Consider the following 57,671-nt stretch of genomic DNA (forward strand, 5'->3'; position numbering starts at 1 on the left):
ATCAAGGACAAGCGCACTGAGAATCTGTTCATCCTGCCAGCCTCGCAGACCCGCGATAAAGACGCCCTCACCCGTGAAGGCGTGGAAAAAGTGCTGGATGAACTGCAAAAGATGGATTTCGACTTCGTCGTCTGTGACTCCCCGGCGGGGATCGAAACCGGCGCGCTGATGGCGCTCTACTTCGCGGATGAAGCGATCATCACCACCAACCCGGAAGTCTCTTCCGTGCGTGACTCCGACCGCATCCTCGGTATTCTGGCCTCCAAATCTCGTCGTGCTGAAAACGGCCAGGAGCCTATCAAGGAACATCTGCTGCTGACGCGCTACAACCCGGGCCGCGTGAACAAAGGCGACATGTTGAGCATGGAAGATGTGCTGGAAATTCTGCGCATCAAATTAGTCGGTGTGATTCCGGAAGACCAGTCTGTGCTGCGTGCTTCCAACCAGGGTGAGCCTGTCATTCTGGATACCGCTTCGGACGCAGGCAAAGCCTACGACGACGCAGTGGATCGTCTGCTGGGAGAAGAACGTCCTTTCCGCTTCGTGGAAGAAGAGAAGAAAGGTTTCCTCAAACGCCTGTTCGGAGGATAAGTTATGGCATTACTGGATTTTTTCCTCTCGCGGAAAAAAAATACCGCGAACATCGCGAAAGAACGCCTGCAAATTATCGTTGCTGAGCGCCGCCGTAGCGATGCAGAACCGCAATATCTGCCTCAGCTGAGGAAGGACATTCTGGAAGTGATTTGCAAATACGTGCAGATTGACCCGGAAATGGTCACCGTACAGCTGGAGCAGAAGGATGGCGATATCTCGATTCTGGAGCTCAACGTGACGCTGCCAGAAGCTGAAGAGTCGCGCTCCATCATCTGACCGATATCCCCTCTGAACCTGACTCAGTGTAGTACTGAGTCAGGTCCTTTGCATTTCCGAACACCTGGTTCCGGTCTATATTTTCTGCCCGACGACGATACTGTAATGCCCATTAGAGGGCATAATCTCAATATTCCCGAATCCAGCCTGCGTTAATATCTCGCTAATTTGCTGCCCCGAATATTGCCGCCCTTCCGTCCAGCCCAGCATCACTAAACTTAACGCGGCAGCCGCGAGTGGGCCTGGCGTTTCATCGTGGTACAGCACTTCATGAATAACAATTCTTCCACCTGACGGCAGCGCAGTAAAACTTTTCTCTGCCAGAAAGCGGTTCTTTTCATCCGTCCAGTCGTGAAAAATATTGGAATAGATGTGCAGGTCGGCGGGTGGGTAATTATCTTTCCACATGTCCCCTGCATAAGTATTAACCCGCCCGCTGAGCTGATATTGGTGGATATATTCTTCGGTAAGAGGACAAATCTCAGCCAGGTCAAATATCGTACTTTTTATTTGTGGCCAGTTGGCGGCAACGCTAATCGCATGAGCACCTGAACCACCGCCAATATCGAGTACCTCGCGATGCTGCTCCAGAAAAGATTGTGTCGCCCATACGCTGGCCGTCCCCATGCTCAGGCTGTGCATCGCATGGGTGAAAGTGCGTGCCATTTCCGCACGTTCAACATGTGCCTCGAAAATATCAACTTCATCGTAAACCTGGGCGTGATTTTTACTGATTGCCTGTTCAAGGTGTTTAACCGAGAAATTATCACTGTTCTCGTACATCAGATCCCAAAAATAACCAAAATAGTGCGGACTTTCGGGTAATAAATATTCCTCGGTTTGTGCCGTCAGCGTATAGCTTTCTCCTTCCAGATGCACCAGATTTAGCGCCCGTAGCGTGGCCATAATAGCTTCAACCGGCCGGGAATGCAGCGCCATCCTCCCACATATATCATTAATACTTCGCGGCTTTAGGGCAATATATTCAAAAAACTTCAGATGGTGGGCAATAAGCACAACGGGATAGGTATACAGATTCATCGTCATATCGACAATGCTCGCGCTACTGTGCGCTGGCCGGGACACGAGTCTGGTCATTGAAACACCCTTCTGAATGGATACGCTTTGAAGCGTAGAGGATGTTGTCAAAAATGCCTACTGAGGAGAAAATATGCCGGGCAATAAATACCCGGCGGAGGTCATCATTTTACTCTGGATAAGTCGCAAGCAGGGTTTTCAGGCGATCGGCCATCAATTCTCCACGCCAGCCTGAGATCATTTCTGGCAGGCTGCTTTGTATTTTCAGCTGCCAGTGCCAGTTCAGCAACTGGTTAATCTGGCGACGTGACGCAAGCATTTCGGCGCTGACACCCTTTTCGGCACTCACTTCCTGCACTAACGCCTTAATCTCTTTGAAGACTTTGCGATAGCCCGGCATATCGATCAGGTTCTTCAGCGGTTCCGGTAACGCCTCTTCCGGCAGGGCCTGTGCTTTTTCAACGAGGCTCAGCAGCGTTTTACCGTGGAAGCGGATCTCGCTGCCGGATAGCCCAAGGCTATCGAGTTCACCCATCGAGCCCGGCATATAGCGCGCAACGGCCCACAGGTGCTCTTCACGCACCACAAAATTCACCGCCATATCACGATCGCGGGCTTTACGCAGGCGCCAGTCGGCCAGCAGCTTCAGGCATCCGAGCTGGCGGGTGCGCAGCTGCCAGGCATTGCCGATATCCCGCCAGGCCTCAGCCGGATCCAGCACTTCCTGACGGCGCTGCATCATCAGCTGGCATTCGTCGAGCGCCGCCGGTAACCACCCTGCCGTCGCCGTTTCGTCCATCAGCTTTTTGGCGATAGGCAGCAGATACCAGACGTCGGCGGCGGCATAGTCGCACTGACGCTCGGTCAGCGGGCGCGCCAGCCAGTCGGTACGGGATTCGCTCTTATCAAGCACGAGGCCGGTATACTCCTCAACCATCGCGGCAAATCCCCACGACATTGGTCGACCGCAGAACGCCGCCAGAATTTGCGTATCAATCAGCGGTTTCGGCAGCAGGCCGAAGGTGTTCAGGAATACTTCCAGATCTTCACTACCGGCATGGAGATACTTTGTTACGTTTTCGTCTAATAACAGCTCTCGCATCGGCGCCCATTCGGTGATGGTCAACGGGTCGATCAGCGCGACGGTTTCGCCGTCGAACATCTGGATGAGACCCAGCTGCGGGTAGTAGGTGCGGGTGCGGACAAACTCAGTATCGAGGGCAATAGCTGATGCGTTGCGGGCTGCTTCACACAGGCCTTGCAGCGCATCATTGGTGGTGATCATCTGATAGTTCAAATCGTATTCTCTGTAGGTTGCGCCAAAAAAAACGCCGGCTTGGCCGGCGTCTGGGCGACTGTCACGTAGCTCAGGCTTTATTGTCCACTTTGCCACGCGCTTCGTCACGTAATTCTCGTCGCAAAATCTTTCCGACGTTCGACTTCGGCAGTTCGCTGCGAAACTCCACCAGCTTCGGCACTTTGTAACCGGTAAGCTGACGACGGCAGAAAGCAACCAGCGCCTCTTCGGTCAGCGACGGGTCTTTTTTGACCACGAAGATTTTCACCGTTTCACCGCTGGAGCCCGCCGGAACACCGACGGCCGCCACTTCCTGTACGCCAGGGTGCTGCATCACCACGTCTTCAATTTCGTTCGGATAGACGTTGAAACCGGAAACCAGAATCATGTCTTTCTTACGGTCAACAATCTTCAGGAAGCCTTCGTCATCCATCACCGCGATATCGCCGGTGTGCAGCCAGCCATTTTTGATGATTTCATCGGTCGCATCCGGGCGCTGCCAGTAGCCGAGCATCACCTGCGGACCTTTAACACACAGCTCACCCGGTTCGCCCGGCGCCACTTCGTTGTCGTCGTCATCCACCAGCTTCACTTCGGTCGACGGCACCGGCAGACCAATGCTGCCGCTATGGTAGTCGATATCATGCGGGTTAACGCTCACCAGCGGCGCACATTCGGTCAGGCCGTAGCCCTCCAGCAGATACTCACCGGTCAGTTTGACCCAGCGCTCCGCCACCGCGCTCTGTACCGGCATTCCGCCACCGGCGGCCAGATGCAGCGTGGAGAAGTCGAGCTGCTGGAATTCTTTGTTGTTCAGCAGTGCGTTAAACAGCGTGTTGACCCCAGTCATCGCGGTAAACGGATATTTGGCTAACTCTTTCACCAGTCCCGGGATGTCGCGCGGGTTGGTGATAAGCAGGTTCTGCCCGCCCAGTTCGATAAACAGCAGGCAGTTCATGGTCAGGGCAAAAATGTGATACAGCGGCAGCGCCGTCACCACCAGCTCTTTCCCTGCGTGCAACAGCGGCCCGTAGGTGCCGTTAACCTGCTCAAGGTTAGCAAGCATGTTGCGGTGCGTCAGCATCGCGCCTTTAGCAACGCCCGTGGTACCGCCGGTGTACTGGAGGAACGCCAGATCTTCCGGCCCCACTTCCGGCTTGATGTACTGCATGCGGTAACCCTGGTGCAGCGCCCGGCGGAAGGAAATAGCATCCGGCAGGTTATATTTTGGCACCAGTCGTTTGACGTATTTCACCACGAAGTTAACCAGCGTGCCTTTGGCGGTCGAAAGCTGATCGCCCATCCGGGTCAGGATCACGTGTTTAACCTGCGTCTTTGCCACTACCTTTTCCAGGGTATGCGCAAAGTTGGAAACAATCACGATAGCCGCCGCGCCGCTGTCGTTCAGCTGGTGCTCCAGCTCGCGCGGGGTGTATAGCGGGTTCACGTTAACCACGATCATCCCGGCACGCAGGATCCCGAACAGCGCTACCGGGTACTGCAGCAGGTTGGGCATCATCAGCGCCACGCGATCGCCTTTCTGCAACCCGAGACCTTCCTGCAGGTAAGCAGAGAACGCACGGCTGCGCTCTTCGAGCTTACGGAATGTCATCACTTCGCCCATGTTGACGAACGCAGGCTGATCCGCATAACGAGTGGTTGCTTTTTCGAACAGTTCCACCAGGGATTGATAGCGATCTGGATTTATCTCAGCCGGAACATCGGCTGGATAGCGGTTTAGCCAAACCTTCTTCAATGCATCACCTCTAAAATGATTATTCGTCGTCATCTCAACCCCAATTAACAAACAACGCGTTAACAATATATTAACTCAGCGTACCAGTTTATTAATTGTTCAGAATGCAGGTTGCGAAGCGCGTCACTATTTATTTTTATTATATCCTTAACAACAAAGAGACAGCGGACCGGCCGCTGTCTCTTTCACCTTATTTTACAACGTGTTATTCGGTTACGATAGTCCGGACTTCGGCAGGGCCGGGATTATACCAGCCGCCGTAGCCGTAACCGTAACCATAGCGCCACGGATGCGGGCCAAAGCCCCACGGATCCATCGGCTGCGGTGGCAGAACCACCTGCTGAGTCAGATTCCAGCGTTTGTAGCCGGTAGCTTTAATAAGAAGGAATTTATACGGAGTGCTGCCAATTTTGCCTTCAACGGTGCCGCTGATAGGCCCCACCACGGTCACCAGTTGACCACGGAAATCGACAGGGTCGAGGAAGCCGTTGATATCAGCGTAAATTCGCCCGCGGGACGGTTCACCCAGGGTTGGTCGCGCACCGCTGTCGAGGGGGACGGTCGCGATTTCAAGGCGAGTGACTCCCTGCTGATTCTGCACGTTGACAACCTTACCGCCGAAGCGCGACTCCTGACCAACGTACAGCTGCGGTGCCGCCATTACCCGCACCAGATCCTGCTGTGGGGTGGGCGAACTCCCTTTAATGGCATCCGGAATGGAGACGCAGCCGCTGAGTGCAGCAACGATAATCCCGGCCAGTAAACCGCGTACGACTTGCATGGTGATGCTCCTGTTTTCTCAGTTCTTATTACTAAGATTCACTCACGACCAGGAAGTTTCTTCCACGCGACTTCGTTGCGTAAATATTTTGGTTCAGCGTTTTCGACCGCCACGGTGTTTCCTGTGCTGAAAAGCTGACAAGCCGCAGGCAACATGTCTTCTGCGGCTGGCAGCAGCACTTCACCATCGGTCAGCGTAAGCGAGGTGCCCTGCGCCATATCAGGCCAGGCCGGCCAGCCGGTACCGACCGTCGCCCATTGGCCTTCGAGCTGCTGCAAACGTGCGTTCACCGCTTCCGGCTTCAGTACGGCCTCGGTCTCTTCGCCGTGCCAGACGCCCTGCTCATCACGCTGGTATTCCGCCCAGTAGACTTCGCCCATGCGAGCGTCAATCGCGGCCAGTACGCGGGTTGCGCCCGTTTTACGCCAGGCGCCCTGCGCCATAGTGGCAAGCGTAGAGACGCCGATCATCGGCAGTTCAGCGCCCAGCGCCAGGCCTTGCGCAATACCAATTCCAATACGCACGCCGGTAAAGCTTCCCGGGCCGCGGCCAAAGGCCAGCGCGTCGAGCTCGGTCAAAGAAATGGCATTCTCGGCAAGCAGTGCCTGAACCAGGGGGAGAATGCGTTGAGTATGTTCACGGGGGCACAGCTCGAAGCGTGCAGAGACGGTACCGTCGTTCTCGAGCGCTGCTGAGCAGGCCTCGGTGGCGGTATCAATAGCCAGAATTCGCATGGGTTGTCGCGCTCTTGCAATTAGCAGAAATACAAATTGGCGCGGATCTTAACACAGTCTGTCACAAATTACCGCGTTGATGACAGCGCCAGGAAGCGAACGGCGCGGCGAATGTCGCGGGTCCGCGGCGCGGGCGGCAGGCTCGCCAGGAACACCGCACCATAGGGACGCATCACCAGACGGTTGTCACAGATAACCAGCACACCGCGATCGTCAACGTCACGGATGAGACGCCCCACGCCCTGTTTGAGGGTGATAACCGCATCCGGTAGCTGGACTTCGTCGAACGGATCGCCGCCGCGAAGACGGCAGTCTTCCATCCGCGCCTTCAGCAGCGGGTCGTCCGGTGAGGTAAACGGCAGTTTATCGATAATCACCAGCGACAGCGCGTCGCCACGCACGTCGACCCCTTCCCAGAAGCTGCTGGTCGCGACCAGCAGGGCGTTACCGGCACTGACAAACTGTTGCAGCAGCTGGGCTTTGCTGGTTTCCCCCTGCAACAGTACCGGTAGCGTCATGGTGGCGCGGAATTGTTCGGCGAGATCTCGCATCATGGCGTGCGACGTGCAAAGCATAAAACAGCGCCCGTCGTTGGCCTCGATAAGCGGTTTCAGCATGGCGGCCAGAAGACGCGCGCCGCCGGGCTGGTTGGGTAGCGGCAAGTTGCGCGGTACGCACAGCAGCGCCTGCTTTTCGTAATCGAAGGGGCTAGGCAACAGCATGGATTCGGCCTGCTCAATGCCCAGCCGCTCGGTGAAGTGGTGGAGATCGTCGTTTACCGACAGCGTCGCGGAGGTAAAAATCCAGCTTCCCGGCTTTTGCGCCATCACTTCTTTGAATTTATCGGCCACGGTCAGCGGCGTTAACGCGAGGGTAAAGTGACGCGAAGTGCATTCATACCAGTAGCTAAAGCCCGGCTGGTTAATCTCTTTCAGCCGTTTGAGGCGTGCACGATAGGTCGTGGCACGCTCGAAGGCGGCGTCCAGCAAGGCGGAACGGCCAAGCGACAGCTTCGCCACGTCGTAACAAAGCTCCAGTGCGTCATCAAGCAACAGCAGCGCGCGCTGGATGTTTTTATCGGCCAGCAGTTCGCGCAGGTTGCCACGATAGCCGGGCTCGCCAAGCTGCAGACGGAAGTCCTGCGCGCTCTGCGCCAGACGATCGGCACATTTTTGCAGCTGCTGGGTATCTTTGAGCTCGGTGCGATAAGCAATAGTGATGTCTTTTGCCAGATCCAACAGCTGGCGGCTTGAAAGCGACTGGCCAAAATACTGGCTCGCGATGTCCGGGAGCTGATGGGCTTCATCGAAGATCATCACCTCGGCCTCCGGAATAAGTTCCGCAAAGCCGCTCTCTTTCACCACCATATCGGCGAGGAACAGATGGTGGTTCACCACCACCACGTCAGCATCCATCGCTTTTTTTCGCGCTTTCACCACGAAGCAGTCTTTATACAGCGGGCAGTCGCTGCCAAGACAGTTATCGTTGGTGCTGGTGACCAATGGCCACGCCTGGGAGTCTTCCGCCACGCTCACGCAGGTACTGATATCGCCGTCTATGGTTTGATTCGACCATGAACGCAGGAGGATAACGTCGCTCAGGGTTTGCACCGGCAGATCACCGCCCGCCAGCGCCTGCTGCTCCAGACGCTCCAGGCACAGGTAGTTTGAGCGCCCTTTCAACAGCGCGGTTTTCCCTTTGAACTCGAGTGCTTTGGCAACGGTGGGCAGATCGCGGCTGTAGAGCTGATCCTGCAGCGCTTTCGAGCCGGTGGAGATGATGACCTTTTTATTCGCGCGCAGCGCGGGAGCCAGGTAGGCATAGGTTTTACCGGTGCCGGTGCCGGCCTCAACGACCAGGGGGCGGGCTTCATTGATAGCCTTCATCACCGCGACTGCCATCAGACGCTGCGGTTCACGCGGCTTGAATCCCGGTATTGCTTTCGCTAACTGACCGTCTAGTGCAAAATCGTCTGCCACGCTTTCCCCCTGGTTATTTGGACAGTGATTATGTCAGGGTGGAGGGGGTTGCGCCAGTTGAAGAGGTGACTCGCACGGAACATTATGGCAGTCTTGCGGCATAAAAATGGAAATCACTAAGGAAACTACAATGACGATTACCCGTATCGACGCCGAAGCACGCTGGTCTGATGTTGTGATTCATAACCAGACCATTTACTACACCGGCGTGCCGGAGAATCTGGATGCCGACGCCTTTGAGCAAACCGCCAACACCCTGGCGCAGATCGACGCCATTCTGGAAAAACAGGGCAGCAACAAATCCCGCATCCTCGATGCCACTATTTTCCTTGCCGATAAAGCCGACTTCGCGGCAATGAACAAAGCCTGGGATGCGTGGGTCGTAGCAGGCCATGCGCCAGTGCGTTGCACCGTGCAGGCCGGGCTGATGAAGCCGCAATATAAGGTCGAAATTAAGATTATCGCGGCCGCGTAATTACTCGTCGTCTTCTTCGTCTTCAAAACGCGCCACAATCCGCTCACCGGTATGCGTGGCGCGTAGCTCTTCAGCCACCTGAGTGATGGCCTGCCCGCTGCTCATGCCCTGCGACATCAGCTCCTGAATGCGTTCGACGGCTTTTTGCTGCTGCTCGTGGCTCAGTGAAGGTAATCCTGCAAACATTTCTGACTCCTGTTACATTATTTGCGCTGATTATTTCACGCCGCCCCGCCGTACGCCAGTGGGCGGCGACGTTCTGAAAAGAGGAAGATGTTGTCCCCTTCTATTATGACACTGCCGTGGCGAGAAGATGCCGCCGAAACGTGGTTCTCTGCGCTGAGCGCCATGCCGTGGGCAATGCTGCTGCACTCCGGTTACGCCGATCACCCCTACAGCCGCTTTGATATCCTGGTGGCTGACCCGCTCACAACGCTCGTCACCCGGGGGGAAACCACCACCCGGCAAACCGCCGGTGTACGTGTTGAATCGAGCGCCTGCCCGCTCACCCTCGTGCAGCAGGCGCTTGATGACTGCGGTATTCAGCCCCACGCTCACCCTGACCTGCCGTTCCAGGGCGGAGCGCTCGGGCTTTTTGGCTACGATCTCGGCCGTCGCTTCGAGCAGTTGCCCTCTGTCGCGAGTGCGGACATTACGCTACCTGATATGGCGGTGGGGATTTACGACTGGGCGCTGATTGTCGACCATAAGCTTAAACAGGTTTCGCTGCTGAGCTATGGCGAACCGGCAGAACGCCTGCGCTGGCTGGGATCTCAGGTCGCGCCGCAGACGGAGCCCTTCACCCTCACCTCGGCGTGGCGTTCAAACATGACCCGCGAGAGCTACGGGGAGAAATTCCGTCAGGTACAGGCATATCTGCACAGCGGTGACTGCTACCAGGTGAACCTCGCCCAGCGCTTTGAAGCCGAATGCCGTGGCGACGCGTGGCAGGCATTTGTCAGTCTTAACCGTCAGAACCGCGCCCCGTTCAGCGCATTTCTACGTCTGGAAGATGGCGCAGTAGCGAGTCTTTCCCCTGAGCGCTTTATTCTGCTGGAACAGGGCGCGATTCAGACCCGCCCTATTAAAGGCACGATGCCGCGTCTGCCCTCCCCCGAGGCCGACAGACAACAGGCGGCAACGCTTGCTGCTTCAGCAAAAGATCGCGCTGAAAATCTGATGATTGTCGACCTGATGCGCAACGACATCGGCCGCGTTGCCGTTCCGGGCAGCGTGAAGGTGCCTGAGCTGTTTGTCGTTGAACCGTTCCCGGCCGTGCACCATCTGGTCAGCACCGTGACGGCGCAACTGCCAAAGCAGCTTCACGCAACAGACCTGCTGCGGGCCGCGTTTCCCGGCGGTTCAATCACCGGCGCACCAAAAGTACGGGCGATGGAAATCATCGATGAGCTGGAACCGCATCGCCGCAACGCCTGGTGCGGCAGTATTGGCTATCTCAGCTTTTGCGGCAACATGGACACCAGCATCACCATTCGCACGTTGACGCTCGCTGACGGCCATGTCTGGTGCTCCGCGGGCGGTGGAATTGTTGCCGACAGCATTGAATCTGCTGAATATCAGGAAACTTTTGATAAAGTGAATCGTATATTGCAACAGCTGGAGCCCTGAGTATGTCACTGCCTGACCTGAGCCTGGATGATTTCATTTCTCGTTTTCAACTGCTGCGTCCGCAGCCCCGGCTCAGTACGATAAATCAGCGTCAGGCGGCGGTACTCATCCCGGTGGTGCGTCGTCCGCAGCCGGGATTGCTGCTCACTCAGCGTTCACCGCTGTTGCGCAAACATGCGGGCCAGGTCGCCTTCCCCGGTGGGGCGGTCGACAGCAGCGATGCCTCGCTGATTGCCGCCGCGCTGCGTGAGGCGCAGGAAGAAGTGGCTATCCCGCCAGAATCGGTGGAAATCATCGGCGTGCTGCCACCTGTCGACAGCGTCACCGGCTTTCAGGTCACCCCGGTCGTTGGCATTATTCCGCCCAACCTCCACTATCATGCAAGCGTCGATGAAGTTTCCGCGGTGTTCGAGATGCCGCTGGCGGAGGCGCTACGACTTGGGCGCTACCATCCTCTTGATATCCATCGTCGCGGTAATTCTCACCGCGTCTGGCTCTCCTGGTACCAGCACTATTTTGTCTGGGGAATGACCGCCGGAATAATCCGTGAGCTGGCCTTGCAAATTGGCGAAAAGCCCTGACTATACTTAGTAGTAACCCACGTTAAGACAGGCACCGCGGCATTAGTAAAATCGGGGTTATGCATTAGTTTAATTCATGTGAATAGTTAAGCTGACACTGCGGTTCCCTCTTACACTATGCCCAGTTATTACATCGTTGCCGGAAGGTCTGGCAACCCTGTCAGGAGTGTTATTGTGATTAGTATATTCGACATGTTTAAGGTGGGGATTGGTCCCTCATCTTCCCATACTGTAGGGCCAATGAAGGCCGGTAAGCAGTTCGTCGATTCGCTGGTCGAAAAAGGGCTGATTGATGACGTCACTCGCGTAGCGGTTGATGTTTATGGCTCTTTGTCCCTCACCGGTAAAGGTCACCATACCGACATCGCTATCATCATGGGTCTGGCTGGCAACATGCCGGACACCGTTGATATTGATGCCATACCGGGATTTATCCGCGACGTAGAGACCCGTGGCCGTCTGCTGCTGGCGCACGGACGCAAAGAAGTCGATTTCCCGCAGGATGACGGTATGCGTTTTCGTAACGACAACCTGCCGCTGCACGAAAATGGCATGACCATTCATGCTTACGCGGGCGACAACGAAATCTTCAGCAAAACCTATTACTCCATCGGCGGTGGTTTCATCGTCGATGAAGAGCATTTCGGTAAAGATGCTGCCGGTGACGTCAACGTGCCTTACGCGTTCAAATCGGCGCAGGAGATGCTCAATTTTTGCCATGAGACCGGGCTTTCCCTCTCCGGCATGGTGATGCAGAACGAGCTGGCGCTGCACAGCAAAGAAGAGATTGAAGCCTATTTCGCTAACGTCTGGCAGACCATGCAGGCCTGTATTGACCGCGGAATGAACACCGAAGGCATACTGCCTGGTCCGCTGCGCGTTCCGCGTCGTGCCTCCGCGCTGCGTCGTCTGCTGGTTTCCAGCGATAAGCTCTCCAGCGACCCGATGAACGTGGTTGACTGGGTGAACATGTTTGCCCTTGCGGTCAACGAAGAGAACGCCGCCGGTGGCCGCGTGGTAACCGCACCAACGAACGGCGCCTGTGGCATCGTTCCGGCGGTTCTGGCCTACTACGATCACTTTATCGAGCCGGTCACGCCTGAGAGCTATATTCGCTACTTCCTGGCCTCTGGTGCGGTGGGTGCGCTGTACAAGATGAACGCCTCTATCTCTGGTGCTGAAGTGGGCTGCCAGGGTGAAGTGGGTGTAGCCTGTTCAATGGCAGCGGCCGGTCTGGCAGAGCTGCTGGGTGCCAGCCCGGAGCAGGTCTGCATCGCGGCAGAAATCGGTATGGAACACAACCTGGGGCTGACCTGTGACCCGGTTGCCGGCCAGGTACAGGTACCGTGCATCGAGCGTAACGCAATTGCCTCGGTGAAGGCTATCAACGCCGCCCGTATGGCGATGCGCCGCACCAGCGAACCGCGTGTTTCTCTCGATAAGGTCATTGAGACCATGTACGAGACCGGTAAAGACATGAACGCCAAATACCGCGAAACCTCCCGTGGTGGCCTGGCTATCAAGGTACAATGTAATTAACTACCGCCTCGCCCGTCACACAGACGGGCGATTTTTCATCCCAATCCTCAACTTATTCCCTTGAGCACACTACACTTGCTGTGTTGCTGTTGGTATCTTCACCGACGGCTTCAATGTGGGCGTCAGCGATGCAAACTGCTCAACAGGCCATTAAACAGTACCGACACAAGCGTATCTTCATTTGCCTGACGATAGCGCTGCTGGCCGTCTTTATTACGCTGAGCCTGCGATTTATTTCACAGCGTAGTCTAAATCAGCAGCGTTTGCAGACTGCTGCCACTCACGCCGTCGAAACGTTAGATAAGGTCTTGTTACCACTGGAGAACCAGCGTGCGGAATTGCTTCAGCTGGTCGGCCTCTCCTGCGACGCGGTCAGCCTTGAGTTGCGCAAGCAGGCTGCCGCGCTACAGACCGTGCGCTCCATCGCCCTTGTCCAGTCTGGTGTACTCTACTGCTCAAGCGTACTGGGTGTGCGCAACCTGGTTCTCGGTGAAACCTTGCCAGAGCTCCCCAGCGAATCCCCTCAGCTGTTGCTGACCACCGATAAAACGCTGACCACCGGTCGACCACTGCTGGTGCGCTGGTATCCGATGGACAAGGACCCCACCAGCGGCGTGCTCATTACTATCAATATCGATCTGCTCAGTGCTCTGATGCTGGAGCCAGAAAAGCCGCTTATTGACGACGTGAGCCTCACCGTTGGCCATCGCCACCTCTCCGAACACACTGACGTGGTCAATGAATTACCGATGCACGCCAACGAGAGCATCTTCCGTCTGGCCTCTCACCGTTTCCCTTTCACCGTAAACATCACCGGGCCTGGCACGACGGAAATGGCGCTAAGCACCCTTCCCACGCAGCTGCCGCTGGCGCTTATCGCCGGGCTGCTGGCCGCCGGGATCGCCTGGCTTGTCACGGCCAGCCGGATGAGCTTCTCGTGGGAAATCAATATGGGGATAGCCTCGCGGGAGTTCGATATCTGGTGCCAGCCGCTGCTTAACGCCGGCAACCTGAAGTGTATCGGGGTGGAGATTTTACTGCGCTGGAACAATCCGCGCCTGGGCCAGGTCTCGCCGGATGTGTTTATTCCCCTGGCCGAAGAACACAATCTGATCAGTTCGCTAACCCGCTATGTGATTAGCGAAACCGTGCGCCAGATACACGTCTTCCCCGCCTCGCCGCAGTTCCACGTCGGTTTTAACGTTGCCTCCAGCCACTTCGTTGGCGGTGCCCTGCTGCGTGATTTGAATAAGCACTGGTTCAGCGCTCATCCCCCGCAGCAGCTAGTACTGGAGCTGACCGAGCGTGATGCGCTGCACGATGTGGACTACCGGCTGGTAAGAGAGCTGCATCGCAAAGATATTAAGCTCGCGATCGATGATTTTGGCACCGGGAACAGCTCGTTTGCCTGGCTTGAGAAACTGCGCCCGGACGTGCTGAAAATCGACAAATCCTTTACCCATGCCATCGGCACCGATGCGGTGAACTCGACGGTGATGGACATCATCATTGCGCTGGGACAACGCCTTGGCATTGAGCTGGTTGCGGAGGGAGTTGAGACGCCGGAACAGGCGCAGTATCTGCGCCAGCACGGCGTTCATGTTTTACAGGGATTTCTGTATGCCCGCCCGATGCCATTGCGCGACTTTCCGCAGTGGCTGGCGGGCAATCAGCCGCCCCCTCGTCAGCATAGCGGGCACCCGGTGCCCCATATGCCGATGATGCATTGATACCCGTAGAGGATTACTCCTCTTCGTCGTGCTCCTGACGCTCTTTAACAATACGGACCAGATCCACGCGGTAATCATTGGCTTCAATGATAGTTATGCGCAGCGGTGGGATCTCGAGCTCGTCGCCAACGCGCGGGATCTGCCCGTTAACAGCGATAACCAGACCCGCCACGGTGGCGATATCGGCATCGTCATCCACCAGGCTGTCGAGCCCCAGCGCCTGCTGCAGGGCGTGAACGTCGGTGGTACCTTTAACCAGCCAGCCGTCGGTTTCACCGTCACCATCGATAACGATTTCCGGGGTTTCGTCGGCATCCGGGAATTCTCCGGCGATGGCTTCCAGAACATCAAGCGGCGTAACCAGCCCCTGCACCACACCAAACTCGTTGGTGACGATAACGAAGCTGCCACGCGCGCGACGCAGCACGCCAAGCAGGTTAATTGGATCCAGTGTTTCTGGCACCACGATAGCCGGAGAAGCTGCCGCTATCACGGCCACATCTTCACCCGCTTCCAGCGCGACCAGCATCTCTTTTGCACGCACAATACCGATGATTTCATCCAGTTCACCACGGCACACCGGGAACAGGCTATGCGGTGAAGAGAGCAGTTGCTGGCGAATTTCATCGACGCTCAGGCTGGCGTCAACCCAGCTGATTTCACCACGCGGGGTCATGATAGTACGTAAAGAGCGTGACGCCAGGGTCAGCACCCCGTTAATCATGTAGCGCTCTTCTTCGGCAAACGCGCCTTCTGGTACCGGAATGGCCGCCGTCGGGCTATCCGTATGCGCAACCGTCGCCTGCTTACGTCCACCCATCAGACGCAGAATAGCGTCTGCGGTACGGGCGCGCAGCGGCAGCGTCGACTGATGGCGCACAAAGTTGCGACGTGCCACCTGGTTGAAAAACTCGATGATAATCGAGAAGCCAATCGCGGCGTACAGGTAGCCTTTCGGAATATGGAAACCAAAACCTTCCGCCACCAGGCTCAGGCCAATCATCAGCAGGAAGCTCAGACACAGTACCACTACGGTCGGGTGCTGGTTCACGAAGCGGGTTAACGGTTTAGACGCCAGCAGCATGACCGCCATGGCAATCACTACCGCCGCCATCATTACCGGCAGATGGTTCACCATCCCGACCGCCGTAATCACCGCGTCGAGGGAGAACACCGCATCCAGTACCACAATCTGCAGTACCACCACCCAGAAGCTGGCATAGCCCTTCCCATGACCTTCGTCGTGCTGGCGGTTCTCAAGCCGTTCGTGCAGTTCTGTTGTTGCTTTGAACAACAGGAATATGCCCCCGAGCAGCATGATCAGATCGCGCCCCGAGAAGCTGAAATCCCAGGCGGTAAACAACGGTGTGGTCAGGGTCACCATCCATGAGATGACCGAAAGCAGTCCCAGACGCATAACCAGCGCCAGCGACAGGCCGATAAGGCGCGCTTTATCTCGTTGTTTCGGCGGCAGTTTATCCGCCAGAATCGCGATGAACACCAGGTTGTCGATACCCAGCACAATTTCCAGAACGACAAGCGTCAGCAATCCGGCCCAAATAGACGGATCCATTAAAAATTCCATGTATGACTCCTGCGAAGGGCACGGGCATTCATCCCGATGACATGTGCGGGTGTGACAGTAAAGTGAGAAAAATCAGCGTGGCACGACAGGCCGGTTTGCCAGACAGGAAGCTGTCTGAAGGTGAATTGACGTCGGTGACGGTCCATATGGTGGGCTTTACCCTGTACTCCTGTGTCATTAAACAGGGGGTAAACATAGCAAATAAAGGAGGTTTAACGCAAAAATTTACTACACTTTGCAAAAAAATCATTTTTTGTGATTGGAATAATCTTAACCAGGATAACTAAATTACGGATCTTCATCACATTAATTATTTTTTCGCTATCTAAAATAATTCACGGAAGTTTTAGGTTTATGGTTCTCTAACCCTTGTCTGAATCGATTCTGTAACAGTCAACGGTTCAGGGTGCATCAGCAGCAGTGGTGCATTAAATAGATAATAACAGGAGGTAGCAAGTGACGATTGCTATTGTGATAGGCACACATGGTTGGGCTGCAGAACAGCTGCTGAAAACAGCAGAAATGTTGCTGGGCGAACAGGAAAACGTCGGCTGGATCGACTTCGTTCCTGGTGAAAACGCTGAAACGTTGATTGAAAAGTACAACGCTCAGCTCGCCAAACTGGATACGACCAAAGGCGTGCTGTTCCTTGTCGACACCTGGGGCGGTAGCCCTTTCAATGCGGCAAGCCGCATTGTAGTTGATAAAGATCAGTATGAAGTCATTGCAGGCGTCAACATCCCTATGCTGGTTGAGACGCTGATGGCACGCGACGATAACCCGAGCTTTGATGAACTGGTCGGGATTGCCGTTGAAACCGGTCGCGAAGGCGTTAAAGCGCTGAAAGCGAAACCGGTCGAAAAAGCAGCGCCAGTCGCCGCCGCACCGAAAGCGGCAGCCCCGGCGAAGCCAATGGGCCCGAATGACTACATGATCATTGGTCTGGCTCGTATCGATGACCGTCTGATCCATGGCCAGGTTGCGACCCGCTGGACGAAAGAAACCAACGTCACCCGCATCATCGTAGTCAGTGATGAAGTGGCGGCGGATACCGTGCGTAAAACGCTGCTGACCCAGGTGGCCCCACCTGGCGTGACGGCGCACGTGGTTGATGTGGCGAAGATGATCCGCGTCTACAACAACCCGAAATACGCCGGTGAGCGCGTCATGCTGTTGTTCACAAACCCAACTGACGTTGAGCGCATCGTTGAAGGCGGCGTCAAAATTACGACCGTGAACATCGGCGGGATGGCTTTCCGTCAGGGTAAAACACAGGTGAACAATGCCATTTCCGTTGATGAGACCGATATCGAAGCGTTCAACAAGTTGAATGCCCGCGGTATTGAGCTGGAAGCGCGTAAAGTTTCCACCGATCAGCGACTGAAAATGATGGATTTAATTGCCAAGGTCGGGAAATAACACCTGGCTGCTTATTCACACTTAAGGCTTTTGTTATAGGAGAAGTACAATGGAGATTACCACTCTTCAGATTGTGCTGGTGTTCGTCGTCGCGTGTATTGCCGGTATGGAATCCGTACTTGATGAATTTCAGTTTCACCGTCCGCTGATCGCCTGTACGTTGATTGGTATGGTTCTCGGCGATATGAAAACCGGTATCATCATCGGTGGTACCCTGGAAATGATCGCCCTGGGCTGGATGAACATCGGTGCGGCAGTAGCACCGGATGCGGCGCTCGCCTCCATCATTTCAACCATCCTGGTTATCGCGGGTCATCAGAGCATTGGTGCCGGTATCGCACTGGCAATTCCACTGGCCGCTGCGGGCCAGGTGCTGACCATCATCGTTCGTACCATCACCGTTGCCTTCCAGCACGCAGCAGATAAAGCGGCGGAAAGCGGCAACCTGACGGCAATTTCCTGGATCCACGTCTCTTCCCTGTTCCTGCAGGCGATGCGTATCGCTATCCCGGCAATTATCGTGGCCGTGTCTGTCGGTACCAGCGAAGTTCAGGGCATGCTGAATGCTATCCCTGAAGTGGTGACCAGCGGTCTGAACATCGCCGGTGGCATGATCGTCGTGGTTGGTTACGCAATGGTCATCAACATGATGCGTGCGGGCTACCTGATGCCGTTCTTCTACCTCGGCTTCGTCACTGCAGCATTCACCAACTTCAACCTGGTTGCACTGGGCGTGATTGGCGCAGTAATGGCTATCCTCTACATCCAGCTGAGCCCGAAATATAACCGCGTCGCGGGTGCCCCAGCGCAGGCTGCTGGTAACAACGACCTCGATAACGAACTGGACTAACAGGTGAGCAACATGGTTGATATGACTAAAACTACCACTGAGAAAAAACTCACACAGAGTGATATTCGTGGCGTGTTCCTCCGTTCTAACCTGTTCCAGGGTTCATGGAACTTCGAACGTATGCAGGCGCTGGGCTTCTGCTTCTCTATGGTTCCGGCTATCCGCCGTCTGTACCCGGAGAACAACGACGCGCGCAAACAGGCTATCAAACGTCACCTCGAGTTCTTCAACACCCATCCGTACGTCGCCGCACCGGTACTCGGCGTGACGCTGGCGATGGAAGAGCAACGTGCGAACGGTGCCGAGATCGACGATGGTGCTATCAACGGTATCAAAGTTGGTCTGATGGGGCCGCTGGCAGGCGTGGGTGACCCGATTTTCTGGGGTACCGTTCGTCCGGTATTCGCCGCACTGGGTGCAGGTATCGCGATGAGCGGCAGCCTGCTCGGTCCGTTGCTGTTCTTCGTTCTCTTTAACCTGGTTCGTATGCTGACGCTGTACTACGGCATCTCCTACGGTTACCAGAAAGGGGTGGATATCGTTAAGGATATGGGCGGCGGCTTCCTGCAGAAACTGACGGAGGGGGCGTCGATTCTCGGCCTGTTCGTCATGGGAGCCCTGGTGAACAAGTGGACGCACGTTAACATCCCGCTGGTGGTTTCGACCATCACCGGCCAGGATGGACAGACGCGTGTGACCACCGTGCAGACCATCCTTGACCAGCTAATGCCGGGCCTGGTGCCACTGCTGCTGACTTTCGCCTGTATGTGGCTGCTGCGTAAGAAAGTTAACCCGCTGTGGATTATCATTGGCTTCTTTGTCATCGGTATTGCCGGCTACGCGGTCGGCCTGTTGGGTCTGTAAACTGTTGCTGTCAACCGGGGGCCTTTGCGCCCCCGTTTTTTTATCCGGAGGAGTAATGACAATCACGGACTGGATTCTGGTTATCTTCATTGTCGCGCTGCTGGCCTTTGCCATCTACGACCAGTTCATCATGCCGCAACGCAACGGCACTACCCTGCTTGCCATCCCTCTGCTGCGCCGTAGCCGGGTCGACGGTATTATTTTTGTCGGTCTGGTGGCCATTCTTATTTATAACAACATCACCCAGCATGGTGAAATAATAACCACGTGGTTACTCTGTGCTCTGGCATTAATGGGGCTGTATATCTTCTGGATCCGCATCCCGCGGATTGTGTTTAAATCGACCGGATTCTTCTTCTCCAACGTCTGGATAGAATATCGCCGTATAAAAGAAATGAATTTATCGGAAGATGGCGTGCTGGTGATGCAATTAGAGCAACGCCGCTTACTGGTACGTGTGCGAAATATCGACGATCTGGAGAAAATATATAAACTTATGGTTTCTACTCAATAGGTTACAAACATAGCAGTGGCTATATTTCGTGAGTAAATGACTCATTTAAAATATAGCCATTGCTATATTCACTTCTTGTTCTCCCCCTATTTATTAACCTTTCCTTTACTATCAAAGACAAATGAAAATCGTTATCAATTATGTGGTTAAAATAACGACTCCTCGATGTTGTTTTATATTCTAAAAATATGTTAAGGTTGCGCCCGTCGTTGGGGAGTAGCCGATTTCCTTTCCCGGAAATGTACGTGTCAACATACTCGTTGCAAAACGTGGTGCGTACGGATCATCAGCAGATGATTAGGCGAGACCATAGACGCATGACTGCTGTTTACTGGGGGCAGTGGTGCGTCGTATGGATACTTCCCGGTCTGGACACGTTGATGAATCTCTCTGCCACTATCCTGCTTGCCTTTGGTATGTCCATGGATGCATTCGCTGCATCAATTGGTAAAGGCGCCTCCCTGCATAAACCGAAATTCTCCGAAGCGCTGCGCACCGGGCTTATTTTTGGCGTGATTGAAACGCTGACGCCGCTTATCGGCTGGGGCCTGGGTATGCTGGCAAGCCAGTTTGTACTGGAGTGGAACCACTGGATCGCCTTCGTGCTGCTGGTATTCCTCGGCGGTCGAATGATTATAGAAGGCGTGCGCGGCGATAGCGGTGAAGAAGAAGCCCCGACGCGTCACGGCTTCTGGCTACTGGTGACGACGGCAATTGCCACCAGCCTTGATGCGATGGCGGTGGGTGTCGGTCTGGCGTTCCTGCAGGTCAACATCATCATGACCGCGCTTGCCATCGGCTGCGCGACGCTGATTATGTCTACCCTCGGAATGATGGTTGGCCGCTATATTGGCCCGCTGCTGGGCAAACGGGCTGAAATCCTCGGCGGCATCGTGCTGATTGGTATTGGCTCGCAGATCCTCTGGAGCCACTTCGCCGGTTAATCCTAAGCGCGCTGCCAGAAATGGACGGCGAAATCGGTCTGGCAGCTAAACGCCTGCTGCTGTTGCAGGCTCTCCCACACGGCGGGTTTCGCCCGCCATGCAAACGGCGTCATCTGCAGCAGCGCCACCGCTTCATCACCACGTAACGTCATCGGATACGCCAGCGCATCGTGCTTGCGCAGCTCAAATCCCGGCAACTGTTCCGAATGCGGCGCATGAAGCTGTACTTCATCGTAGATAAGCCCTTTCAGCTCCATCAGATGTCGTGGGCCCGGCGTGGCGGTAACGACCCAGCCCCCCGGCCTGACCACGCGCGCCAGCTCCTCGGGATTACAGGGGGCGTAAATTCGCACCACCACGTCCATTGAAGCATCATCAAACGGTAAGCGCTGGCTCGAGGCCACGCAGAAGTTCACCTGCGGGTAACGCTTTGCGCCTGCCCGCACGGCAGATTTAGAGACATCAAGCCCCCAGGTTTGCGCCGCGTGCTGCGCAAAGGCCTGCGTGTAGTACCCTTCTCCGCAGCCAATATCCAGCAAGGTTTCCACCGGAATAGTCGCCAGATGCTGACAAATCGCATCGCGCAGCGGCTGATAGTGCCCGGCATCGAGAAACGCTCTGCGCGCCTGCATCATCTCCGCGCTGTCACCCGGATCGCGGGAGCGCTTATGCTGCACCGGGAGAAGATTGACGTAACCCTCTTTTGCCATGTCGAACTGATGCCGCTGCGGGCAGACATAACTGTTATCACGACGCGTTAACGGGGCGTGGCAAAGGGGGCAACTGTAAGACATGACAACTCCGGGGAATTCAAAGAAGGGCGAAGTTTACCGCTATTGCCGCCTGATTTCGAGGTGCAATACGCGGGCTTCGCCCTTCTTCAGGTCAGAGCGTCGGTGAAGCAGGCTCCTGATTATGCATCACGATAAGATGGTTTGAGTCGGCGGGCATACCGTCCGGTAGCACGTTCTCAAGGCGCAGCACGTCGCCCATTATCTGGCTGAATACCGGCGCGGAAACGGCACCGCCGTAGTAATCACCGTTCTGCGGATCGTTAATCACCACCACCAGCGCAAACTGCGGGCGGCTGGCCGGTGCAACGCCCGCGGTGTAGGCGATGTACTTATCAACGTATTTACCGTCGTCGCCGATCTTCTTCGCGGTACCGGTTTTCACCGCCACCCGGTAATCACGGACGGCGGCTTTCACCCCGCCACCGCCGGGTAACGCGACGCTCTCAAGCATATGCTCCACCTCGTGGGCAATCTCCTCCGGCATGACTCTGTCCCCCACCACCGGCGGATCTATGCGGGTAATCGACAGCGGTCTCTTGATACCAAAACCGCCGATGGTCGCGTAGACGTGCGCCAGCTGCAGCGGCGTCACCATCAGCCCGTAACCGAAGGCGAAGGTTGCCCGGTCGAGCTGTGCCCAGTAGCGGCGTGCGGGCAGCAACCCCTGGCTCTCCCCCGTGAGGCCAAGCCCGGTAGGTTGGCCAAAACCAAACGCCTTGTAGGTATCCAGCAGTTTTTGCACCGGCATGGCAAGCGACAGCCGTGATACGCCGGTGTCGCTTGATTTTTGCAGGATCCCGGTGAGCGTCAGTTCCGGGTAGTATCCGACGTCGCGGATGCGGTGTCCGTCAAGGATAAACGGATGGGTATCCACCACGCTGTCCGGTTGCACAATCCCCTCTTTCAGCGCGGTCATGATCACCAGCGGTTTCACGGTCGAGCCCGGTTCGAAGGTATCGCTGATTGCGCGGTTACGGAAATCGTTCAGCGTCGCGTTGTCGCGATTATTGGGGTTGAAATCCGGGTAGCTCGCCATCGACAGCACTTCTCCGGTATCAATTTTAATCAGCACCGCGGCACCGGATTCCGCCTTATTCCAGCGCACGGCGTTATCCAGCGCGTCCTCGGTCACCGTCTGCAGGCGTTCATCGATGCTGAGCATCAGGTTATGCGCCGGAACCGCCGCGACTTCGGTCATATTCTCAATGACGTTTCCGTGTCGGTCTTTACGCACCAGACGCACGCCGGGTTTACCCATCAGCTGACTATTAAAGCTTTTCTCCACTCCTTCGATACCCTGATCGTCGATGTTCGTGAAGCCCAGCAGGTTCGCCGCCACGCGCCCTGCCGGATAAAAACGTCGGGACTCATCCCGCAGGTTGATGCCCGGCAGATGCAGCTTGTCCACCCATTCGGCCTGCTGAGGATCCACCTGGCGCGCCAGATACATAAAACGTGAAGTGGGGTGCGCGGCGACCCGCTGCGCAAGCTCGCTTAAGGAAAGATGCAGCGCGCTGGCTAATCCCTGCCAGCGTGAATCAAAGCCAACGCCCCCTTTTTGCAACAGCGTCTGTGGATCAACCCAGATAGCGCTGACCGGCACGCTCACCGCCAGCGGCCGTCCTTCACGATCGGAGATCATCCCACGGGGCACCTCCAGCGGCTCTTCACGAATGGAGCGCATATCTTCCTGTTTAACCAGATTGTCCGGGGCGACAATCTGTAGCCAGCCTACGCGCACCAGCAGCAGGGTAAGACAGCATAAGATCCCAACGCACAGCAGACCAAAACGGACAGGCGTGAAGTTGGCGGGCAGTTTGACACGTTTTTTAGGCACCATCGCTCCAGAATTGACTAACAACGCGATGATTTAACAGGAAAAGGGTTCCAGAAGCGGGAGAAAGAATGCTAATAACCTTGTCTATTTGCAACAAAGCGCGTCGGCGACGCGCTTTGGTCATACTTCGACACTGCTGACTACGCTTGCGGGCTTCGCATCCCGGAAATCTGCGGCATCACTTCACGCATCAGTTCAAGAAAGCGCCGCAAGCGCGCCGGATAATAGCGTGACCACGGATAGACAAGGTGTACCGGAAGCGCCGTCGCTCGCCAGTCTGGTAGCAGCTCAATCAAACGCCCCCCGGCGATGTCTTCCTGCACCGTCCAGCTTGATACCAGCGTCACCCCCAGCCCCGCCAATGCGGTATTGCGTGCAACATACAGGCTGTCTGTGCTTAAACGGGGTGAAATCGCCACCATACATTCTGTTCCCAGCGCCTGGTGTTTAAGCATCACCTCATGCTGGTAAAAGGTACTGACGGCGACCCAGGGAAGCGCACTGAGCTGCTCCGGCGTCCCGACTTCCGGGTACTGTGCCAGCAGCGCCGGTGAGGCCACCACGGTACGTGGCACTTCCGCAAGCTTCACCGAGACCGTTGCCGGATCAACTTCAACCCCGACGCGGATAGCACAATCAATGTTATCGCTGAGAAAATCCACATTCTGGTCATTCAACATCCACTCAACGGACAGCAGCGGATACTGGCTGAGAAACGCCGTCAACGGCTCCAGTAGCTGATACTGACCAAAGGCGTGAGGCGCCCGCACGCGTAACACACCGGTCGGATCATCCTTGACCACCTGCAGAGAATCCTCCAGCTCCAGCCAGGCATCAGTTACCTTCTTGGCATGCTGATAGCAGCGCTCACCGTCGTCGGTCAGCTTCATCGCATGGGTGGTGCGCAGGATAAGCTTCGTTCCAAGCAGAGACTCCAGCGACTGCAGGCGTCGACTGATGGTGGCCTGGGTGGTCTCCAGCTGCACTGCCGCCGCCGACAGCGACCCGGCTTCCACTATGCGGATAAACGTCTGCATCAACGCCACCCTGTCTATACGCTCATTTCTCTTCATCATTAGATTGCTCATACGCAATACGTATAACTCTTTTACCACTGTGCCCGCTACCGCACCAGAAGAGACAGGAGAAAAATAGCCGCATACTTTGTTGAGGACATCCAGATGAAAGAAACATCCATTGCTACATCCCGCGCCGGCTGGGTCATTTTTATTCTTGCTCTTGGCGCAGGTTTCAGCGTTGCCGCCATTTACTACTGCCAGCCGCTGTTGCCGTTAATTGGGCGCGACCTTCACCTGAGCGTAGAAAGCATGGGGCTAATCCCGACGCTGACCCAGGCCGGATACGCGCTGGGGATACTGTTCCTGCTGCCGTTAGGCGACCGCTACGACCGGCGTTTGCTGATTGTCGGAAAAAGTGCGCTGCTGGCCGGGCTGTTGCTGCTGTGCAGCTTTACCTCACAGCTACCGTCATTGCTGATTATCAGCCTGTTGATAGGCGTGGCGACCACCATGGCGCAGGACATTGTTCCCGCCGCCGCGATCCTCGCTCCTGCCGGGAAGCAAGGGAAAATGGTAGGCACGGTGATGACCGGTTTACTGCTCGGGATCCTGCTTTCGCGTACCGTCAGCGGTCTGGTGGGTGCGGAGTTCGGCTGGCGCGTCATGTACCAGGCGGCAGCGATAAGCGTTGCGCTGATGGGCGCGCTGTTGTGGATGGTTTTGCCCCGTCTCAGCGTCCATTCCGCACTGAGCTACCCGGCGCTGATGAAATCGCTGGTACACCTGTGGTGTCGTTACCCGGAGCTGCGTCGCGCGTCGCTGGCGCAGGGTTCACTCTCTATTGCCTTTAGCGCTTTCTGGTCCACCCTTGCGGTGATGCTGCTGGAGCATTTCTCGATGGGTAGCGCCGTTGCGGGTGCCTATGGCATCGCGGGGGCAGCCGGTGCGCTGGCGGCACCTCTGGCCGGGAGCCTGGCGGACAGGCTCGGTGCAGCACGCGTCACCCAGCTTGGTGCCGCCCTGGTCACGGTGTCATTCGCCCTGATGCTTTTCCTGCCGCTGCTCCCGGCCCAGGGGCAACTGGTACTGATAGCCATTGCCGCCGTTGGCTTCGACCTCGGCCTGCAGTCAAGCCTGGTGTCACACCAGAACCTGGTTTACAGCCTGGAGCCGCAAGCCCGTGGTCGTCTTAACGCCGTGCTGTTCACGATGATATTTGCCGGGATGGCCGTCGGTTCAGCGCTTGGCAGCCAGCTCTATTCTATGGGCGGCTGGACGGCGGTCGTCGTGCTCGCTACGGTCTCCGGTGCTGTTGCCCTGCTCATCCGCAGAATGCCAGCACGGGCCACAACGCTGCAATCTATGCCGTAGTAACAGATTTCGGCCATTAAAAAGCCCCGCAAATGCGAGGCTTTATGGCTGAGGTTGATGCGCCGAAGCGCGACAAGATCAGTGGGATTGGATTCAGATTGCGGTTACGTTAACAGCAGCCGGGCCTTTCTGGCCGTCCTGAATTTCAAACTCAACGTTCTGGCCTTCGGCCAGAGTTTTGAAGCCGTTACCCTGGATTGCAGAGAAGTGTACGAATACATCTTTGCTGCCGTCTGCCGGAGTAATGAAACCAAAACCTTTAGACTCGTTGAACCACTTAACTTGACCTTTAATCTTTGCCATTTGCAAAATTCCTTAGAGTGTTTTCTTTGCCCGAAGGCGCTTACTATAGATAAAACTGAGACATGACTGCATGAGGCACTAATTTAAGGTTCGGCAGAGAAGCGGTATTCAACGTCAACGTGTTTACTCAGGACTTCTTTACTGAAAATGCCACACATAAACAGAACTGTACCTCGTTTAACCCAAAACGTGTTATCACATACAACGTAAATAATGGCAAGCCATTTTTAAGCGTGCCACGATCGGTCGCACAAAAGCATCAGTTACCGTTTGATCGCCTGCACAGTTATGCGTCTTGCTCTTTGCCGCGGCGCTTTCAGGCTACAGCCGCTGAAAGCAGGCACATACTCGGAAACTAAGACAATTTTACCATAGTCCAGCCCGTGCCCATCGTCCAGCCCACACGATGAAATACGTAGAAATAATGCGATATGCTTAGAACATTTTGTGCATAGTTATGCACACATTGTTGCGCAAATAAATAGGGTGTTCACCTGCACTAAAATAATGAAATTTTAATGACATTGCCCCACCGTTAAGCAATAAAAACGTTTCGCTAATAGTTCTACTAATAATAAAACCGAGGATAGCGGAATAACATCGCCGGCCTCGCCCATATCAACAGGTAACAATCAGCTGGATTAATAAGAAAGGCTAACAAAAAGATTAGTCGTAGTTAAAGATCGGGGATTTCAGGCGACAGGCAGAGAGATTACAGCGCAATTGCCCCGGTAGCGACGGGTCGACGTTACCGGGAGCTCAACCAGGAAAATCAGCGTTCTGCGACCAGGCGAATGAAATCATCGCCCTCTTCCGCTTCCGCTTTCTGTTCCTCAACTACAGGGGCTTCTTTCTCTGGCTCGTTGGCTTCGCAGAGACGACGCAGCAAAGCCGTTTGTCGTTTTTGCTGATCGAGCATCGTTTCGAGCAGCTCAATCTGCTCATTAGTACGCGAGCTGGCGCGATTAACGAAGAACCACAACACCAGGCCTACCACCAGCAGGATCGCTGAAAGCACCATTGAGACCAGATTTAACACCCCAGAATTCACTAAGTCACTCATTTCACCACCTCAAAAGGAACAGTCTATTCTACCACTCGTCTTCAGGAAGGAAATCATTCACGTGCAAAATGTCTTACCAGGGGATGAACTTGTTGATGGTACAGATGCCGTTGAAGAACGGAACCCCCTGATCGCACATGACGTTTATCATCTGGGCCCATAGCACCATACAAACGAGAATAATCACGACAACCAGGATAACCCATCGAAACTTTTTCACTGCAGACTCCAGATACAAAACTCTACGATAAAGGTTAGCACCCTAACCTTAAACGGCGGCTAACTGTAATAGGAACTGATCATTTTAGGAATCATTGACTTGTTTCAGATAATGACCAGGCTACTCTATTAACAAGCTCAAGCATAAAAGAGGCTAGCGATGCGTTTACTGGTTCGTTCAATTATTGTACTTGTGATTGTTTGGATTGCCATTCTGCTCAGCGGATATGGTGTTTTAATCGGCAGCAAAGAGAATGTAGGTGGGTTAGGTTTACAGTGTAAATACCTGACCGCGCGTGGAGTCAGTTCCGCACAATATGTTCATTCAGACAGCGGAATCATCGGTTTGACTAATTGCCCGGTGTTGCGCAAAAGCGCTACCGTGGTCGATCAGGGTTAAGCAAAGCGCCGAGTTAAAACGCCGCATTTCGCGGCGTTTTTTTTATGTTTACTTAGAACGGATAGTCGTTGTACCCCATCTGCTCAGAGATCTTCCGCGCCGCGGTATGCAGCATAGCCACATACTCCTGTAAGCGTTCTTCCGAGAAACGCAGCGTCGGGAAAGAGATACTCAGCCCGGCAATCACTACGCCAAAGCGATCGAAAACAGGGACGGCGATGCAGCGTAACCCTTCTTCCTGCTCTTCGTTGTCTTCACCAAAGCCCTGAGCTCGAACCTGCTCAAGCACTGGCAGTAAAGCGTCTGTACTGGTAATGGTGCGTTCAGTGCTGCGCTTATACTCGACGCCTTCCAGGATCTGTTTGGCTTCTTCTACATCGCGCCACGCCAGCAGCACTTTGCCGATAGCGGTGCTGTAAAGCGGATTGCGGCGACCCACACGGGAGTACATGCGCAGGTTATACATCGAATCGATTTTATGGATGTAAACGATGCTGTCTTCATCCAGCGCGCCAAGGTGAATAGTTTCTTTCGTCTGGCGAGACAGTTCGCGCATCTGGATATCAGCGCTACGAATGAGATCTACGTTTTGCAGCGCACGTGCGCCCAGCTCAAACAACTTCAGGGTCAGGGAATACTTCTCGGATTCGCCTTCCTGCGCCACATAGCCCAATGATTTCATGGTCTGTAAAAAGCGATATACCGTACTTTTCGACATCATCACGCGCTGCGACAGTTCGGTAATCCCTATTTCGCGCTCTTCCCCGAGCGCCTGCAGAATGCCAAATACCTTCAGGACTGAAGAGACAGAATCTGGCTGCTTATCCAAATCTGCGACTGCCATTTATCACCTCACCGCAACTGTTTTATAAAAATTAGAACCGGTTTTTATTATAAATTCACAGCCCCTTCGTCGCAATGCATCTTCTTGAACCCGGTTACAAATCTGCGAGCTACGGCTGAATAATCAATGCTAGAATCAACATTCAGCCAATTCTCTCTCCAGACTCACACTCCTCATGGATAAAAACGTTGTCGATGGTCTGCCGTTACCCCAGCGGTATGGCGCTATTTTTACCATTGTTCTGGGTATTACCATGGCGGTGCTCGATGGCGCGATTGCCAACGTCGCGTTACCGACGATTGCCGCCGATCTCAATGCTTCACCTGCAGCCTCTATCTGGATAGTTAACGCCTACCAGATTGCCATTGTGGTGTCGCTGCTATCGTTGTCATTTCTCGGCGATATGTTCGGCTATCATCGGGTGTTCAAAATTGGCCTCGTGGTATTTACCCTGACCTCGCTGGTTTGCGCCCTGTCGTCGTCGCTTGAGATGCTGACTCTGGCCCGCGTTGCCCAGGGGCTGGGCGGTGCCGCCCTGATGAGCGTGAATACGGCGCTCATTCGCCTTATTTACCCGCAACGCCAGTTGGGCCGTGGGATGGGGATCAACTCGTTTGTGGTGGCAGTCTCTTCGGCAGCGGGCCCGACTATCGCCGCCGCTATCCTCTCTCTTGCGTCCTGGCAGTGGCTGTTTTTAATTAACGTCCCGCTTGGGATCGTCGCCTTTGTCCTGGCATTGCGCTACCTGCCCGCCAACGGTTCGCGCAGCCAGGCACCACGTTTTGACTTACCAAGCGCGGTGATGAACGCGCTCACCTTCGGTCTGCTCATTACTGCACTTAGCAGCTTTGCTCAGGGCGAGTCGCTGCCGTTAGTGCTGGCAGAAGTTGCCGGCGTTGTGGTTATCGGTTTCTTCTTTGTGCGCCGTCAGCTACGTCTGCCGGTGCCGTTGTTACCGGTCGATCTGCTGCGAATTCCGCTATTCTCGCTGTCTATCTGCACATCGATTTGTTCATTCTGCGCGCAGATGCTGGCACTGGTTTCGCTGCCCTTCTTCCTGCAATCGGTGATGAGCCGCAGCGAAGTGGAAACTGGTCTGTTATTAACACCGTGGCCGCTCGCCACCATGGTGATGGCGCCGCTGGCAGGTTATCTGATTGAGCGCGTACACGCCGGCCTGCTCGGCGCGCTGGGGATGCTGGTGATGGCCTGTGGCCTGTTTGCTCTGGCGCTGCTCCCTTCGTCACCCAGCGATATCGATATCATCTGGCGGATGATACTGTGTGGTGCCGGATTTGGCCTGTTCCAGTCGCCAAACAATCACACGATTATCTCTTCCGCGCCGCGGCATCGTAGCGGCGGCGCCAGCGGAATGCTCGGCACCGCCCGCCTGCTCGGCCAGAGCACCGGCGCAGCGCTGGTCGCCCTGATGTTTAACCTCTCGGGCAGCAATGCCGAACACATCTCGCTGCTGCTGGCCGGTACGCTTGCCGTCATTGCCGCCGTGGTAAGCGGATTACGCGTCACTCAGCCCAGAGTTCAGGCATAAAAAAAACGGCCTCCTGAGAGGCCGTTTTCCTGTTATTCGCGTCGTAGTAGCCGGAACACCACCAGTACCACGATGGAGCCCACCACGGCGACCAGGAAGCTGTGTAAGTTGAAACCGTTAACGCCGCCGCCGATACCAAACATGGTCGCCAGCCATCCACCCACCACCGCACCAACAATCCCGAGAACACAGGTGAGGATGAATCCCCCGCCATCACGCCCCGGCATGATGAGTTTAGCGATAACCCCTGCTATCAGTCCGAACACAATCCAGGTCAGAATGCCCATGATAACCACCTCCAGGAATACCCTTTGCGGGCGGGTCGAAATCGCCAGCCCCAATGGTTCAAGTATAGGTAATTCCACTGAAATAACTCGCTCATGAACCTTTTTTTTAGCGCATTACTCTCTTTTCATCCATTTGTATTAAGTTCTGCGCAAACGCTGCCGATAATTACCCGACAGTCTGTCACCTGGAGCGATTTGGTGTGAGTCACTACAACGAGCAATTCCTGAAACTTAATCCGCTGGCTGTTTTAAACGTTCTTCGCGATCTGCATAAGCATGAGGTCCCCGTACGGGTCTCCTGGCCCACCGGGCAATTCATCAGCCGCATCCTTGAAGTGACCCCGCAGCGCCTGGTCATCGACTTTGGTAGCCAGGAGTATGAAAACCGCGTGGTTCAGCGGATGGAGAATCTGACCCTCACCGCAGAAACGCAGGGGGCAAAGATTGAGTTTGAGGTGCCGAAACTCACCGCCGAGGCGTTCCAGAATCTACCGGCGTTTGTGACTCCCATTCCACCTTCCCTGTGGTTCATACAACGTCGGGAGTTTTTCCGCATTGCCGCCCCGCTGCATCCAGGCTATCGCTGTAAAGCGACGCTGCCGGATAAGCAGGTGATTACCTTCCGTCTGTGCGATCTGTCGCTCGGCGGGATGGGCGCACTGATGGACGCGCCGCCGCCGGAGAATCTGATTGAAGGGATGCGCATTCCGCAGGTAGAGCTCGACATGGAAGAATGGGGACACTTTACGTTTGACGCCCAGCTCATCGCTATCAGCGAACGTCGGGTCGTGGACGGGAAGAATGAAACGGTGAGCACCCCGCGCCTGAGTTTCCGTTTCCTTAACGTCAACCCGTCGGCCGAGCGCACGCTCCAGCGCATTATCTTCTCACTGGAGCGCGCGGCGCGAGAACGCGCCAATAAAGTTATCTGATCACATCGCGTCCAGCGCCTGCTGCAGCTTCCAGATATAGCGAGGAGCCTGCGGCGCTGGATGGTTCTTCTGCACGTGTTCGAAGAACTCGTCGGCGTCGAGAGCGTTAATCTTACTGATGGCTTTCTTGCGGTCAGAGGAGAAGGTGCGCAGCAGCGCCCCGGCGCCGTTGGCATACGACACCACCACCGCGTACTCCATCACTTTCTCATCTTCAATGCCCGCCAGCGGGCCATTTTCCAGAATGCTCAGATAAGCCGCCCCCATCGAAATATTGCGCTCCGGGTTTTTCAGCTCGCTGGTGGTGGGTTCACCGCTCCATCCCATCCGGCGGTACACATCGCGCCCGGAAGTTGAGGCTTTAAGCTGCATCAGCCCGACGGCGTTAGATTTACTCACCGCGTTCGGGTTACCGCCTGACTCAATGGCGATAATGGCGGTGATAAGCTTCGGATCCACGCCCCAGGCGGCACCCGCTTTCTCACTGATTGGCATCCACTGCATTGCCCGCTTCACCGGTACTTCAGCGTTCCAGGGCGGGTTACGATAATCCTGCTTTGAACTACACCCGACGAGTAAAGTGAATAATAAAATAACAAACCATCTCAATTTCACGCATCTATCCTTTTAGCTGAAGTGTGCCGCGCTGGGTGACAACGATCGGTTCAGGCGGCATGATAACGGTTTACCCCTTCGCAAGGAATGAGTATGAGTCTGTTTCACCTGGTTGCCCCCTCCGGATATTGTATTAATCAGGCTGCCGCTGCGCTAGGCGTCAGGCGTCTTGAAAAAAACGGGCATCGCGTGGAACACCAGCAGGTCATCACCCGCCGCGATCGGCGCTTCGCCGGCAGCGAAGCCGAACGGTTGAGCGATATCAACGGTCTGGCTCAACTCACCGGTAAAGACCGCATCGTGCTGGCCGTACGCGGCGGCTACGGTGCCAGTCGGCTGTTGGAATCGATTGACTGGCCTGCGCTGGTGGCCCGCCAGCAACAGGATCCGCTGCTCATCTGCGGCCACAGCGATTTTACCGCGATCCAACTCGGGCTACTGGCGCAGGGCAACGTTATCACCTTCAGCGGCCCGATGCTGGCGGCCAACTTCGGCGCCGAACCGCTGAATGAGTTCACCCAGCACCACTTCTGGCTGGCGCTGCAAAACCGCACCTTCACTATTGAATGGCAGGGCCACGGCCCACACTGCCGCGCGGAAGGGACGCTGTGGGGGGGGAATCTGGCCATGTTCAACTCGCTTATCGGCACGCCGTGGATGCCGCAGATCCGCAACGGCATTCTGGTGCTGGAAGATATTAATGAGCATCCGTTCCGCGTTGAACGCATGCTGCTGCAGCTGCTGCATGCCGGAATTCTTTCTCGCCAGCGCGCAATCGTACTCGGGAGCTTCAGCGGTGCAACGCCAAACGACTATGATGCCGGATATACCCTGGACACAATGGTTGACTACCTGCGATCGCGGCTCGCCGTTCCGGTGATAACCGGGCTCGATTTCGGTCACGAAGCGCGCACTGTGACCTTACCGTTAGGGGCAAAGGCACTGCTGGTGAACAGCGGCGATGCCACCACGCTCACCCTCAGCGGTCATCCGGTGCTCAGCGAAGAAAAAATGCATTCATAGCTCTTATTAGTCCATTGTTCACGTGCTAAATATGTTACCGTTTTAGAATAGTTATCACGCGACATAGGGAGTACGTGAACGTTGGACGCCGGGGCGGTTATCAGTCTGTTTATACTGGGGTCAGTTTTAGTCACCAGTAGTATTTTATTAAGTTCATTTTCTTCACGTCTTGGTATCCCCATCCTCGTTATCTTCCTGGCGATAGGCATGCTCGCCGGGGTCGATGGTATTGGCGGGATCCCCTTCGATAACTACCCCTTCTCTTATATGATCAGTAACCTGGCGCTGGCGGTTATCCTGCTCGACGGCGGGATGCGCACCCAGGCGAGCTCGTTTCGCGTCGCACTGGGGCCGGCGCTGTCGCTGGCAACCATTGGCGTGCTGATTACCTCCGGGCTCACCGGGATGATGGCCGCATGGCTGTTCCATCTTGATTTGATTGAAGGGCTGCTGATTGGCGCCATCGTCGGCTCGACCGATGCGGCGGCCGTCTTCTCGCTGCTGGGCGGCAAAGGGCTGAACGAACGTGTCGGCTCAACGCTTGAAATTGAATCCGGCAGTAACGACCCGATGGCGGTGTTTCTGACTATCACCCTGATTTCGATGATCCAGCACCACGAAAGCAGCCTGAGCTGGCTGTTTGCGGTGCACATCATTCAGCAGTTTGGCCTTGGGATCCTGATTGGTCTCGCGGGCGGTTATCTGCTGCTGCAGATGATTAACCGCATCTCGCTGCCCGCCGGGCTGTATCCGCTGCTGGCGCTGAGCGGCGGGATCATGATTTTTGGTATTACAACTTCACTCGACGGTAGCGGCATTCTGGCCGTGTACCTGTGTGGCTTCCTGCTCGGTAACCGCCCAATACGCAACCGCCACGCCATTTTGCAGAACTTCGACGGCCTGGCCTGGCTTGCGCAAATCGGCATGTTCCTGGTGCTCGGCCTGCTGGTGACGCCGTCCGACCTGCTGCCGATTGCCGTGCCTGCGCTCATTCTCTCCGCCGGGATGATTTTCTTTGCACGTCCGCTGTCGGTGTTTATCGGCCTGCTGCCGTTCCGCGGATTTAATCTGCGCGAGCGTATTTTTATCAGTTGGGTAGGACTGCGCGGCGCCGTGCCCATCATCCTTGCCGTATTCCCAATGATGGCCGGGCTTGAGAACGCGCGTCTGTTCTTCAACGTCGCCTTCTTCGTGGTGCTGATTTCCCTCCTGTTCCAGGGCACGTCGCTCTCGTGGGCGGCGAAAAAAGCCAAAGTCGTGGTGCCGCCGGTGGGCTGGCCGATTTCCCGGGTGGGGCTGGATATTCATCCCGACAATCCGTGGGAGCAGTTTGTCTACCAGCTGAGCGCCGAGAAATGGTGCGTGGGTGCCGCCCTTCGCGACCTGCATATGCCGCCGGATACCCGCATCGCCGCGCTGTTCCGCGACAATGTGCTGCTGCACCCGACCGGCAGTACCCGCCTGCGTGAAAACGATATTCTGTGCGTCATTGGTCGCGAGCGTGACCTCCCGGCGCTCGGCAGCCTGTTCAGCCAGTCGCCGCCGGTGGCGCTCGACCAGCGCTTCTTTGGTGACTTTATTCTTGAAGGGAACGCAAAGTTTGCCGATATCGCGTTGATTTATGGCCTCGACGGCGGCGAAGAGTTTCGCGATAACCAGCTCTCGCTGGCGGATATTGTTCAGCATCTGCTGGGAGCCGCGCCGGTCGTTGGTGACCAGGTGGAGTTTGCCGGGATGATCTGGACGGTCGCCGAGAAGGAAGATAATACCGTGCGCAAAGTCGGCGTGCGCGTTGCGGAAGAAGAAGAGGTATAACGCGCCTGATGCGCTGCGCTTACCCGGCCTACAATACCTGTAGGCCGGGTAAGACCACGTCGCACCCGGCACTTACAAGTTACACTGTCACAACCGGGACTCTCGTTGCCAGGGCGCACATCAGCTCATAGCCGACGGTCCCGCAGGCGGTCGCCACGTCATCAATCTTGATTTCCTTGCCCCACAGCTCCACCGGCGTACCGATACCCGCCTGTGAACAGGGGGTTAAATCCACCGCCAGCATATCCATCGACACGGTGCCCACCGTTGTGGTGCGCACGCCATCGACCAGCACCGGGGTGCCATCTGGCGCCACGCGTGGATAACCATCGGCATAGCCGCAGGCGACAATACCAATCCGCTGATCGCGGGTGGCGCGGTAGCGCTGGCCGTAGCCCACCACGTCACCGGCTTTCAGATTCTGTACGGCAATAATCTCACTGCTGAGGGTCATCACCGGCTTCAGGCCGCTGTTGGCGATATCCTGCCACTGGCCGGAAGGCGACGCACCGTAGAGGACAATACCCGGGCGGACCCAGTCAAAATGCGCTTCGGGATGCCAGAGGGTCGCCGCCGAGTTTGACAGCGAACGCGGGCAGTCCAGCCCTTCTGCCGCCTGTTCAATTTTCTGCATTGGCTCGACAATACCCTCCGGACGTTCAGCCACGGCAAAGTGCGACATCAGCGTCATTGCGCCCACGTTGCTTAACCCGCGCAGCTGCTGCCAGACGGTATGTACCCGCTCAGGCGCAAAGCCGAGCCGGTTCATGCCGCTGTTCACCTTCACGTACACGTCGAGCGGCGCGTGCAGGCGTGCATTCTGGATCGCCTTCACCTGCCAGTTGCTGTGCACGCTGGTGGTGAGACGATACTTATCAAGCAGCTCAAGCTCATCGGCGTGGAAGAAGCCTTCCAGCAGCAGAATCGGCCCCTTCCAGCCGCGCTCGCGCAGCATGATGGCATGCTCAAGATTGAGCAGCGCAAAACCGTCGGTGGTGTTCAGCGCGCTCCAGACTCGCTCAAGCCCGTGCCCATAGGCATCGGCTTTTACCACCGACCAGACACGCGATTGCGGCGCTGCCCGGCGGATAATACTCAGGTTCTGACGCAGCGCATGTAAATCGATGCTGGCGTGGACAGGACGTGCCATACCGCCTCCTTATTGATGCGCGCCGTGCAGATGCTGTGCGCGCGAAGGGGTAAATCCCTGACCATAGCGGGCAACGCTCAGATCGTCATAAGGAATAGCTGGCGTTCTGCCCGACATCAGGTCGCTGATAAGCTGGCCGGAGCCACAGGCCATCGTCCAGCCAAGCGTACCGTGACCGGTATTGAGCCACAGGTTTTTAAACGCCGTGCGCCCGACTACCGGCGTGCCGTCTGGCGTCATCGGGCGCAGCCCGGTCCAGAAGGTCGCCTTCTCAACAAAACCTCCGCGTGGGAACAGATCGCGAACCACCATTTCCAGGGTTTCACGGCGTTTTTGCAGCAGATCGGTGTTAAAACCAACGATCTCAGCCATGCCGCCGACGCGGATGCGCTGGTCAAAACGGGTGATGGCGATTTTGTAGGTTTCATCGAGGATGGTTGATACCGGCGCGCCGTCATCTTCATTAACCGGAATGGTTAACGAGTAGCCCTTCAGCGGGTAAACCGGGATATCGACAATCCCTTTCAGCATCGCGGTAGAGTAAGAGCCCAGCGCCAGCACATAGCTGTCGGCTTTAACGATTTCATCACCGCACTGCACGCCGCAGATCTGCGAGCCTTCCACCAGCAGACGATCGATCGGCGTGTTATAGCGGAACTTTACCCCCGCCTGCTCGGCCATCGCCGCCAGACGCTGAGTAAACAGCTGGCAGTCGCCGGTTTCGTCATTCGGCAGACGCAGCCCACCGGTAAGTTTGTGCGCCACTTCGCCGAGCGCGGGCTCCACTTCTGCCAGGCGAGCAGCCTCCAGCAGCTGGTAAGGCACGCCCGCGTCTTCCAGCACCGCGATATCGCGGGTGGCGTTTTCATACTGTTGTTCGGTACGGAACAGCTGCAGCGTGCCGCCCTGGCGCCCTTCATATTCAATGCCGGTGCTTTCACGCAGCGCCTTCAGGCAGTCGCGGCTGTACTCCGCCAGGCGAACCATCCGGCCTTTGTTTTCCATGTAGTGGCGGGTATCGCAGTTGCGCAGCATCTGCCACATCCATTTCAGCTGGAACTGGGTGCCGTCGAGGCTAATTGCCAACGGCGCATGACGCTGGAACATCCATTTGATCGCTTTCAACGGCACGCCAGGAGCAGCCCAGGGTGCCGCATAGCCCGGCGAGATCTGCCCGGCGTTGGCCGCGCTGGTTTCCTGCGCAGGACCGGATTCACGATCGATAACCGTGACGTCATGCCCGGCCTGACTCAAATACCAGGCGCTGGTTACGCCGACGACGCCACTTCCCAGTATCACAACACGCATAGCCACTCCATCTGAATATGAGTAAAAGAACAATCTTCTGATTACAAATTGATAACCCAGATGAAAATATTATTCAACATATGCTTTTTTTATGGTGACTTACCTCACACTACGCCCAGCCAGTGCGGTACGGCGCTATTTGGCATCTCCTGCTGCGCGTGAAAATTAGCCAGCGCAAAATTCTGCTAAATTGATTTTTCGTCGCAAATGAAATGGGAAAATCGCAAAGAAAAAAATTCCTTCTTCCGGTGGTTTATGACGCCGTGTTCTATGCTTGAAATGAGGCTCTCCAGACAGAGAGAGTCGCCAACAATGAGGGCGCGCTAATGGCTACGATTGATTCAGTGAATAAGGAAAGCACACGTCTGAGCGACGGACCCGACTGGACCTTCGACCTGCTGGATGTTTATCTGGCAGAAATTGACCGGGTGGCGAAACTCTACCGACTCGACACCTATCCGCACCAGATCGAAGTCATTACCTCCGAACAGATGATGGACGCCTACTCCAGCGTCGGTATGCCCATCAACTATACCCACTGGTCGTTTGGCAAAAAGTTTATCGAGACCGAACGTGCCTATAAGCACGGTCAGCAGGGGCTGGCCTATGAGATTGTGATCAACTCCAATCCATGTATCGCCTACCTGATGGAAGAAAACACTATTACCATGCAGGCGCTGGTCATGGCGCACGCCTGCTACGGGCACAACTCGTTTTTCAAGAACAACTACCTGTTCCGCAGCTGGACCGACGCCAGCTCGATCGTCGATTACCTGATTTTCGCCCGCAAATATATCTCCGAGTGCGAGGAGCGCTACGGGGTCGATGAGGTCGAGAAACTGCTCGACTCCTGCCATGCGTTGATGAACTACGGCGTTGACCGCTACAAACGTCCGCAGAAAATCTCCATGCAGGAGGAAAAAGCACGGCAGAAAAGCCGGGAAGAGTATCTGCAAAGCCAGGTGAACATGCTGTGGCGTACGCTGCCGAAGAAAGAGGAGGAAAGGATTGTTGATGCCTCCCGACGCTACCCCTCCGAGCCGCAGGAGAACCTGCTGTACTTTATGGAGAAAAACGCCCCGCTGCTGGAGCCCTGGCAGCGCGAGATCCTGCGCATTGTGCGTAAGGTGAGCCAGTATTTCTATCCGCAAAAACAGACGCAGGTGATGAACGAAGGCTGGGCGACCTTCTGGCACTATACCATCCTGAATCATCTGTATGACGAGGGCAAAGTCACCGAGCGCTTTATGCTGGAGTTTTTACACAGCCACACCAACGTGGTGTTCCAGCCGCCCTACAACAGCCCGTGGTACAGCGGCATTAACCCCTATGCCCTCGGCTTTGCCATGTTCCAGGACATTAAGCGTATCTGTCAGTCTCCGACGGAGGAAGACCGGTACTGGTTCCCGGACATTGCCGGCTCTGACTGGCTGGAGACGCTGCATTTCGCGATGCGCGATTTTAAAGATGAGAGTTTTATCAGCCAGTTTATGTCGCCGAAAATCATGCGTGATTTCCGTTTCTTCACCGTACTGGATGACGATCGCAATAACTATCTGGAAATTGCCGCTATCCACAATGAGGAAGGCTATCGCGAGATTCGTAACAAGCTTTCCGCCCAGTATAACCTGAGCAACCTGGAGCCTAATATTCAGGTGTGGAACGTCGATTTACGCGGCGACCGCTCGCTGACCCTGCGCTACGTGCCGCACAATCGTGCCCCGCTGGATATGGGGCGTAAAGAGGTGCTCAAGCACGTTCACCGGCTGTGGGGATTTGACATTATTCTGGAGCAGCAGAACGCCGACGGCAGCGTGGAGTTGCTGGAGCGCTGCCCGCCGCGGCAGAATTTGCTGTAATAAAAAACCCGGCGCTTGCCGGGTTTCTTTTTTAGCGACTGTGGATGGCCAGGTCGCCGGGCAGGGTTTTCTGCATGTTATGCCAAATCAGGCCGCTGTCATGGCCGTATTTACGTACGGTTTCATATACCTGATCGTAAAGCCCCTCTTCACACACCTTCGCCAGACGATGATAGAACCCCATCGCCAGGCTGCGCGCTTCCGGGTTTGCGAAATAGTGGCGGCCAATGCGGGTGTACAGACCCTTCATGCCGTTGATGATAAGACCATACACCGGGTTACCGGAGGCGAACGCCAGGCCACGGAAGATGTTGTAATCGAGATCGGCGAAGGCATCCGCGTGATCTTCAATCTGCTTCGCGCTTGCCAGGACTTCCAGCGCCTTGTCCGGGTGCTGACGGAATGCGGTGCGGATAAAGATGGTGGAAATGTTGGTACGCACGGACAGCAGATTGTCGATAAGCTGCGGAACGCTCTCGTGATCGAGACGCGCCAGCGTTTCGAGAATATTCAGTCCGGAGGTTTCCCAGAAGTTGTTCACTTTTGTCGGTTTGCCGTGCTGGATGGTCAACCAGCCATCACGAGCTAAACGTTGCAACACTTCGCGTAATGTGGTGCGCGTGACGCCAATGAGTTCAGAGAGTTCACGTTCAGCAGGAAGAATGGAGCCGGGAGGAAAGCGGTTGTTCCAGATGCTTTCAATGATGTACTCCTCCGCGAAACCCGCCGGGCTTTGCGCCTTAATGACCATAGTAAGATTTCCATTACACAGCGTTGCAAAATATCACTCATCATACCAGAGCTGTTGTGGAGCAGATAGCACGGCTCGCCAATTAAAAGGGGATCGCGGTTCTATTTTCTCAAATTGGTAATGGGAAAATGGTCGCTTGCTGCGCTTTTTCCCCCCATCGTCCGCCTTTCGTTTACACTATGCCTCTCATTTTGTTGACGGGATGGATGTTCGTCGTGGAAATCTCCTACGGTCGCGCCTTGTGGCGCAACTTTCTGGGCCAGTCACCGGACTGGTACAAACTGACACTGCTTATCTTCTTAGTAGTTAACCCACTGGTTTTCTTTATTAATCCGTTTGTTGCGGGCTGGCTGCTGGTGGTGGAATTTATCTTCACCCTGGCCATGGCGCTGAAGTGCTACCCGCTGCTGCCGGGTGGTCTGCTGGCGATTGAAGCGGTCGCCATCGGGATGACCAGCGCGGAACACGTGCGCGAAGAGATTGCCGGTAACCTCGAAGTTCTGCTGCTGCTGGTATTTATGGTGGCAGGGATCTACTTCATGAAGCAGCTGCTGCTGTCGATTTTCACCCGCCTGCTGTTGTCGATTAAGAGCAAAATCGTGCTCTCCCTCGCCTTCTGTCTGGCCGCCGCGTTCCTCTCCGCATTCCTCGATGCGCTGACGGTGGTGGCGGTGATTATCAGCGTGGCGGTGGGTTTTTACGGGATCTATCACCGTGCGGCGTCGAACCGCCCGGATGAGGGCGAACTGGCCGACGACAGCCACATCGATAAGCATTATCGCGCGGTGCTGGAGCAGTTCCGCGGTTTCCTGCGTAGCCTGATGATGCACGCGGGCGTCGGTACCGCCCTCGGTGGCGTGATGACCATGGTCGGCGAACCGCAGAACCTGATCATCGCCAAAGCGGCGGGCTGGCACTTCGGGGAGTTCTTCCTGCGGATGTCTCCGGTTACGATCCCGGTGCTGTTCTGTGGACTGTTAACCTGCGTGCTGGTCGAGAAATTTAAATGGTTTGGCTACGGCGAAACGCTGCCTGAGCCGGTGCGACAGGTGCTGCATGATTACGATCTGCGCAGCCGCCAGCAGCGCACCCGCCAGGAGACGTTACGCCTGATTGTGCAGGGGATTATCGGCGTCTGGCTGGTGGTTGCGCTGGCGCTGCATCTGGCGGAGGTCGGGCTGATCGGCCTGACGGTCATTATTCTCGCGACGTCGCTCACCGGTGTGACCGACGAGCACGCCATCGGCAAAGCCTTTACCGAAGCGCTGCCGTTCACCGCCCTGCTGACGGTCTTTTTCGCCGTGGTCGCGGTGATCATCGACCAGCAGCTGTTCTCGCCAATCATCAGCTATGTTCTGCAGGCTTCACCGCACGCGCAGCTGTCGCTGTTCTATCTGTTTAACGGGCTGCTGTCGTCGATTTCCGATAACGTGTTTGTCGGTACGGTCTACATCAACGAAGCAAAAGCGGCGCTGGAACATGGCGTTATCAGCATGCAGCAGTTTGAACTGCTGGCGGTGGCGATTAACACCGGCACCAACCTGCCGTCCGTTGCCACCCCGAACGGCCAGGCGGCGTTCCTGTTCCTCCTCACCTCCGCGCTGGCGCCGCTCATTCGTCTCTCCTATGGCCGGATGGTCTGGATGGCGCTGCCCTATACGCTGGTGCTGACGCTGGTCGGTTTACTTTGTGTGCAGCACTCGCTGATGCCCGTCTCTGAATGGCTACAGGCGCAGGGGTGGATCGTCACGCCGTAAGGCAAACTCGCTCTGACCTGACACCGTTCGTTGGGTTAGAGCGATTCATTTATGTAATATTATTTCTCCCCAGGTGGCACAGGGAAAAAATTCGTTTACACTGCGTGTCTTAGCATGTTCCAGGGAAATGATTATGTTGCGATATTTAAACCAGTGCTCACGAGGTCGTGGTGCATGGTTACTGATGGCGCTGACCGCCTTTGCGCTTGAAATGGTCGCGCTCTGGTTCCAGCACGTGATGCTGCTGAAGCCCTGCGTTCTGTGTATCTACGAACGTAGCGCGCTGTTTGGCATCATGGGAGCCGGGATTGTGGGTGCCATCGCACCGAAATCCCCGCTGCGCTATGTGGCGATCCTTATCTGGATCTACAGCGCCTGGCGCGGATTACAGCTTGCATGGGAACACACCATGATCCAGCTGCACCCGTCTCCGTTCATGACCTGTGACTTTGCCGCCCGCTTCCCGAGCTGGCTGCCGCTGGACAAGTGGCTGCCGCAGGTGTTCCTGGCTTCCGGCGACTGCTCCGTGCGTCAGTGGGAATTCCTGACGCTTGAGATGCCGCAGTGGCTGGTCGGTATTTTCGCCGCTTACCTGATTGTGGCGCTGCTGGTGTTGATAGCACAACCGTTCAAACCGAAGCGCCGCGACCTGTTTGGTCGCTAACAGAACGCTCCCCCGGGAGCGTTTTTTTATGGGCCGAAGTCGTTGCTGTGACCCTCTATAAGATGTATATTAAATGCATCTTATAGATGAATCGCAAAGGAGAATTCCTGTGTCACATCTTCGTATCCCCGCAAACTGGAAAGTTAAACGCTCTACTCCCTTCTTCACCAAAGAGACCGTGCCTGCTGCTCTGCTGACGCATCACAACACCGCCGCCGGTGTATTCGGTCAACTGTGCGTGATGGAAGGAACGGTCACCTACTACGGTTTTGCTAACGAGCAGGCGACGGAGCCGGAAGTGAAAGTGGTGATTAATGCCGGGCAGTTCGCCACCAGCCCGCCAGAGTACTGGCATCGCGTTGAGCTGAGCGACGACGCGCAGTTCAATATTAACTTCTGGGTGGAAAACGACACCCAAAGCGATGAGATGTATCACGCCAAAAAAGCGTAATCGCTACCCGCAGGGCGGCGCACCGTCGCCCTTCATCCCTTACGCTGCAGCAGATGACCGCACACCAGCGCGAATCCCCCCGCCAGCACTAATGCCGTCGCAATTAATGCCTGTTCGCCGAACCACGCCGAAACCAGCGGCACCAGCATCGCGCTTACGCCATAGCCCAACGTATGACTGGTGGCGATAACCCCCGCACCCTTCCCGGTTGATAGCCTGTCGTTAAGCAGCAGCTGATAGCCAGGCGTTGCCATCGCCGCACCGAATGAGGTAATGACGATACCCGCGTAGAAGGTCAGGAGCGCCGTCGACAGCATCAACCCAAGCCCCAGCACCATTAGGCCAGCAGCCACCGCAACCAGCGCGCGCGGGCTGAGGCGCTGCGGGCGCACCACCAGAAACTGTGCCAGCAGCGTGCTGACCGCCGCGAGGCTCAGCAGCCAGGCGACATGATGGCTCACCTCCGTGCTGTTACCGGAGAACAACGGCTTCAGGTGCGGCGACAGGCCAAGCTGCATCAGGCTGATACTGGCGGCGAGGAACAGCGCCAGCAGCAGGTACGGCAGCATGTTCCATTGCAGGCGGGCAGACTGGCTCGATACCGGCGGCAGCGGTGGATCGTTTTGTTGGCGAACGATAAGCAGCAACGCCAGCAGCGGTGCCAGAGCCATCAGCCATAGCGGCGCCTGCGGCTGCAGGCTCAATGCGACGGCGGCCAGTGGCGGCCCTATCAGACGACCACAGCTCAGGCCCGAGCTTATCGACGCCAGCGCCGCCATCCGGTGCGCCTGTCCGGCGCGCTGCATCGCCCACGTCTGGGCGGCAGGTACCATCCCCGATACCGTCAGGCCGTAGACGACCCTGGAAATCACCAGCCCCACGATCCCGAACGTCGCCTCTACCACCCCGGCGGCCATTCCCCACACCACCAGCGCCATCAGGGCGAAGCTTGCAAGATAGCCCCCAAGCGCCGACAGCACCACGAATTTACAGCCACGCAGCTCGGCCTGACGCCCCCACCACGGTGAGCCAGGCAGAAACAGCATCGATCCCAGCATCAATAACCCGGCCCACACCGATAACGATAATCCGGTCATTGAGACCAGCTGTGGTAACACCACCAGCAAACCGTTCTGCCCAATCCCCAGTAAACCGGCGCACAACGCCAGTGGCCATGTGGGTTTCAGGGTGCTTTTCTCACTGACTTCCTGTGCGGATATGCTCATATAAATGTGAAAATAGTGTCAAAAAATGTGAGGAAATTATGTAGTTAATGAAAATAAATATTACAAAAATAGTTGTCAGTGTAAATAGAATGAATATCATAACGAGAATTATTATCAGTCATGGAGTGAGATTCTGTTATGCGTTCCCTGCCCCGCAAGACCGATACCGACGTCGCGGCCCAGTGTTTCCTGAATGCGCTACTGCGCGAAACGGATGACTGGCAGTACTACCCGGCCGACACCTCGGCTGATACCGCCTTCATCCATCTGCCGCTTTGCAACACCCAGGCTATTCGTCTTCCGTTACGCTATTTCTCACCCACTCAGCATCACCAGTATCGCTTCCCCGCCGTTCTTATTCATTCCGATAGCGACAACATACAAGCTCTTGATTTTTCACAACTGGTTGAAAAAGTTCTGGCAAAACCTTCGGTCAAAGGCGGCCTGTCAGAAGAAACACTGACCCGCTTCGCCGGGCGTGTACTGGAGAGCCATAGCCATACCTGGCAGGCCATTGATATCCGCCATGACTGGGGCAATCTGCGCGCCCGCCCGCTGAACTTTGCCGAGGCAGAACAGGCGCTGTTGGTGGGACACGCGTTTCACCCGGCGCCAAAATCGCACGAACCCTTTAACGAGAGCGAAGCCCGTCGCTATTTGCCGGATTTCGCCTCCCGCTTCCCGCTGCGCTGGTTTGCGCTCGACCGTCATTTCGTCACCGGCGACAGCCTGACGCACACCCTGCGCGACCGCCTGCTGCGCTTTGCCGCTGAGAGTGCCCCGGAGCTGCTGCACCACTTCACCGACGACTGCTGGCTGGTGCCGATGCACCCGTGGCAGGCTGAACATCTGCTCACCAAGGCGTGGTGCCAGGCGCTGGTGAAGCGCGGTGCGCTGCAAGACTTAGGCGAGGCCGGAGCCCGCTGGCTGCCGACCAGCTCATCGCGCTCGCTGTACAGCGAAAGCAATCACGACATGATCAAATTCTCCCTCAGCGTGCGTCTGACCAACTCGGTGCGCACGCTGTCGGTCAAAGAGGTGAAACGCGGCATGCGCCTCGCGCGCCTGGCGCAAACCCCGCGCTGGCAAACGTTGCAGACCCGCTACCCGACGATGCGGGTAATGCAGGAAGACGGCTGGGTCGGTGTGCTGGACGACCACGGCAACGTGCAGGAAGAGAGCCTGATGGCGCTGCGCGTCAACCTGCTGTTTGACACCCCACAGACCCAGACCAACGTCCTGGTGAGCCTGACCCAGGCCGCGCCAGACGGGGGTGACAGCCTGCTCGCCGCCGCCGTTAAGCGCCTCAGCCAGCGCCTGAATCTGCCGCTGGCGACCGCCGCCCGCTGCTGGGTGGAAGCCTACTGCGAGCGCGTTCTGCTGCCGCTGTTCAGCGCCGAAGCGGACTACGGCCTGGTGCTGCTCGCCCACCAGCAAAACATTCTGGTGGAGATGCAGCAGGACCTGCCGGTCGGCCTGCTCTATCGCGACTGCCAGGGCAGCGCCTTTACCGCAGGCGCCGACGAGTGGCTGCGCGAAGAGAATGAGCTGGAGGCAGAAAACCGCTTCAGCGAAGCCCAGCTGCTGCGCTACTTCCCTTACTACCTGCTGGTGAACTCGACGCTTGCGGTTACCGCCGCGCTGAGCGCCGCCGGATTCGACAGTGAAGAGAGCCTGATGGCGCTGGTTCGCGATGCGCTGGCGCAATTACGCCAGACCGCGAAGGACACTCGCTGCCTTGACTACGTGCTCGACGGTCAGCACTGGAACTGCAAAGGCAACTTCTTCTGTTACCTGCACGACCACAACGAAAACACCATCGTCGATCCGGCGGTTATCTATTTCGATTTCCTGAACCCGTTCTATAAGGAGCCTGCCTGATGCCGCACGCGAAGATTGTTCATGACGGTTTCGGCTTCCGCTGCGCGCTGCGTGATGTGGCGCTGCCGCTGTCGCTGGGGCTCGACGGCAGCGCGGTGCTGCCCTTCATCGACGGCACAGAAGACGGCTGGCTGGTTGATGCGCTGGATCAGCTGTTCGTTGCCGCGCCTCAGCTTTCTGGCGTCACTCTGCCGTGGGCGCAGTGGCAACATCACGCCGAGGCAACGCGCCTGTTTGCGCTGGCGCAGAGCGATTACTTCTCCCGCGAGACCTTCTGGCAGCTGCCGCTGTGGCTTTGTGGTGAACGCGCGACGCCTCGTCACGATCTGCAGTTTGATGACGCACGCCAGCTGTGCTTCCCGGTACGCCCGGCGCGCCCCACTGGCGAGGTTTATCGCCGCTACGATCCGCAAATTAACCGTACCCTGAGCCTGCGGACCGCAAGCCTTGAAGAAGATGCCGGGCGCTTCACCCGCTGGATGAACGCCCCGCGCGTCAATGCCTTCTGGGAGATGGCCGGACCGCAGGCAGAGCAGGAAAATTATCTGCGCAAGCAGCTGAACTCAAGCTACTGCTACCCGCTGATCGGCTGTTTTGACGACCAGCCGTTTGGCTATTTCGAAATTTACTGGGCGCCGGAAGACCGTATTGGTCGCCACTATCGTTGGCAGCCGTTCGATCGCGGTTTGCACATGCTGGTGGGCGAAGAGCAGTGGCGCGGTGCGCAGTACATCCGTAGCTGGCTGCGCGGTATCAGCCACTATCTGTGGCTCGACGAACCCCGTACCACCCGCCTTGTTGCCGAACCTCGCTTTGACAACCAGCGCCTGTTCCGCCACCTGCCGGTCGCCGGTTATAGCACCATTAAAGAGTTCGACTTCCCGCATAAACGCTCGCGTCTGGTGATGAGCGAACGTCAGCGCTTCTTCACGGAGGTGGGGCTATGATCCGCGCGTGGGAGCAGGTTAACCGCGAGATGGTAGCGAAGATCCTCGCCGAGCTTGAGTACGAGCGCGCCATTTCCGCTGAAGAAACCGCGCCACAGCGCTGGTCGATTTCACTGGGCGATGAGCGCTGGCAGTTCAGCGCCAGACGCGGGATCTGGGGCTGGCTGCATATTGATAGCGCCACGCTCAGCAACCAGAGTCATACCCCGATTGAAGCGGAAAACGCGCTGCGTCAGCTGGCGCAGGTGCTGGGGATGAGCGATGCACAAACCGCCGAGCATCTGGAAGATCTCTACGCCACCCTGCGCGGCGATCTGCAACTGCTCTCTGCCCGTAAAGGGTTGAGCGCCGATGCGCTTATCGACCTCGACCCGGACGAGCTGCAGTGTCTGCTTGCCGGGCACCCAAAGTTCATCTTCAACAAGGGCCGTCGCGGCTGGGGCCTCGATGCGCTGCAGCAGTATGCGCCGGAGTATCGCGGGCGTTTTCGCCTGCACTGGATAGCGGTTCGCCGTGAAAGCCTGGTGTGGAGCAGCGACGCCGACTGCGATATCGGTAACCTGCTGGCAAGCGCTATGGATAACGCTGAACGCCAGCGTTTTAACGAGCACTGGCAGGCGCTGGGCCTTGACCACAACTGGCTGCCGGTGCCACAGCATCCGTGGCAGTGGCAGCAAAAAATCGCCCTGCACTTTGTGGCGCAGATTGCCCGTGGTGAAATCGTCAGTCTCGGCGAGTTCGGCGACGAGTACCTCGCCCAGCAGTCGCTGCGCACCCTGACTAACGTCAGCCGCCGCTCGGCTTTTGATATCAAGCTACCGCTCACCATTTACAACACCTCCTGCTATCGCGGGATCCCGGGAAAATACATCGCCGCCGGGCCGCTGGCCTCACGCTGGTTGCAGCAGCAGTTTGCCGGCGATGCCACCCTGCAGGCACTGGGGGCGCAAATTTTGGGCGAGCCTGCCGCCGGATATCTGGCGCATCGCGGTTACGCCGCGCTGCCTGCCGCGCCTTATCGCTATCAGGAGATGCTGGGGGTTATCTGGCGCGAAAGCCCGTCGTGCTATCTGCAGAATGGCGAGCAGGCGGTGCTGATGGCCGCGCTGATGGAAAGCGACGACCAGGGCCGCCCGTTGATTGACGCCTGGATTGCGCGCTCCGGTCTGAGCGCTGAAGCATGGCTCACGCAAATGTTTAGCGCCGTGGTGCTGCCGTTCTACCACCTGCTGTGCCGCTACGGCGTGGCGCTGATTGCCCACGGGCAGAACGTCACTCTGGTGATGAATGACCATGTGCCGCAGCGCATTCTGCTGAAGGATTTCCAGGGCGATATGCGCCTTGTCGATATCAATTTCCCGGAGGCCGCCACCCTGCCGCAGCCGGTGAAAGATGTCACTGCGCGCCTTAGCGCCGACTACATCATTCATGATCTGCAGACCGGTCATTTCGTTACCGTGCTGCGCTTCATCTCCCGCCTCACCGAGCAGTGTGGCGTCAGCGAAAAACGCTTCTATCAGCTGCTCGCCTGCGTACTTGAGCGCTACATGGCACAGCACCCGCAGATGGCTGAACGCTTCGCGCTGTTTGACCTGTTCAAACCGCAAATCATCCGCGTGATTTTGAATCCCGTGAAGCTCACCTTCTCCGAACACGATGGCGGTAGCCGCATGCTGCCGAATTACTTAACCGATCTCGATAACCCGCTTTATCTGGTCTCCAGGGAGTCCGCAGAATGAAAACCTATGATTTCATTGGCATTGGTATTGGCCCATTCAACTTAAGTATTGCCGCGCTGGCCGAAAGTCTGGAAGGTTTCAGCACGCTGTTCCTCGAGCGTAAGCCCCACTTCTCGTGGCACCCGGGGATGATGGTGCCGGACTGCTACATGCAGACCAGTTTCCTGAAAGATTTGGTGAGCGCGGTCGATCCGACCAATCGCCACAGCTTCCTGAACTATCTGGTAAAGCGTAAAAAATTCTATCGTTTTCTGACCACCGAGCAGCGCACCGTCTCCCGCGAAGAGTTTGCTGACTATCTGTGCTGGGCGGCCGACAACCTGACCAACCTCGCCTTCAGCCAGCAGGTGCAGCAGGTGAGCTACGACGAGAAGTCCGGTCTGTTTGAAGTGGTGACCCAACGCGACCGCTTCTTTGCCCGCCACGTGTGCCTCGGCATCGGTAAGCAGATTAACCTGCCCGCCTGCGTCAACGAGCAGAGTGACCGCTGCTTCCACGCCAGTGAAATGATGCTGCGCGCCCCCGACCTCGCCGGAAAACGCGTCACCGTTGTCGGCGGGGGTCAGAGCGGAGCGGACCTGTTCCTCAACATCTTCCGTGGAGAATGGGGCCAGCCGAAAGCGCTGAACTGGGTTTCACGGCGGAATAATTACAACGCGCTCGACGAGGCCGCTTTCGCCAACGAGTACTTTACTCCGGAGTACCTGGAAAGCTTTGCCACCCTCGGTGAAGCGGCCCGTGAGCAGATGCTCCGCGAGCAGAAGATGACCTCCGACGGCATCACCACCGAATCGCTGCTGGCTATCTATCGCGCCATGTACCACCGCTTCGAGGTGCTGCGCGAAAAACCGTGGGCGCACCTGTTGCCTTCCCGCTCGGTAACGCGCGTGAGCCCCCAGGATGAGCACCAGCGCCTGACCCTGCGCCACCACCTCGATCACGGTGAAGAGACGCTGGACACCGACGTAGTGATTTTTGCCACCGGCTACAGCCCGGCGCGTCCGGCGTTTCTGGCTCCGCTGGCGCCGCGCCTGCGTCTGACCCGTGACGAAGACTTCGTGGTCAATACCGATTTTTCTCTGGAATGGGATGGCCCGCAGCACAACCGCCTGTTTGCCGTGAATGCAGGGATGCACAGCCTCGGCATCGCCGAACCACAGCTGAGCCTGATGGCCTGGCGCGCGGCGCGGATTATCAACCGGGCGCACCCTGGCACACCGTTTGAGCTTTCCACCACCCCTGGTGTTATCCACTGGCGCAGTGAGGCCAGCCACGATCTACGCCAGGTTTCACAGCCCCTAAAAACCACTGAGTACTAACACAGTAAACCAGGAACACTATAACAATGAAGCGTCCTTATCTTTGGGTTTTAAATCCTTGCCTTCTGGCGATACTTTCTGCCTCTGCATCGGCACAAGACAATAAAGAAGAGTCATTAGTGGTGACCGCCAGCCGCGCCAACCACAGCGTTACGGATATGGCACAGACCACCTGGGTGATTGAACAGGCTGAAATTGAGCAGCAGGTTCAGGGCGGAAAAGAGCTGAAAGAAGTGCTGGCTCAGCTCATTCCCGGTATGGACGTCAGCAGCCAGGGCCGCACCAACTACGGCATGAACATGCGCGGTCGTTCGATGATGGTGATGGTCGACGGCGTGCGCCTGAACTCTTCGCGCAGCGACAGCCGCCAGCTGGATTCTATCGATCCGTTTAACATCTCGCGTATCGAAGTTATCTCCGGTGCCACTTCGCTGTACGGCGGTGGTAGTACCGGTGGCCTTATTAATATCGTCACCAAAAAAGGTCAGCCGGAAACCGAAGTTGAGTTCCAGACCGGAACCAAGACCGGCTTCAACAGCCACAACGACCATGACGATAACATTGCGGCAGCGGTCAGCGGCGGTAACGACAACGCTTCCGGGCGTATTTCCGTGGCCTATCAGCGCTACGGCGGCTGGTACGACGGTAAAGGTGATGAGGTCATCATTGATAACACGCAGACCGGCCTGCAATATTCCGACCGTCTGGATATCATGGGTACCGGGACCATCAACATCAATGAGACCCAGCAGCTGCAGCTGACGACCCAGTACTATAAGAGCGAGTCCGACGGTAAGCATGGCCTGTTCCTCGGCGATAACTTCTCGGCGGTGACCGGGGATGCACAAGCCTACAACAAGGACAATCTCGACTCTGACCGACTGCCGGGCACCGAGCGCCACCTGATTAACCTTCAGTACTCCAACACCGATTTCCTCGGCCAGGAGCTGGTGGCGCAGGTTTACTATCGCGACGAGAGCCTGACCTTCTACCCGTTCCCGACGCTGACCAAAGGTACCGTCACCAGCATTGGCGCTTCCCAGCAGAAGACCGACTTCTACGGCGGTAAGCTTACGGTAAACAGCAAGCCGGTTGACGATTTAACCCTCACCTGGGGCGTCGACCTCGATCACGAGTCGTTCAACGCCAACCAGCAGTTTTTTGACCTCGCTACCGCCGCCGCCAGCGGTGGGATGACGCTTAAGAACGCCTATAACGTAGGGCGTTACCCGAGCTATAGCATCACCAACCTTGGGCCGTTCCTGCAGGCAAGCTACGATATTGACGCCATCACCTTAAGCGGCGGCGTGCGCTATCAGTACACCGAAAACCGGGTCGATGATTTCGTCGGTTATGCCCAGCAGCAGGCCATTGCCACCGGTAAGGCAACCTCTGCGGATGCGGTGCCAGGCGGGAAAACCGATTATAACAACTTCCTGTTCAACGCCGGGATCCTCGGCCACGTCACCGACCGTCAGCAGGTGTGGTTTAACTTCTCGCAGGGCTTTGAAATCCCGGATCTGGCGAAGTACTACGGCTCCGGCAACTACACGCTGGTTAACGGCCACTACCGCCTCAACAACAGCGTTAACGTGAACGACTCTAAGCTCGACGGTATTAAGGTTAACGCCTATGAACTCGGCTGGCGTCTGACCGGCGATAACCTGCGCACCCAGGTGGCGGCGTACTACTCGCTCTCCGATAAGACCATCAACATCAACAAATCCGACATGACCATTACCATGGAAGACGACAAACGTCGTATTTATGGGGTGGAAGGTCAGGTGGACTACTTCTTTAGCGAGAGTGACTGGAGCCTTGGTTCCAACTTTAACGCTATTAAGTCTGAGACCCGTGTGAACGGCAGCTGGCAGAAGTTAACCGTCGACAGCGCCAGCCCGTCTAAGGTGAGCGCATGGGTGAACTGGGCGCCGGGCGACTGGACTCTGCGCATGCAGAGCACGCAGACCTTCGACGTTTCCGACGCCGCCGGTAAGAAAATTGACGGTTACAACACCGTTGATTTCCTCGGCAGCTACAACCTGCCGGTGGGTAAACTCAGCTTCAGCGTCGAGAACCTGTTCGACAAAGACTACACCACCGTCTGGGGACAGCGTGCACCTGGGCTCTACAGCCCGACGTATGGCGCACCGGGGCTGTACACCTATAAAGGCCGTGGCCGTACCTTTGGTATGAACTATTCCGTGCTGTTCTAATCTCGTTATTAGGTTTAATGAAAACGCCACGGGTTAAAACCGTGGCGTTTTTTTATTTTCAGCGGTTAGTCGTAGATTCATTAAGGCCCGATATATTTCACTGGCAGATACAGATTAGACAGATTCAGTAACGGCATCGGATTAACGGTGAGATTCGACATGACCGTCATTTCAAACTCCAGCCTCGCTTCGAGCGTTGAAGGGTTACAGGTCTGCACCCAGTGATTTATCATCACGCTCAGGTTTTCCACCAACGTCTGCAACGACAATGGACTCACCCCTTTTCCGTCAACGTTGACCGACCGTGGTGGCATGACAGCCACCGGCAGAGGCACCGACATCGCAGTAAGCTCGGTAGAGAGTTGATAATCCCAGTTAACCGTAAACTGGATCGTGCTATCGCCGCTGACGTTGCCATCAAACAGCGCGCTGAACAGTGCCTGTAGATGCGCATCCAGAGGACGCGTGACCGGTACGCCCCCAGGCTCTCCTACCCCGGCAATGTTCACTGGCCTATCGGATCGCAAGGTCGGATGCAGTGGATTGCCGAAAGAGACTTCCGGTGTGGTGTAGACAAATGGCTTGTTGATGGCACCGTTAATGTTTTCATTGCGCTTCAGGAGCACCCTCGACAGGGCGTCCTGCCGTTCGAGTATTTGCATCCCCGCTAACTGCACCGTACGCGCGGCGATACTTTGCGCCACCTCAGCGGTTAACGGCTGCCGCTGACTGTCCAGATAGTACCATGCGTAAAGGCCAATCGCCGGGTCGCTCAGGGCATCGATGACAACGGGCTTATAGCCGTCGATGAGCACCACCGGTGCCTCAGACATTCCATCAGGCGCCCCCTCCATGGAGTTCAGTTTCACCACCCACGCTGGGGTATCAACATGGTCAATGTTGACAACTCCGGACTCCTCCGCCACCCAGAAATGCCAGCTTTCACCCGCGAGTCGGGGTGTGGCAGAACAGGCAACGTGCAGTCCTGAATGATTCGCCTGCGTGGCGATATCAGAAACCATTTTCAGCCAGGCCCCCAACGCCAGGGAGGCATCGTCAATCTTGCTCTGGTCTTCGGTACTGGCGTTAATTTGCGGCACCGTCTCACCGATCAGCTGGATGAGCGTTTTCTGGCTATTAATAAACTGCGCCAGCCCCTGGAAGGCATCCTGATAACCGGCCAGCTCCGCGATGCTATTGTCCTTCAGGTTGTATACCACCTCGTGATAAATACGGTCCTGCTCAAAGTGGAAATCGGTACTGTAGGTATACCGATAACTCCACTGGGTCAGCTCGCTGAGTTCGCCGCTCTGCGCGTGCGTGGCGCTTCCGTTTTGCGTCATCATGCGCGGCGTGCCCGGGAAGTTACGCAGCAACAACGGCACGGTGAACTGACCCAAATCTCCGCTCAGCGGCGCCTTGTTCTGCGTCCACACCGGTGACAGCCAGCTGGAGGCAAGATAACCGTCAATCCCTGCCACTCCGGATACCTGATGCTCAATAGCCGATCCCGTCCATGACAGGTCGAGGGTGATTTTTTGCAGCACTTCGCCATCTACTTTCAAGTTCCCCGGCGAGCTCAACAGGAAGGTGACAGGTGCATTATCGCCCTTCACGAGCGGCATTTTTGGCGATGTCACCGTGACCAGACTCTGTAACCCCTCAGCATCGGTGTTCCAGGTCAGATTACCGTACAGCTGTGGGGCCTGCTCCCCCTCACGCTCGGGAATATCGGCACTGACCGTCGCCCCAAAGGAGACCACCGAGCGCACAGAGTAGAAGTTTGACAGTGCCACCAGCAGGCTCTGCCGCAACGCCTCTCTGGCGAACGTCAATCGGGTATCGCTTTTCCCTTCGTAGACCTGCTCCAGAAGATCGGCAGCGACCCGGGCCAGCACCTCTTTTTGCTCCGCCAGCGCCGTCATAAAGCTCTCGATGCCCTGCGGTTTATTGGTTGCCCTGGAATCAATCACCAAAATGGATGAGGTAAACTCTGGCGAAAACAGGGTATCGAAGAAGCTGAAGAAGCTCGTCAGCCAGCTATCCATGTCCGTATCCGCCCACGTTTTTCGGGCTGGAGCAGTGATAAAACGGTTGGTTTTCGGGTCGAAATCCGTCAATTGATTGTAGGGCCAGACCTCCGCGTCGCGCGTCACCAGGGTGTTAGATACCGGTTCAGGCGCAAAAATCTCGGGATCTCCCTTATGGTTTACCTGCCATGATATGCCGTCGCCAGAACCGTTGACGGCCACGCGCATTGCCCATACCGACGAGGTACTCACCCCAGCGGCAGGAAGATAGCGGTCGGTACCCTGAGCGATCGCCAGCATAAACTTCCCGTCTTCAGAAAGCGTGGTGTCGATATCATGGGCGAACTCCTGCAGGATATTCTCACGGCTCCCGGACGTGGACTCGCTGCTGCCAGCATTCGTTTTTGCCGCAATGACCGACGTCACCACCAGCGTATTGCTCAGGGCTGCGAAATCACCTTCCGCCACCCCGCCAGTTCGCCTGAAGCTGACGCTGGTGGTTAACGGGAACACGCTCGCCGTATTCAACGCCGTTTTTTCCGCCGTTACCGGGAGGACAAACTGCAGCACTGACGGTTCGGGTTCCCCGGTATTTCCTTGCGCACGGGCGGCAAGGAAGGCCTGAATAGCAACCAGCCAGCCGGTCAGCGTCCCCGGCGCACCATACTGATCGCCAACCCCAATTACCTGCGGATCAACCGGCAAACTACCGGCTATCAGAGAACACTCCACCGTCAGCGCAATGCCAGCAGGATCGTCCAACTGGTACAACAGCGTATCGAGGGTTCGCAGCGATGATTGCGCCCGGGTGCGCCAGCCATTGGTCTGGTCGGTTGGCGTCGGGTTAAACGCGCTGGGATCAAAGGCGCTGGTTAGCTGGATAAGGAAGTTCTGCTCTGCCGCAGCCGCACCGACCGACCAGGTCGTAGAGATGGACGGCCACTGCGCAAAGCTCATCAGGCTATCGGTATAGCCGGTCAACACCGGAGCATGGTTGTTCGCGCCCGCCGCAGTGTGGCTATCATCGAGAGTAGAGACCATCCGGTTGCCATAAAGGTCGTTCCAGCCGTAATCCACTTGCAGCACCCGCCCGTTGCCGCTGTAGGGATTGGCTGGATTAAGACTCCCCACGGCGAACTGGGTATAAGGAATCGACGTGCGATAGGTGAGCACATCCTCACGGGTGAGCGCGCGAATAAAGCGCACTTTGCCGTCGCCGCGAGCGATGTCGCCTGACTGCTGACCAAGTGGCAGCCCGACATGGCTGGCAGTGAAATCCGCATTCTTCTCAACCTGCCAGGCCAATAGCGTAAAGCTGTTCAACAGAAAATCTTCGGCAAACGCCGGATTGCCCGGATCGGCGGGAATGTCCGGTAGCCCGGCGCGGGTTGCCTCAATCGGTTGAACACCAGAGGCATCGGTTGCCGATTGGGCGAACGGGCCACTCATCAGCATCAGCGTCTGCCCAGCGCTCAGCAAGGAAGCAACGGCCGCGTTTTGCCCCGCCAGCACCGTGACGCTCGTGCCATACCAGGCCGCCATTGAGGCCAGCGAAGTACCACCAGGATCGCGCCCCACGGTGCGCAGCACCGCAGGCAGACGAATTGCGGTTCCGGCAATCAGACCGTTGCTCCACTCGGCGTCGGTAATACGCGGGTTCACCGCTTTGATAGCCGCCACGTCCATCGCAAACCAGCTGGCGATCGCCGAAATCTGCCCTCCCGGCGCCCCACCGTTCTGCGCCACCCGATACAGGCCATTGTTTACCGCCAGCTGTGCCCCCGGGGTGAGCGCCAGGGATTGTCCGGCGGCCACTGAACGTTCAGCCAGGGAGACAATATTACTGCAGTAGCGCGAGGCGATGGTTGCCAGGCTGTCTTCAGGCAGCACAACATGGCTGATTGAGAGTGAACTGGCCTTCGCCACCAGCGTCGAACCGCTGGTGTCCATCGCATCCCCGGTGACCACCGCATTCATATACGACTGCAGACGAGGCTGCGGGGTATACATAACAATGAGATTAACCGTGGCTTCGCCCTTATCGTTAAACGCCGTATCCGGTAGACCCGCGCCGCTTTGCGCATCAAAGTAATAGAGGAAGAACCCTCCTGCACGGGTAATACTGGCCTCCCAGAGCAAGCGAACCAGTGCCGTCGGCTTGTTGAGAACGTTGCTATTACTGTCATTCTCAGCCGACAGTCGCGAGTCCGCAAGCCACGCACTCGGTGGACGTGTCACCGTCGAGAGGTTAGTTTGCGACAGACCGAAGGTAATGCCTTTCCCGGTATTCGCTGAGAAAGTGGTACCGGTGCTGCTGTTGGTGGCCTGATACCCCACTACCATTGAGGCATAATCCGCATCGTTATGAACGTACTGCACCATACGTTCAAGGATCAACGCATCGCTGGCGCTGGCCCCCATCACTTCATAGGTGCATTTGCTGGCGCTGCTGGCAGCGCCTGTCGCGGCAATTCTCTTCACGGTAAATTCAACCGAAGACGCCCAGCCGACACGCTGTACCCCGCTCTCCTCCGCCTTACCGCTGGCAACATTCATTTTCACCGATTCCAGGGTAAAGTTCGGGCTGCGGTCTCCCTGCTGGCTATCGCTCAGGCTGGTGAGTGCCAGCATCGCATCCGGCAGTGGCCAGATACGCGTCTGTTCACCGATATCTCCGGAAGGGAAAACCACCGGATTGACGCTTCGCCAGCGTACGCTGTTCGACAGCGGGTAGCGCGCTGGCTCATCTTCTACGCCGACCCAGGTATTCACCGTTTCCGGCCCCGCCGGAAGCACCGTGGTGGTAGCGTAGTGATTCAGTGCCGCAATGCGCTGGTAGTTAATATCCCCCGTCGTGTTATCTTTATTCGGCGGTGTCAGGGTAAAGGTCAGCGCCGCGGCACCGTTGGCAAACGCCACCCAGTTCATCGGCTCCCCTTTACTCAGAGTGACTGACAGCGGTGTATCAGGAAGCGAAGCGAGCGGCAGCTGCTGGCCAGTTAGCGCAAACAGCCCGGCGTAATCTGGCAGGCTCAGAGCCCCGCTCTGGGCATTCTTCGTCACCCACATCCCGGTTTTTTTCGGCGTAATTTTGTCGGTTGGCAAACGCAAACCATGGAAGTAGTAGCGCGAAGCCATGCCGCTCAGGTGGTTCAGCGCATTGACTCTCTGCGCTTCACCCAGCAGCTCTGCAACCCGGAACTGCGGCAGTTCAACCAGATCCAGCGAGAGGGGCGCCTGATGGCTATCAAGACGGGTAAACAGGTCGGCAACCGTGCCGTTGCCTGTGCCAATAGGGTTATTACCCTCTGCATTGTCTACGCCTGCCAGGTCCTCAACCGTGATACCGAAAGCGGTCGCCACCCCCTGCAATGTATCGTTTTGCACGGTGGTATAACTAAACGGCGGTACGGTGACGGTAGCGCCTGCCTCTAAAAGCTCAGCGTTAATCAGAATATCGCTGTCGGCCAAAAGCTTGTCCAGGGTGACACCACCGTCGATACGCTTCGCCAGGGTCACCAGACTCTCTGCACCTGAAACGATGTAAGGCGTTCCAGAATAAGTCACCGTAGCCCCGGCTTTCATTAATCCGGCCACCTGGGCATTGTTCTGTGCCAGTGCCGTCGCGCTAAACGCCCCACCATACTGGCGTTTCGCCGCCACCGAGGTAAAACTGTCCCCAATTGACAGCATATCGGCGACCCACGGCAGCGCGAG

At 56.5% G+C, this 57,671-nt stretch carries 49 protein-coding genes, 2 pseudogenes and 1 riboswitch (2 of these 52 only partly in view); of the genes and pseudogenes, 27 read left to right on the top strand and 24 right to left on the bottom strand.

Translation table 11 applies throughout. The annotated features are described in order from the left end of the window. Window positions 1–591 carry the 3' portion of a septum site-determining protein MinD gene (gene minD / locus C7387_RS07365; RefSeq protein ID WP_006819686.1) on the top strand. 222 nt of this gene lie to the left of the window's left edge, so only the last 591 of its 813 coding nucleotides appear in the window; its start codon lies beyond the left edge, outside the window; it ends in the stop codon at window positions 589–591. A 3-nt stretch (window positions 592–594) separates the two neighbouring features. Beyond that, window positions 595–870, top strand: coding sequence for a cell division topological specificity factor MinE (minE, locus tag C7387_RS07370; RefSeq protein ID WP_006819685.1), 276 nt, complete (start codon window positions 595–597; stop codon window positions 868–870). A 75-nt stretch (window positions 871–945) separates the two neighbouring features. Here minE and C7387_RS07375 read toward each other — a convergent pair whose 3' ends face one another. The 6 genes from C7387_RS07375 to yoaA all read right to left on the bottom strand — a co-directional run bounded on the left by C7387_RS07375 (window position 946) and on the right by yoaA (window position 8,455). Then, the gene (locus C7387_RS07375; RefSeq protein ID WP_120816402.1) at window positions 946–1,968 is read right to left on the bottom strand and encodes a methyltransferase; all 1,023 of its coding nucleotides are present in this window, start codon (window positions 1,966–1,968) and stop codon (window positions 946–948) included. 109 nt (window positions 1,969–2,077) lie between these two features. Continuing rightward, the gene (rnd, locus tag C7387_RS07380) at window positions 2,078–3,193 is read right to left on the bottom strand and encodes a ribonuclease D (RefSeq protein WP_166791165.1); all 1,116 of its coding nucleotides are present in this window, start codon (window positions 3,191–3,193) and stop codon (window positions 2,078–2,080) included. A gap of 82 nt (window positions 3,194–3,275) precedes the next feature. Next, window positions 3,276–4,961 (bottom strand): long-chain-fatty-acid--CoA ligase FadD, encoded by a 1,686-nt coding sequence (gene fadD, locus C7387_RS07385; protein ID WP_134437016.1) that lies wholly within the window; start codon window positions 4,959–4,961, stop codon window positions 3,276–3,278. Between the two features lie 205 nt (window positions 4,962–5,166). Continuing rightward, window positions 5,167–5,742 (bottom strand): Slp/YeaY family lipoprotein, encoded by a 576-nt coding sequence (locus C7387_RS07390; protein WP_006819683.1) that lies wholly within the window; start codon window positions 5,740–5,742, stop codon window positions 5,167–5,169. Between the two features lie 38 nt (window positions 5,743–5,780). Next, on the bottom strand, window positions 5,781–6,476 hold the full coding sequence (gene tsaB, locus C7387_RS07395; protein ID WP_006819682.1) for a tRNA (adenosine(37)-N6)-threonylcarbamoyltransferase complex dimerization subunit type 1 TsaB: 696 nt from the start codon (window positions 6,474–6,476) through the stop codon (window positions 5,781–5,783). A 68-nt stretch (window positions 6,477–6,544) separates the two neighbouring features. Further along, window positions 6,545–8,455, bottom strand: a complete 1,911-nt coding sequence (gene yoaA, locus C7387_RS07400) for a DNA repair helicase YoaA (protein ID WP_038257929.1) — start codon at window positions 8,453–8,455, stop codon at window positions 6,545–6,547. Between the two features lie 130 nt (window positions 8,456–8,585). On the opposite strand from yoaA, the gene C7387_RS07405 reads away from it, so the two are divergent. Beyond that, window positions 8,586–8,930 carry a RidA family protein gene (locus C7387_RS07405; protein ID WP_038257931.1) on the top strand — a complete coding sequence of 115 codons (345 nt, stop codon included), beginning with the start codon at window positions 8,586–8,588 and terminating at the stop codon, window positions 8,928–8,930. Here C7387_RS07405 and C7387_RS07410 read toward each other — a convergent pair whose 3' ends face one another. Then, complete coding sequence (locus tag C7387_RS07410; RefSeq protein WP_006819679.1) at window positions 8,931–9,116, bottom strand: YoaH family protein; 186 nt, start codon at window positions 9,114–9,116, stop codon at window positions 8,931–8,933. A gap of 87 nt (window positions 9,117–9,203) precedes the next feature. Between C7387_RS07410 and pabB the strand changes: the two genes are divergently transcribed. The 4 genes from pabB (at window position 9,204) to C7387_RS07430 (ending at window position 14,409) form a co-directional block, all read left to right on the top strand. Next, a complete protein-coding gene (gene pabB / locus C7387_RS07415; RefSeq protein WP_040903497.1) occupies window positions 9,204–10,559 on the top strand; it encodes an aminodeoxychorismate synthase component 1 in 1,356 nt (451 codons plus the stop codon). A gap of 2 nt (window positions 10,560–10,561) precedes the next feature. Then, window positions 10,562–11,140: a CoA pyrophosphatase gene (locus C7387_RS07420; RefSeq protein WP_006819677.1), complete on the top strand. Its 579-nt coding sequence runs from the start codon at window positions 10,562–10,564 to the stop codon at window positions 11,138–11,140. A gap of 174 nt (window positions 11,141–11,314) precedes the next feature. Next, window positions 11,315–12,679 (top strand): L-serine ammonia-lyase, encoded by a 1,365-nt coding sequence (gene sdaA, locus C7387_RS07425; protein WP_120816403.1) that lies wholly within the window; start codon window positions 11,315–11,317, stop codon window positions 12,677–12,679. Between the two features lie 128 nt (window positions 12,680–12,807). Continuing rightward, window positions 12,808–14,409, top strand: coding sequence for an EAL domain-containing protein (locus tag C7387_RS07430; protein WP_040903970.1), 1,602 nt, complete (start codon window positions 12,808–12,810; stop codon window positions 14,407–14,409). A 13-nt stretch (window positions 14,410–14,422) separates the two neighbouring features. On the opposite strand, the gene yoaE is transcribed toward C7387_RS07430, so the two are convergent. After that, window positions 14,423–15,994: a CNNM family cation transport protein YoaE gene (gene yoaE / locus C7387_RS07435; protein ID WP_006819674.1), complete on the bottom strand. Its 1,572-nt coding sequence runs from the start codon at window positions 15,992–15,994 to the stop codon at window positions 14,423–14,425. A 456-nt stretch (window positions 15,995–16,450) separates the two neighbouring features. On the opposite strand from yoaE, the gene manX reads away from it, so the two are divergent. The 5 genes from manX to mntP all read left to right on the top strand — a co-directional run bounded on the left by manX (window position 16,451) and on the right by mntP (window position 20,585). Continuing rightward, window positions 16,451–17,413, top strand: coding sequence for a PTS mannose transporter subunit IIAB (gene manX / locus C7387_RS07445; protein WP_006819672.1), 963 nt, complete (start codon window positions 16,451–16,453; stop codon window positions 17,411–17,413). A 49-nt stretch (window positions 17,414–17,462) separates the two neighbouring features. Continuing rightward, complete coding sequence (gene manY, locus C7387_RS07450; RefSeq protein WP_006819671.1) at window positions 17,463–18,263, top strand: PTS mannose transporter subunit IIC; 801 nt, start codon at window positions 17,463–17,465, stop codon at window positions 18,261–18,263. 12 nt (window positions 18,264–18,275) lie between these two features. Beyond that, on the top strand, window positions 18,276–19,127 hold the full coding sequence (locus C7387_RS07455) for a PTS mannose transporter subunit IID (protein WP_006819670.1): 852 nt from the start codon (window positions 18,276–18,278) through the stop codon (window positions 19,125–19,127). 55 nt (window positions 19,128–19,182) lie between these two features. After that, entirely contained in the window at window positions 19,183–19,641 is a 459-nt protein-coding gene (locus C7387_RS07460; RefSeq protein ID WP_038257941.1) for a DUF986 family protein, read from the top strand. 199 nt (window positions 19,642–19,840) lie between these two features. Next, a riboswitch (yybP-ykoY riboswitch) is annotated at window positions 19,841–20,028 on the top strand. After that, the gene (mntP, locus tag C7387_RS07465; RefSeq protein ID WP_038257943.1) at window positions 20,022–20,585 is read left to right on the top strand and encodes a manganese efflux pump MntP; all 564 of its coding nucleotides are present in this window, start codon (window positions 20,022–20,024) and stop codon (window positions 20,583–20,585) included. It overlaps the preceding riboswitch by 7 nt. Window positions 20,586–20,587: 2 nt before the next feature. Here mntP and rlmA read toward each other — a convergent pair whose 3' ends face one another. The 3 genes from rlmA to C7387_RS07480 all read right to left on the bottom strand — a co-directional run bounded on the left by rlmA (window position 20,588) and on the right by C7387_RS07480 (window position 24,289). Next, the gene (rlmA, locus tag C7387_RS07470) at window positions 20,588–21,379 is read right to left on the bottom strand and encodes a 23S rRNA (guanine(745)-N(1))-methyltransferase (protein WP_120816404.1); all 792 of its coding nucleotides are present in this window, start codon (window positions 21,377–21,379) and stop codon (window positions 20,588–20,590) included. Window positions 21,380–21,470: 91 nt separating this feature from the next. Then, window positions 21,471–23,219 (bottom strand): peptidoglycan glycosyltransferase FtsI, encoded by a 1,749-nt coding sequence (ftsI, locus tag C7387_RS07475; protein ID WP_006819667.1) that lies wholly within the window; start codon window positions 23,217–23,219, stop codon window positions 21,471–21,473. A 137-nt stretch (window positions 23,220–23,356) separates the two neighbouring features. Next, window positions 23,357–24,289 carry a LysR family transcriptional regulator gene (locus C7387_RS07480; RefSeq protein WP_120816405.1) on the bottom strand — a complete coding sequence of 311 codons (933 nt, stop codon included), beginning with the start codon at window positions 24,287–24,289 and terminating at the stop codon, window positions 23,357–23,359. A 108-nt stretch (window positions 24,290–24,397) separates the two neighbouring features. On the opposite strand from C7387_RS07480, the gene C7387_RS07485 reads away from it, so the two are divergent. Continuing rightward, window positions 24,398–25,606, top strand: a complete 1,209-nt coding sequence (locus C7387_RS07485) for an MFS transporter (RefSeq protein ID WP_120816406.1) — start codon at window positions 24,398–24,400, stop codon at window positions 25,604–25,606. Between the two features lie 93 nt (window positions 25,607–25,699). Here C7387_RS07485 and cspE read toward each other — a convergent pair whose 3' ends face one another. The 4 genes and pseudogenes from cspE to mgrB form a co-directional block, all read right to left on the bottom strand. Next, window positions 25,700–25,909, bottom strand: a complete 210-nt coding sequence (gene cspE, locus C7387_RS07490; protein ID WP_001062678.1) for a transcription antiterminator/RNA stability regulator CspE — start codon at window positions 25,907–25,909, stop codon at window positions 25,700–25,702. Between the two features lie 12 nt (window positions 25,910–25,921). Then, window positions 25,922–26,067 (bottom strand): annotated as a pseudogene (locus tag C7387_RS23135) (DUF2627 domain-containing protein). 614 nt (window positions 26,068–26,681) lie between these two features. After that, window positions 26,682–26,972, bottom strand: coding sequence for a YebO family protein (locus tag C7387_RS07500; RefSeq protein WP_006819663.1), 291 nt, complete (start codon window positions 26,970–26,972; stop codon window positions 26,682–26,684). A gap of 73 nt (window positions 26,973–27,045) precedes the next feature. Further along, window positions 27,046–27,192, bottom strand: a complete 147-nt coding sequence (mgrB, locus tag C7387_RS07505; protein ID WP_038257955.1) for a PhoP/PhoQ regulatory lipoprotein MgrB — start codon at window positions 27,190–27,192, stop codon at window positions 27,046–27,048. 159 nt (window positions 27,193–27,351) lie between these two features. On the opposite strand from mgrB, the gene C7387_RS07510 reads away from it, so the two are divergent. Continuing rightward, entirely contained in the window at window positions 27,352–27,591 is a 240-nt protein-coding gene (locus C7387_RS07510) for a YobH family protein (RefSeq protein ID WP_038257957.1), read from the top strand. Between the two features lie 52 nt (window positions 27,592–27,643). Here C7387_RS07510 and kdgR read toward each other — a convergent pair whose 3' ends face one another. Next, entirely contained in the window at window positions 27,644–28,435 is a 792-nt protein-coding gene (kdgR, locus tag C7387_RS07515) for a DNA-binding transcriptional regulator KdgR (RefSeq protein ID WP_006819660.1), read from the bottom strand. Between the two features lie 175 nt (window positions 28,436–28,610). Here kdgR and C7387_RS07525 point away from each other — a divergent pair, with 175 nt between their 5' ends. Then, the gene (locus C7387_RS07525) at window positions 28,611–29,984 is read left to right on the top strand and encodes an MFS transporter (RefSeq protein WP_120816407.1); all 1,374 of its coding nucleotides are present in this window, start codon (window positions 28,611–28,613) and stop codon (window positions 29,982–29,984) included. Window positions 29,985–30,016: 32 nt separating this feature from the next. Here the strand turns inward: C7387_RS07525 and C7387_RS07530 are convergent, their stop codons facing one another. Continuing rightward, window positions 30,017–30,271, bottom strand: a complete 255-nt coding sequence (locus C7387_RS07530) for a GlsB/YeaQ/YmgE family stress response membrane protein (protein WP_038257962.1) — start codon at window positions 30,269–30,271, stop codon at window positions 30,017–30,019. Between the two features lie 200 nt (window positions 30,272–30,471). Between C7387_RS07530 and ycgR the strand changes: the two genes are divergently transcribed. Then, window positions 30,472–31,203 carry a flagellar brake protein YcgR gene (gene ycgR, locus C7387_RS07535; protein ID WP_006819657.1) on the top strand — a complete coding sequence of 244 codons (732 nt, stop codon included), beginning with the start codon at window positions 30,472–30,474 and terminating at the stop codon, window positions 31,201–31,203. Here the strand turns inward: ycgR and emtA are convergent, their stop codons facing one another. Continuing rightward, a complete protein-coding gene (gene emtA / locus C7387_RS07540; RefSeq protein WP_040903493.1) occupies window positions 31,204–31,818 on the bottom strand; it encodes a membrane-bound lytic murein transglycosylase EmtA in 615 nt (204 codons plus the stop codon). It lies immediately after the preceding gene. Between the two features lie 93 nt (window positions 31,819–31,911). Here emtA and ldcA point away from each other — a divergent pair, with 93 nt between their 5' ends. Next, a complete protein-coding gene (gene ldcA, locus C7387_RS07545; RefSeq protein WP_038257967.1) occupies window positions 31,912–32,841 on the top strand; it encodes a muramoyltetrapeptide carboxypeptidase in 930 nt (309 codons plus the stop codon). Window positions 32,842–32,922: 81 nt separating this feature from the next. Further along, window positions 32,923–34,656 carry a potassium/proton antiporter gene (locus C7387_RS07550; protein WP_038257969.1) on the top strand — a complete coding sequence of 578 codons (1,734 nt, stop codon included), beginning with the start codon at window positions 32,923–32,925 and terminating at the stop codon, window positions 34,654–34,656. On the opposite strand, the pseudogene C7387_RS23370 reads toward C7387_RS07550, so the two are convergent. From C7387_RS23370 to C7387_RS07560, 3 genes and pseudogenes are all read right to left on the bottom strand, one after another. Continuing rightward, window positions 34,597–34,728 (bottom strand): annotated as a pseudogene (locus tag C7387_RS23370) (hypothetical protein); the annotation flags it as partial. The gene C7387_RS07550 and the pseudogene C7387_RS23370 overlap by 60 nt on opposite strands. A gap of 7 nt (window positions 34,729–34,735) precedes the next feature. Then, entirely contained in the window at window positions 34,736–35,806 is a 1,071-nt protein-coding gene (gene dadX / locus C7387_RS07555; RefSeq protein ID WP_006819653.1) for a catabolic alanine racemase DadX, read from the bottom strand. Between the two features lie 9 nt (window positions 35,807–35,815). Beyond that, window positions 35,816–37,114, bottom strand: coding sequence for a D-amino acid dehydrogenase (locus C7387_RS07560; protein WP_120816408.1), 1,299 nt, complete (start codon window positions 37,112–37,114; stop codon window positions 35,816–35,818). Window positions 37,115–37,440: 326 nt separating this feature from the next. On the opposite strand from C7387_RS07560, the gene C7387_RS07565 reads away from it, so the two are divergent. Next, window positions 37,441–38,973: a SpoVR family protein gene (locus C7387_RS07565; RefSeq protein ID WP_006819651.1), complete on the top strand. Its 1,533-nt coding sequence runs from the start codon at window positions 37,441–37,443 to the stop codon at window positions 38,971–38,973. Window positions 38,974–39,004: 31 nt separating this feature from the next. Here C7387_RS07565 and fadR read toward each other — a convergent pair whose 3' ends face one another. Further along, a complete protein-coding gene (gene fadR, locus C7387_RS07570) occupies window positions 39,005–39,724 on the bottom strand; it encodes a fatty acid metabolism transcriptional regulator FadR (protein ID WP_006819650.1) in 720 nt (239 codons plus the stop codon). A 215-nt stretch (window positions 39,725–39,939) separates the two neighbouring features. Here fadR and nhaB point away from each other — a divergent pair, with 215 nt between their 5' ends. The 3 genes from nhaB to C7387_RS07585 all read left to right on the top strand — a co-directional run bounded on the left by nhaB (window position 39,940) and on the right by C7387_RS07585 (window position 42,596). Next, a complete protein-coding gene (gene nhaB, locus C7387_RS07575) occupies window positions 39,940–41,481 on the top strand; it encodes a Na(+)/H(+) antiporter NhaB (protein WP_120816736.1) in 1,542 nt (513 codons plus the stop codon). 133 nt (window positions 41,482–41,614) lie between these two features. Further along, on the top strand, window positions 41,615–42,145 hold the full coding sequence (gene dsbB / locus C7387_RS07580; protein WP_038257974.1) for a disulfide bond formation protein DsbB: 531 nt from the start codon (window positions 41,615–41,617) through the stop codon (window positions 42,143–42,145). Between the two features lie 109 nt (window positions 42,146–42,254). Continuing rightward, window positions 42,255–42,596, top strand: coding sequence for a TehB family protein (locus C7387_RS07585; RefSeq protein WP_038257975.1), 342 nt, complete (start codon window positions 42,255–42,257; stop codon window positions 42,594–42,596). Window positions 42,597–42,628: 32 nt separating this feature from the next. Here the strand turns inward: C7387_RS07585 and C7387_RS07590 are convergent, their stop codons facing one another. After that, window positions 42,629–43,822, bottom strand: coding sequence for an MFS transporter (locus C7387_RS07590; protein ID WP_120816409.1), 1,194 nt, complete (start codon window positions 43,820–43,822; stop codon window positions 42,629–42,631). A 138-nt stretch (window positions 43,823–43,960) separates the two neighbouring features. Between C7387_RS07590 and C7387_RS07595 the strand changes: the two genes are divergently transcribed. Genes C7387_RS07595 through C7387_RS07615 form a run of 5 tightly spaced genes read left to right on the top strand, consistent with a single transcriptional unit; the run spans window position 43,961 to window position 51,924 of the window. Next, window positions 43,961–45,703 (top strand): IucA/IucC family protein, encoded by a 1,743-nt coding sequence (locus tag C7387_RS07595; RefSeq protein ID WP_120816410.1) that lies wholly within the window; start codon window positions 43,961–43,963, stop codon window positions 45,701–45,703. Continuing rightward, window positions 45,703–46,650, top strand: coding sequence for a GNAT family N-acetyltransferase (locus C7387_RS07600; protein WP_120816411.1), 948 nt, complete (start codon window positions 45,703–45,705; stop codon window positions 46,648–46,650). Before C7387_RS07595 ends, C7387_RS07600 begins: the two co-directional genes overlap by 1 nt. Continuing rightward, window positions 46,647–48,389, top strand: coding sequence for an IucA/IucC family protein (iucC, locus tag C7387_RS07605; RefSeq protein ID WP_120816412.1), 1,743 nt, complete (start codon window positions 46,647–46,649; stop codon window positions 48,387–48,389). Before C7387_RS07600 ends, iucC begins: the two co-directional genes overlap by 4 nt. Beyond that, window positions 48,386–49,708: a lysine N(6)-hydroxylase/L-ornithine N(5)-oxygenase family protein gene (locus C7387_RS07610; RefSeq protein ID WP_120816413.1), complete on the top strand. Its 1,323-nt coding sequence runs from the start codon at window positions 48,386–48,388 to the stop codon at window positions 49,706–49,708. The genes iucC and C7387_RS07610 overlap by 4 nt, the downstream gene beginning before the upstream one ends. 26 nt (window positions 49,709–49,734) lie before the next feature. Next, complete coding sequence (locus tag C7387_RS07615) at window positions 49,735–51,924, top strand: TonB-dependent siderophore receptor (protein ID WP_006819640.1); 2,190 nt, start codon at window positions 49,735–49,737, stop codon at window positions 51,922–51,924. Between the two features lie 80 nt (window positions 51,925–52,004). Here the strand turns inward: C7387_RS07615 and C7387_RS07620 are convergent, their stop codons facing one another. After that, window positions 52,005–57,671 carry the final stretch of a LysM peptidoglycan-binding domain-containing protein gene (locus C7387_RS07620; RefSeq protein ID WP_120816414.1) on the bottom strand. 6,021 nt of this gene lie beyond the right edge of the window, so the window shows 5,667 of its 11,688 coding nt (coding positions 6,022–11,688); its start codon lies off the right edge, out of view; its stop codon occupies window positions 52,005–52,007.

This window comes from Yokenella regensburgei (assembly GCF_003634235.1).
Lineage (GTDB): Bacteria > Pseudomonadota > Gammaproteobacteria > Enterobacterales > Enterobacteriaceae > Yokenella > Yokenella regensburgei.

What these genes read in the sequence shown, in the direction of transcription:
- ldcA (WP_038257967.1), top strand. Translation starts at nt 31,912, where the DNA reads ATGAGTCTGTTTCACCTGGTTGCCCCCTCCGGATATTGTATTAATCAG.
- C7387_RS07565 (WP_006819651.1), top strand. Translation starts at nt 37,441, where the DNA reads ATGGCTACGATTGATTCAGTGAATAAGGAAAGCACACGTCTGAGCGAC.
- C7387_RS07530 (WP_038257962.1), bottom strand. Translation starts at nt 30,271, where the DNA reads ATGGGCATTCTGACCTGGATTGTGTTCGGACTGATAGCAGGGGTTATC.
- kdgR (WP_006819660.1), bottom strand. Translation starts at nt 28,435, where the DNA reads ATGGCAGTCGCAGATTTGGATAAGCAGCCAGATTCTGTCTCTTCAGTC.
- C7387_RS07455 (WP_006819670.1), top strand. Translation starts at nt 18,276, where the DNA reads ATGGTTGATATGACTAAAACTACCACTGAGAAAAAACTCACACAGAGT.
- C7387_RS07560 (WP_120816408.1), bottom strand. Translation starts at nt 37,114, where the DNA reads ATGCGTGTTGTGATACTGGGAAGTGGCGTCGTCGGCGTAACCAGCGCC.
- C7387_RS07485 (WP_120816406.1), top strand. Translation starts at nt 24,398, where the DNA reads ATGAAAGAAACATCCATTGCTACATCCCGCGCCGGCTGGGTCATTTTT.
- C7387_RS07405 (WP_038257931.1), top strand. Translation starts at nt 8,586, where the DNA reads ATGACGATTACCCGTATCGACGCCGAAGCACGCTGGTCTGATGTTGTG.
- C7387_RS07590 (WP_120816409.1), bottom strand. Translation starts at nt 43,822, where the DNA reads ATGAGCATATCCGCACAGGAAGTCAGTGAGAAAAGCACCCTGAAACCC.
- pabB (WP_040903497.1), top strand. Translation starts at nt 9,204, where the DNA reads ATGTTGTCCCCTTCTATTATGACACTGCCGTGGCGAGAAGATGCCGCC.
- C7387_RS07480 (WP_120816405.1), bottom strand. Translation starts at nt 24,289, where the DNA reads ATGAAGAGAAATGAGCGTATAGACAGGGTGGCGTTGATGCAGACGTTT.
- dadX (WP_006819653.1), bottom strand. Translation starts at nt 35,806, where the DNA reads ATGGCACGTCCTGTCCACGCCAGCATCGATTTACATGCGCTGCGTCAG.
- fadR (WP_006819650.1), bottom strand. Translation starts at nt 39,724, where the DNA reads ATGGTCATTAAGGCGCAAAGCCCGGCGGGTTTCGCGGAGGAGTACATC.
- minE (WP_006819685.1), top strand. Translation starts at nt 595, where the DNA reads ATGGCATTACTGGATTTTTTCCTCTCGCGGAAAAAAAATACCGCGAAC.
- yoaE (WP_006819674.1), bottom strand. Translation starts at nt 15,994, where the DNA reads ATGGAATTTTTAATGGATCCGTCTATTTGGGCCGGATTGCTGACGCTT.
- C7387_RS07410 (WP_006819679.1), bottom strand. Translation starts at nt 9,116, where the DNA reads ATGTTTGCAGGATTACCTTCACTGAGCCACGAGCAGCAGCAAAAAGCC.
- dsbB (WP_038257974.1), top strand. Translation starts at nt 41,615, where the DNA reads ATGTTGCGATATTTAAACCAGTGCTCACGAGGTCGTGGTGCATGGTTA.
- C7387_RS07600 (WP_120816411.1), top strand. Translation starts at nt 45,703, where the DNA reads ATGCCGCACGCGAAGATTGTTCATGACGGTTTCGGCTTCCGCTGCGCG.
- iucC (WP_120816412.1), top strand. Translation starts at nt 46,647, where the DNA reads ATGATCCGCGCGTGGGAGCAGGTTAACCGCGAGATGGTAGCGAAGATC.
- mntP (WP_038257943.1), top strand. Translation starts at nt 20,022, where the DNA reads ATGAATCTCTCTGCCACTATCCTGCTTGCCTTTGGTATGTCCATGGAT.
- manY (WP_006819671.1), top strand. Translation starts at nt 17,463, where the DNA reads ATGGAGATTACCACTCTTCAGATTGTGCTGGTGTTCGTCGTCGCGTGT.
- rlmA (WP_120816404.1), bottom strand. Translation starts at nt 21,379, where the DNA reads ATGTCTTACAGTTGCCCCCTTTGCCACGCCCCGTTAACGCGTCGTGAT.
- cspE (WP_001062678.1), bottom strand. Translation starts at nt 25,909, where the DNA reads ATGGCAAAGATTAAAGGTCAAGTTAAGTGGTTCAACGAGTCTAAAGGT.
- C7387_RS07390 (WP_006819683.1), bottom strand. Translation starts at nt 5,742, where the DNA reads ATGCAAGTCGTACGCGGTTTACTGGCCGGGATTATCGTTGCTGCACTC.
- C7387_RS07510 (WP_038257957.1), top strand. Translation starts at nt 27,352, where the DNA reads ATGCGTTTACTGGTTCGTTCAATTATTGTACTTGTGATTGTTTGGATT.
- tsaB (WP_006819682.1), bottom strand. Translation starts at nt 6,476, where the DNA reads ATGCGAATTCTGGCTATTGATACCGCCACCGAGGCCTGCTCAGCAGCG.
- ftsI (WP_006819667.1), bottom strand. Translation starts at nt 23,219, where the DNA reads ATGGTGCCTAAAAAACGTGTCAAACTGCCCGCCAACTTCACGCCTGTC.
- C7387_RS07595 (WP_120816410.1), top strand. Translation starts at nt 43,961, where the DNA reads ATGCGTTCCCTGCCCCGCAAGACCGATACCGACGTCGCGGCCCAGTGT.
- C7387_RS07420 (WP_006819677.1), top strand. Translation starts at nt 10,562, where the DNA reads ATGTCACTGCCTGACCTGAGCCTGGATGATTTCATTTCTCGTTTTCAA.
- C7387_RS07375 (WP_120816402.1), bottom strand. Translation starts at nt 1,968, where the DNA reads ATGACCAGACTCGTGTCCCGGCCAGCGCACAGTAGCGCGAGCATTGTC.
- C7387_RS07610 (WP_120816413.1), top strand. Translation starts at nt 48,386, where the DNA reads ATGAAAACCTATGATTTCATTGGCATTGGTATTGGCCCATTCAACTTA.
- C7387_RS07500 (WP_006819663.1), bottom strand. Translation starts at nt 26,972, where the DNA reads ATGAGTGACTTAGTGAATTCTGGGGTGTTAAATCTGGTCTCAATGGTG.
- C7387_RS07615 (WP_006819640.1), top strand. Translation starts at nt 49,735, where the DNA reads ATGAAGCGTCCTTATCTTTGGGTTTTAAATCCTTGCCTTCTGGCGATA.
- C7387_RS07460 (WP_038257941.1), top strand. Translation starts at nt 19,183, where the DNA reads ATGACAATCACGGACTGGATTCTGGTTATCTTCATTGTCGCGCTGCTG.
- C7387_RS07430 (WP_040903970.1), top strand. Translation starts at nt 12,808, where the DNA reads ATGCAAACTGCTCAACAGGCCATTAAACAGTACCGACACAAGCGTATC.
- rnd (WP_166791165.1), bottom strand. Translation starts at nt 3,193, where the DNA reads ATGATCACCACCAATGATGCGCTGCAAGGCCTGTGTGAAGCAGCCCGC.
- C7387_RS07525 (WP_120816407.1), top strand. Translation starts at nt 28,611, where the DNA reads ATGGATAAAAACGTTGTCGATGGTCTGCCGTTACCCCAGCGGTATGGC.